Source organism: Streptomyces sp. NPDC102441, assembly GCF_044765585.1.
In the GTDB taxonomy this organism is placed as follows: Bacteria; Actinomycetota; Actinomycetes; order Streptomycetales; family Streptomycetaceae; genus Streptomyces.
In genome coordinates this window covers 280,623-338,293 of record NZ_JBIWKH010000006.1, presented here as the reverse complement: position 1 = coordinate 338,293, position 57,671 = coordinate 280,623, and the positions used below count along the sequence as shown (strand labels likewise).

Annotated in this window: 53 protein-coding genes and 1 riboswitch (2 of these 54 cut by a window edge); of the genes, 19 read left to right on the top strand and 34 right to left on the bottom strand. The window is 71.1% G+C overall.

The window, feature by feature from the left end; translation table 11 throughout:
• Positions 1-468, top strand: partial view of a mechanosensitive ion channel family protein gene (locus ACIREO_RS15675; protein ID WP_404109563.1) — the 3' portion only. It extends 675 nt beyond the left edge of the window; the window shows 468 of its 1,143 coding nt (coding positions 676-1,143); its start codon lies off the left edge, out of view; the stop codon is at positions 466-468.
• A gap of 23 nt (positions 469-491) precedes the next feature.
• Here the strand turns inward: ACIREO_RS15675 and ACIREO_RS15670 are convergent, their stop codons facing one another.
• The 5 genes from ACIREO_RS15670 to ACIREO_RS15650 form a co-directional block, all read right to left on the bottom strand.
• The gene (locus ACIREO_RS15670) at positions 492-2,078 is read right to left on the bottom strand and encodes a Na+/H+ antiporter (RefSeq protein WP_404109560.1); all 1,587 of its coding nucleotides are present in this window, start codon (positions 2,076-2,078) and stop codon (positions 492-494) included.
• A 114-nt stretch (positions 2,079-2,192) separates the two neighbouring features.
• Positions 2,193-2,669, bottom strand: a complete 477-nt coding sequence (locus tag ACIREO_RS15665) for a GNAT family N-acetyltransferase (protein ID WP_404109557.1) — start codon at positions 2,667-2,669, stop codon at positions 2,193-2,195.
• On the bottom strand, positions 2,666-3,607 hold the full coding sequence (locus ACIREO_RS15660; RefSeq protein WP_404109554.1) for an RluA family pseudouridine synthase: 942 nt from the start codon (positions 3,605-3,607) through the stop codon (positions 2,666-2,668). The genes ACIREO_RS15665 and ACIREO_RS15660 overlap by 4 nt, the downstream gene beginning before the upstream one ends.
• A 23-nt stretch (positions 3,608-3,630) precedes the next feature.
• Entirely contained in the window at positions 3,631-4,245 is a 615-nt protein-coding gene (lspA, locus tag ACIREO_RS15655; RefSeq protein WP_404109552.1) for a signal peptidase II, read from the bottom strand.
• Between the two features lie 148 nt (positions 4,246-4,393).
• Positions 4,394-5,206 carry a TraR/DksA C4-type zinc finger protein gene (locus tag ACIREO_RS15650; protein WP_404109550.1) on the bottom strand — a complete coding sequence of 271 codons (813 nt, stop codon included), beginning with the start codon at positions 5,204-5,206 and terminating at the stop codon, positions 4,394-4,396.
• A 566-nt stretch (positions 5,207-5,772) separates the two neighbouring features.
• On the opposite strand from ACIREO_RS15650, the gene ileS reads away from it, so the two are divergent.
• The gene (ileS, locus tag ACIREO_RS15645; protein ID WP_404109547.1) at positions 5,773-8,922 is read left to right on the top strand and encodes an isoleucine--tRNA ligase; all 3,150 of its coding nucleotides are present in this window, start codon (positions 5,773-5,775) and stop codon (positions 8,920-8,922) included.
• Positions 8,923-9,153: 231 nt separating this feature from the next.
• Here the strand turns inward: ileS and ACIREO_RS15640 are convergent, their stop codons facing one another.
• The 16 genes from ACIREO_RS15640 to rsmH form a co-directional block, all read right to left on the bottom strand.
• The gene (locus ACIREO_RS15640; protein WP_404109544.1) at positions 9,154-10,308 is read right to left on the bottom strand and encodes a DivIVA domain-containing protein; all 1,155 of its coding nucleotides are present in this window, start codon (positions 10,306-10,308) and stop codon (positions 9,154-9,156) included.
• Positions 10,309-10,357: 49 nt separating this feature from the next.
• On the bottom strand, positions 10,358-10,654 hold the full coding sequence (locus ACIREO_RS15635; protein WP_404109541.1) for a YggT family protein: 297 nt from the start codon (positions 10,652-10,654) through the stop codon (positions 10,358-10,360).
• A gap of 67 nt (positions 10,655-10,721) precedes the next feature.
• The gene (locus ACIREO_RS15630) at positions 10,722-11,333 is read right to left on the bottom strand and encodes a cell division protein SepF (RefSeq protein WP_031098945.1); all 612 of its coding nucleotides are present in this window, start codon (positions 11,331-11,333) and stop codon (positions 10,722-10,724) included.
• A 127-nt stretch (positions 11,334-11,460) separates the two neighbouring features.
• Entirely contained in the window at positions 11,461-12,180 is a 720-nt protein-coding gene (locus tag ACIREO_RS15625) for a YggS family pyridoxal phosphate-dependent enzyme (RefSeq protein ID WP_404109538.1), read from the bottom strand.
• A 6-nt stretch (positions 12,181-12,186) separates the two neighbouring features.
• Positions 12,187-12,918 carry a peptidoglycan editing factor PgeF gene (pgeF, locus tag ACIREO_RS15620; protein ID WP_404109535.1) on the bottom strand — a complete coding sequence of 244 codons (732 nt, stop codon included), beginning with the start codon at positions 12,916-12,918 and terminating at the stop codon, positions 12,187-12,189.
• Positions 12,919-12,935: 17 nt separating this feature from the next.
• Entirely contained in the window at positions 12,936-14,150 is a 1,215-nt protein-coding gene (ftsZ, locus tag ACIREO_RS15615) for a cell division protein FtsZ (protein WP_404109533.1), read from the bottom strand.
• A 276-nt stretch (positions 14,151-14,426) separates the two neighbouring features.
• Positions 14,427-15,221, bottom strand: coding sequence for a cell division protein FtsQ/DivIB (locus tag ACIREO_RS15610; RefSeq protein ID WP_404109530.1), 795 nt, complete (start codon positions 15,219-15,221; stop codon positions 14,427-14,429).
• Between the two features lie 49 nt (positions 15,222-15,270).
• The gene (murG, locus tag ACIREO_RS15605) at positions 15,271-16,365 is read right to left on the bottom strand and encodes an undecaprenyldiphospho-muramoylpentapeptide beta-N-acetylglucosaminyltransferase (RefSeq protein ID WP_404109528.1); all 1,095 of its coding nucleotides are present in this window, start codon (positions 16,363-16,365) and stop codon (positions 15,271-15,273) included.
• Positions 16,366-16,371: 6 nt separating this feature from the next.
• Complete coding sequence (gene ftsW, locus ACIREO_RS15600) at positions 16,372-17,838, bottom strand: putative lipid II flippase FtsW (RefSeq protein WP_404109525.1); 1,467 nt, start codon at positions 17,836-17,838, stop codon at positions 16,372-16,374.
• Positions 17,839-17,968: 130 nt separating this feature from the next.
• The gene (gene murD, locus ACIREO_RS15595) at positions 17,969-19,387 is read right to left on the bottom strand and encodes a UDP-N-acetylmuramoyl-L-alanine--D-glutamate ligase (protein ID WP_404109988.1); all 1,419 of its coding nucleotides are present in this window, start codon (positions 19,385-19,387) and stop codon (positions 17,969-17,971) included.
• Positions 19,384-20,454, bottom strand: a complete 1,071-nt coding sequence (mraY, locus tag ACIREO_RS15590) for a phospho-N-acetylmuramoyl-pentapeptide-transferase (RefSeq protein WP_404109522.1) — start codon at positions 20,452-20,454, stop codon at positions 19,384-19,386. The genes murD and mraY overlap by 4 nt, the downstream gene beginning before the upstream one ends.
• A complete protein-coding gene (gene murF / locus ACIREO_RS15585) occupies positions 20,451-21,869 on the bottom strand; it encodes a UDP-N-acetylmuramoyl-tripeptide--D-alanyl-D-alanine ligase (protein WP_404109519.1) in 1,419 nt (472 codons plus the stop codon). The genes mraY and murF overlap by 4 nt, the downstream gene beginning before the upstream one ends.
• Positions 21,870-21,873: 4 nt before the next feature.
• Positions 21,874-23,604, bottom strand: coding sequence for a UDP-N-acetylmuramoyl-L-alanyl-D-glutamate--2,6-diaminopimelate ligase (locus ACIREO_RS15580; RefSeq protein ID WP_404109516.1), 1,731 nt, complete (start codon positions 23,602-23,604; stop codon positions 21,874-21,876).
• A 16-nt stretch (positions 23,605-23,620) separates the two neighbouring features.
• Complete coding sequence (locus ACIREO_RS15575) at positions 23,621-25,609, bottom strand: peptidoglycan D,D-transpeptidase FtsI family protein (protein WP_404109513.1); 1,989 nt, start codon at positions 25,607-25,609, stop codon at positions 23,621-23,623.
• 4 nt (positions 25,610-25,613) lie between these two features.
• The gene (locus ACIREO_RS15570; protein ID WP_404109510.1) at positions 25,614-26,165 is read right to left on the bottom strand and encodes a cell division protein FtsL; all 552 of its coding nucleotides are present in this window, start codon (positions 26,163-26,165) and stop codon (positions 25,614-25,616) included.
• Positions 26,166-26,214: 49 nt separating this feature from the next.
• Positions 26,215-27,180, bottom strand: a complete 966-nt coding sequence (gene rsmH / locus ACIREO_RS15565; protein ID WP_404109507.1) for a 16S rRNA (cytosine(1402)-N(4))-methyltransferase RsmH — start codon at positions 27,178-27,180, stop codon at positions 26,215-26,217.
• A gap of 409 nt (positions 27,181-27,589) precedes the next feature.
• Here rsmH and ACIREO_RS15560 point away from each other — a divergent pair, with 409 nt between their 5' ends.
• The 4 genes from ACIREO_RS15560 (at position 27,590) to ACIREO_RS15545 (ending at position 33,180) form a co-directional block, all read left to right on the top strand.
• Positions 27,590-28,153: a beta-class carbonic anhydrase gene (locus ACIREO_RS15560; protein ID WP_404109505.1), complete on the top strand. Its 564-nt coding sequence runs from the start codon at positions 27,590-27,592 to the stop codon at positions 28,151-28,153.
• Positions 28,154-28,343: 190 nt separating this feature from the next.
• On the top strand, positions 28,344-29,390 hold the full coding sequence (locus ACIREO_RS15555) for an AAA family ATPase (protein WP_404109503.1): 1,047 nt from the start codon (positions 28,344-28,346) through the stop codon (positions 29,388-29,390).
• Positions 29,390-30,763, top strand: a complete 1,374-nt coding sequence (locus ACIREO_RS15550; RefSeq protein WP_404109500.1) for a DUF58 domain-containing protein — start codon at positions 29,390-29,392, stop codon at positions 30,761-30,763. The genes ACIREO_RS15555 and ACIREO_RS15550 overlap by 1 nt, the downstream gene beginning before the upstream one ends.
• A complete protein-coding gene (locus ACIREO_RS15545; protein ID WP_404109498.1) occupies positions 30,760-33,180 on the top strand; it encodes a DUF3488 and DUF4129 domain-containing transglutaminase family protein in 2,421 nt (806 codons plus the stop codon). Before ACIREO_RS15550 ends, ACIREO_RS15545 begins: the two co-directional genes overlap by 4 nt.
• A 257-nt stretch (positions 33,181-33,437) precedes the next feature.
• On the opposite strand, the gene ACIREO_RS15540 is transcribed toward ACIREO_RS15545, so the two are convergent.
• From ACIREO_RS15540 to ACIREO_RS15530, 3 genes are all read right to left on the bottom strand, one after another.
• Positions 33,438-33,842 carry a DUF3040 domain-containing protein gene (locus ACIREO_RS15540; RefSeq protein ID WP_031098904.1) on the bottom strand — a complete coding sequence of 135 codons (405 nt, stop codon included), beginning with the start codon at positions 33,840-33,842 and terminating at the stop codon, positions 33,438-33,440.
• Between the two features lie 301 nt (positions 33,843-34,143).
• Positions 34,144-34,902, bottom strand: coding sequence for a class I SAM-dependent methyltransferase (locus tag ACIREO_RS15535; protein WP_404109494.1), 759 nt, complete (start codon positions 34,900-34,902; stop codon positions 34,144-34,146).
• Between the two features lie 102 nt (positions 34,903-35,004).
• Positions 35,005-35,544: an SAV_6107 family HEPN domain-containing protein gene (locus ACIREO_RS15530; RefSeq protein WP_404109491.1), complete on the bottom strand. Its 540-nt coding sequence runs from the start codon at positions 35,542-35,544 to the stop codon at positions 35,005-35,007.
• A 171-nt stretch (positions 35,545-35,715) separates the two neighbouring features.
• Here ACIREO_RS15530 and ACIREO_RS15525 point away from each other — a divergent pair, with 171 nt between their 5' ends.
• From ACIREO_RS15525 to ACIREO_RS15510, 4 genes are all read left to right on the top strand, one after another.
• Complete coding sequence (locus ACIREO_RS15525; RefSeq protein ID WP_404109489.1) at positions 35,716-36,489, top strand: ATP-binding cassette domain-containing protein; 774 nt, start codon at positions 35,716-35,718, stop codon at positions 36,487-36,489.
• The gene (locus ACIREO_RS15520) at positions 36,461-38,548 is read left to right on the top strand and encodes a YhgE/Pip family protein (RefSeq protein ID WP_404109486.1); all 2,088 of its coding nucleotides are present in this window, start codon (positions 36,461-36,463) and stop codon (positions 38,546-38,548) included. Before ACIREO_RS15525 ends, ACIREO_RS15520 begins: the two co-directional genes overlap by 29 nt.
• 29 nt (positions 38,549-38,577) lie before the next feature.
• Positions 38,578-39,189: a TetR/AcrR family transcriptional regulator gene (locus tag ACIREO_RS15515; protein ID WP_404109484.1), complete on the top strand. Its 612-nt coding sequence runs from the start codon at positions 38,578-38,580 to the stop codon at positions 39,187-39,189.
• Between the two features lie 463 nt (positions 39,190-39,652).
• On the top strand, positions 39,653-41,149 hold the full coding sequence (locus tag ACIREO_RS15510) for a phytoene desaturase family protein (protein WP_404109482.1): 1,497 nt from the start codon (positions 39,653-39,655) through the stop codon (positions 41,147-41,149).
• A 55-nt stretch (positions 41,150-41,204) separates the two neighbouring features.
• Here the strand turns inward: ACIREO_RS15510 and ACIREO_RS15505 are convergent, their stop codons facing one another.
• The 6 genes from ACIREO_RS15505 to ACIREO_RS15480 all read right to left on the bottom strand — a co-directional run bounded on the left by ACIREO_RS15505 (position 41,205) and on the right by ACIREO_RS15480 (position 46,096).
• Positions 41,205-42,158: a hypothetical protein gene (locus tag ACIREO_RS15505; protein ID WP_404109479.1), complete on the bottom strand. Its 954-nt coding sequence runs from the start codon at positions 42,156-42,158 to the stop codon at positions 41,205-41,207.
• A 50-nt stretch (positions 42,159-42,208) separates the two neighbouring features.
• Complete coding sequence (metF, locus tag ACIREO_RS15500) at positions 42,209-43,126, bottom strand: methylenetetrahydrofolate reductase [NAD(P)H] (RefSeq protein WP_404109476.1); 918 nt, start codon at positions 43,124-43,126, stop codon at positions 42,209-42,211.
• A gap of 138 nt (positions 43,127-43,264) precedes the next feature.
• Positions 43,265-43,915: a thiamine phosphate synthase gene (thiE, locus tag ACIREO_RS15495; protein WP_404109473.1), complete on the bottom strand. Its 651-nt coding sequence runs from the start codon at positions 43,913-43,915 to the stop codon at positions 43,265-43,267.
• A 153-nt stretch (positions 43,916-44,068) separates the two neighbouring features.
• Positions 44,069-44,434: an Rv2175c family DNA-binding protein gene (locus ACIREO_RS15490; protein ID WP_404109470.1), complete on the bottom strand. Its 366-nt coding sequence runs from the start codon at positions 44,432-44,434 to the stop codon at positions 44,069-44,071.
• A 62-nt stretch (positions 44,435-44,496) separates the two neighbouring features.
• Complete coding sequence (locus ACIREO_RS15485; protein ID WP_404109468.1) at positions 44,497-45,726, bottom strand: NAD(P)/FAD-dependent oxidoreductase; 1,230 nt, start codon at positions 45,724-45,726, stop codon at positions 44,497-44,499.
• Positions 45,727-45,754: 28 nt separating this feature from the next.
• Positions 45,755-46,096 (bottom strand): hypothetical protein, encoded by a 342-nt coding sequence (locus ACIREO_RS15480; RefSeq protein WP_404109465.1) that lies wholly within the window; start codon positions 46,094-46,096, stop codon positions 45,755-45,757.
• A gap of 51 nt (positions 46,097-46,147) precedes the next feature.
• Positions 46,148-46,260, top strand: a riboswitch (TPP riboswitch).
• Between ACIREO_RS15480 and thiO the strand changes: the two genes are divergently transcribed.
• From thiO to ACIREO_RS15450, 6 genes are all read left to right on the top strand, one after another.
• A complete protein-coding gene (gene thiO, locus ACIREO_RS15475) occupies positions 46,258-47,490 on the top strand; it encodes a glycine oxidase ThiO (RefSeq protein WP_404109463.1) in 1,233 nt (410 codons plus the stop codon). Its footprint overlaps the riboswitch before it by 3 nt.
• Positions 47,487-47,723, top strand: a complete 237-nt coding sequence (gene thiS, locus ACIREO_RS15470) for a sulfur carrier protein ThiS (protein WP_404109460.1) — start codon at positions 47,487-47,489, stop codon at positions 47,721-47,723. Before thiO ends, thiS begins: the two co-directional genes overlap by 4 nt.
• A 2-nt stretch (positions 47,724-47,725) precedes the next feature.
• A complete protein-coding gene (locus tag ACIREO_RS15465; protein ID WP_404109458.1) occupies positions 47,726-48,520 on the top strand; it encodes a thiazole synthase in 795 nt (264 codons plus the stop codon).
• A 128-nt stretch (positions 48,521-48,648) separates the two neighbouring features.
• The gene (gene pknB, locus ACIREO_RS15460; protein WP_404109456.1) at positions 48,649-50,571 is read left to right on the top strand and encodes a Stk1 family PASTA domain-containing Ser/Thr kinase; all 1,923 of its coding nucleotides are present in this window, start codon (positions 48,649-48,651) and stop codon (positions 50,569-50,571) included.
• 25 nt (positions 50,572-50,596) lie between these two features.
• Positions 50,597-51,454: a deoxyribonuclease IV gene (locus ACIREO_RS15455; RefSeq protein ID WP_404109453.1), complete on the top strand. Its 858-nt coding sequence runs from the start codon at positions 50,597-50,599 to the stop codon at positions 51,452-51,454.
• Between the two features lie 73 nt (positions 51,455-51,527).
• On the top strand, positions 51,528-52,019 hold the full coding sequence (locus ACIREO_RS15450; RefSeq protein WP_404109450.1) for a DUF4396 domain-containing protein: 492 nt from the start codon (positions 51,528-51,530) through the stop codon (positions 52,017-52,019).
• A gap of 17 nt (positions 52,020-52,036) precedes the next feature.
• Here the strand turns inward: ACIREO_RS15450 and ACIREO_RS15445 are convergent, their stop codons facing one another.
• Entirely contained in the window at positions 52,037-52,669 is a 633-nt protein-coding gene (locus ACIREO_RS15445) for a sulfite oxidase-like oxidoreductase (protein ID WP_404109447.1), read from the bottom strand.
• Between the two features lie 155 nt (positions 52,670-52,824).
• Between ACIREO_RS15445 and bfr the strand changes: the two genes are divergently transcribed.
• Positions 52,825-53,304 (top strand): bacterioferritin, encoded by a 480-nt coding sequence (gene bfr, locus ACIREO_RS15440; protein WP_404109444.1) that lies wholly within the window; start codon positions 52,825-52,827, stop codon positions 53,302-53,304.
• Positions 53,305-53,348: 44 nt separating this feature from the next.
• Here the strand turns inward: bfr and ACIREO_RS15435 are convergent, their stop codons facing one another.
• Both ACIREO_RS15435 and ACIREO_RS15430 read right to left on the bottom strand, forming a co-directional pair.
• Positions 53,349-53,618 (bottom strand): bacterioferritin-associated ferredoxin, encoded by a 270-nt coding sequence (locus tag ACIREO_RS15435; RefSeq protein WP_404109442.1) that lies wholly within the window; start codon positions 53,616-53,618, stop codon positions 53,349-53,351.
• A gap of 159 nt (positions 53,619-53,777) precedes the next feature.
• Positions 53,778-55,124 (bottom strand): class II 3-deoxy-7-phosphoheptulonate synthase, encoded by a 1,347-nt coding sequence (locus ACIREO_RS15430; protein ID WP_404109986.1) that lies wholly within the window; start codon positions 55,122-55,124, stop codon positions 53,778-53,780.
• 104 nt (positions 55,125-55,228) lie between these two features.
• On the opposite strand from ACIREO_RS15430, the gene ACIREO_RS15425 reads away from it, so the two are divergent.
• Positions 55,229-55,285 carry a trp operon leader peptide gene (locus ACIREO_RS15425; RefSeq protein ID WP_124277238.1) on the top strand — a complete coding sequence of 19 codons (57 nt, stop codon included), beginning with the start codon at positions 55,229-55,231 and terminating at the stop codon, positions 55,283-55,285.
• A 146-nt stretch (positions 55,286-55,431) separates the two neighbouring features.
• Positions 55,432-57,288, top strand: coding sequence for an anthranilate synthase family protein (locus tag ACIREO_RS15420; RefSeq protein WP_404109984.1), 1,857 nt, complete (start codon positions 55,432-55,434; stop codon positions 57,286-57,288).
• A gap of 17 nt (positions 57,289-57,305) precedes the next feature.
• Here ACIREO_RS15420 and ACIREO_RS15415 read toward each other — a convergent pair whose 3' ends face one another.
• Positions 57,306-57,671: the 3' end of a 2-hydroxyacid dehydrogenase gene (locus ACIREO_RS15415; RefSeq protein WP_404109439.1), read on the bottom strand. The gene runs 639 nt beyond the window's last position; 366 of the gene's 1,005 nt are visible here — the last part of the coding sequence; its start codon lies beyond the right edge, outside the window; the stop codon is at positions 57,306-57,308.

Below are 57,671 nucleotides of genomic sequence, written 5' to 3'. Positions count from 1 at the left end.
CGGCGGTTCACGATGCCGGTGTCCTACTTCACGAGCAATCCGTTCGAGAACTGGTCGCGCGGCGGTGTGCAGATGACCGGCACCGTCTTCTTCCAGCTCGACCACTCCGCCCCGGTCACGGCGATGCGGGACAGGCTGCGCGACATCCTCGGCGAGTGCGCCGCCTGGGACGGCCGCGACTGGTCCCTGGCCGTCACGGACACCACCCCCACGACGATCGAGGTGCGGGCGGTGGTCACCGCGAAGGACGCGGACGACATCTGGACGGTGCGCTGTGCGGTGCGGGAGCAGATGATCGGCTGGCTCCGGGACCACCACCCTTACGCGCTGCCCCGGGTCGTGACGTCCCCGGCCGCGCTGCCGCCGGGCGACCACTGGCGGGAGCTGACGGGCGCGGATACCGACCGGACGCCGTCCAACGGCCGGGTGCCGACCCCGGACAAGGCCCCCCGCACCGGACGCGGCTGAACCGCCGCGGGCGGGCCGGCTCGTCAGCGCAGGCTGTGTACGTCCAGGTAGCGCAGCACCCGGTCCACCACCTCGGGGTCCGAGCCCGGCTCGCTGCGGGCGTCGAGCACCGCGTGGCGGGCGGCGGACATCATCTCGCGCTGGATCCTGCCCACCTCCTTGAACCGCTTGGCGCGCTGCGCGTACGCCTCGCGCCGCTCCTCGTCGACCATGTCGGGACTGATCCGCGCCCCGATGTCGTACGCCGCGCGCTGGAGCCGCTCCAGCACCTCCTCCGGGAGTTGCTGGGTGTCCTGGACCTCCTTGAGGCGGATCCTGGCCGCCTTGGCCGCACGGATCGCGAGATCACGCTCCAGTGCCTGCTCGGCTTCGGTGTCCGCCCGGACGTCCAGCTTGCGCACGAGCCAGGGCAGGGTCAGGCCCTGGAGGACGAGGGTCACCATGATGACGACGAAGGCGATGAAGACGATCTCGTCCCGGCCGGGGAACGGCTTGCCGTCGTCCGTCTCCAGCGGGATCGCCAACGCCAGCGCGACGGAGGCCACTCCGCGCATCCCGGCCCACCACATGATGACGGTCTCGCGCACGCTGGTGGGGATCTCCTCGCTGACGTCACGCCGGGTGTGCAGCCGCTGGGCGAGCCAGCTGGCGGGCAGCAGCCACAGGAGCCGGACGCCGACGACGACCGCCGCCACGCCGAGCCCCCAGCCCAGCAGGCGCCCTTCGCGTCCGTCGGCGGTGCCGAAGACGTTGTGGAGTTCGAGTCCGATCAGGCCGAAGGCGACGCCGGTGACGAGTGTGTCGACGATCTCCCAGAAGGACCGGCCGGTGAGCCGCCCCAGGACGTCGTCGGCGTCCGCGGTGTGCTCCGCGAGGAAGAGCGCCGTGGTGAGGACGGCGAGCACGCCGGAGCCCATGAGCTCCTCGGCGAGTACGTAACTGACGAACGGCACGAGCAGGGTCAGGCCGACCTGGAGGGTCGCGTCGCCCAGGAACCCCATCAGCTTGATGGTGAGCCAGCCCAGCACCAGGCCGACCACCACGGCGACCACGGCGGAGAGGACCAGCAGGCCGAAGGCGGCGGGCAGGGAGAAGGTGCCGCTGACGGCGGCGGCGATCGCCACGTGGTACAGGACGATCGCCGTGACGTCGTTGAACAGCCCCTCGCCCTCCAGGATCGACACGAGCCTGCGCGGCAGCCCGACCGATCCGGCCACGGCCGTCGCCGCGACCGGATCGGGCGGGGCCACGAGCGCGCCCAGGGCCACGGCCGCGGCGATGGGCAGGCCGGGCACCAGCGCGTTGGCGATCGTGGCCACGGCCGCCGTCGTGACGAAGACGAGGGCGACGGCCAGCAGGAAGATCGGCCGCTTGTTGGCCGCGAACTGCCGCCAGGAGGTGCGCTGCACGGAGGCGTAGAGCAACGGCGGCAGGACGGCGGGGAGGATGAACTCCGGCGGGATGTCCACGTCGGGGACGAAGCTGGCGAAGGCCATGACGATCCCGGCGAGGGTCATCAGAATCGGTGCGGGAAGACGCAGACGCTCCCCGAGCGGCACCGTGACCACCGCTCCGAGCAGGAGCAGGAGCAGGAGTGCCATCTGGTCCACGTTGTGCCTTCCGCAGCGCGCCGGGCCCCGGGGCCCGTTGATCAGCCGGTCAGAGCCCCCAGCCTGCCACGGGCGACCGGCGGGCCTGCGGCAACCCCCCTGCGGGACGCGCGGTCAGAGCGCCCGGCGCATGGCCCGGTGCGGAATTCCGGCGTCCGGGAACTCGGGTCCGTACGCCGTGTAGCCGAGCCGCTCGTAGAAGCCGAGGGCGTGCGTCTGGGCGTGCAGGTCCACAGCGGCCAGGCCCAGCGTGCGGGCCTCCTCCTCTATGGTCCGCACCAGTGCGGCCCCGACGCCCAGGCCACGGGCCGCGCGGGTCACGGCGAGCCGGCCGAGCGACCCGACGGCCCGGTCGCCGCCGTTCCTGTCCACCGCGGCCTCGCCGTGCAGCAGCCGCCCCGTGCCGAGCGCGGAACCGTCCGAGGCCACGGCGATGACATGCACCGCCGAGGCGTCATGGGCGTCGTACTCGATCTCCTCGGGCACCTGCTGCTCACCGACGAAGACGTCCTTGCGGACCTGGAAACATGCCGCGAGGTCGCTCTCGCCGAGGGCCCTGCGGGTGCTGTACGGGGCGGGCCCGGGGTTCACTCGCTCTCCGCCACGATCGTGTCGAGCGCGTGGCGCAGGTCGTCCGGGTAGCCGCTCTCGAATTCGACCCAGCTGCCGTCGGAAGGGTGCTCGAAGCCGAGGCGGACCGCGTGGAGCCACTGCCGGGTCAGGCCGAGGCGCTTGGCCAGGGTGGGGTCGGCGCCGTAGGTCAGGTCGCCGACGCAGGGGTGACGGTGCGCGGACATGTGCACGCGGATCTGGTGCGTGCGCCCGGTCTCCAGCTTGATGTCGAGCAGGCTGGCCGCGCGGTAGGCCTCGATGAGGTCGTAGTGCGTCACGGAGGGCTTGCCCTCGGCGGTGACGGCCCACTTGTAGTCGTGCTGCGGGTGGCGGCCGATGGGGGCGTCGATGGTGCCGCTCATCGGGTCGGGGTGGCCCTGCACCAGTGCGTGGTACTTCTTCTCGACGACCCGGTCGCGGAACTGTGCCTTGAGCAGGGTGTAGGCCCGCTCGGACTTGGCGACGACCATCAGGCCCGAGGTGCCGACGTCCAGCCGGTGCACGACGCCCTGACGCTCGGCGGCGCCCGACGTCGAGATGCGGTAGCCGGACGCGGCGAGGCCGCCGATGACGGTGGTGCCGGTCCAGCCGGGGCTGGGGTGGGCGGCGACGCCGACGGGCTTCATGATGACGACGATGTCGTCGTCGTCATGGACGATCTCCATGCCCTCGACGGGCTCGGCGACGACCTGGACCGGAGCGGGTGCCTGCGGCATCTCCACTTCCAGCCAGGCACCGCCGTGGACCCGCTCGGACTTCCCGGCCACCGCGCCGTCCACCTGGACCTTCCCGGCAGCGGCCAGCTCGGCGGCCTTGGTGCGGGAGAAACCGAACATCCGGGAGATGGCGGCGTCGACACGCTCGCCTTCCAGGCCGTCGGGTACGGGCAGGGTGCGGACCTCGGGATACGTACTCACCAGTCGAGTATGCCTTGCGCCCACTAGTCCTTGTGCACGGTGCCGTCGGGGTCCAGGCCCTTGAAGGAAAGGATCACGATGAGGATTCCGCCGCAGACGATCGCGGAGTCGGCCAGGTTGAAGACGGCGAAGTGCGCCGGAGCGATGAAGTCGACCACCGCGCCCTCGAAGACTCCGGGCGCGCGGAAGACGCGGTCGGTGAGGTTGCCGAGCGCCCCGCCGAGCAGCAGTCCCAGGGCGATGGCCCAGGGCAGGCTGTAGAGCTTGCGGGCGAGCCGGACGATCACGACGATCACGACGGCCGCGATGGCCGTGAAGATGACGGTGAAAGCCTCACCGATCCCGAAGGCGGCGCCCGCGTTCCGGATCGCGTCGAGCTTCAGCCAGTCGCCGAAGATCTCGATCGGCTCCTCGTGCTCCAGCTTCGCGACCACGATCATCTTGCTGATCAGGTCCAGGAGATAGGCCAGGACGGTCACACCGAGGAGGACGAGGATCTTCTTCCTGCCCCGGCCGCTTCCTGCCTCGTCACTCCCCGCCGGGGTCGAGCCCTCGGAGGGCTCCTGGGGCTCAGCCCCCTCGGCCCCCTCGGCATCAGGGATATCCGGCGTACCGATGATGCGCTCCGCCTCTGCCACGTGAGTCCCTCAACCTAGGTGCCTGACTGAGGACGAGGGTACGACACCCCCGGGGGATCAGGGGCTTCAGGACCCGGGCCTCCCCGGCTTCCGGGGGCCACCGGGGCCTTCCGTCCGGATCGGCCCCGATCCGGACGGAAGAGAGGCCCTAGCCGCGCCGCTCCTGCTTCTGCTTGTCCTCCACGCAGAGCGTGGCCCGGGGGAAGGCCTGCATCCGGGCCTTGCCGATCGGCTTGCCGCAGACCTCGCAGAGCCCGTAGGTCCCCGCGTCGAGCCTGGCGAGGGCCCGCTCGGTCTGGTCCAGGGTCTCCTGGGCGTGGGCCGCCAGGGACAGCTCGTGCTCCCTGGTGATGTTCTTCGTACCGGTGTCAGCGTCGTCGTCGCCGGCTCCGTCCCCGGAGTCCCGCATCAGACCGGCCAGCGCCGCGCCCGACGCCTCCAGCTCGGTGCGCAGCCGCAGGACCTCGCCGGTCAGCTCGGTCCGTGCCTCTTCGACCTCCTCCGGGGTCCAGGGGTCCTCCCCCGGCCTGACCGCCAGGTCTCCGGGTGCCGTCGCGGCGCCGGCCCTGGCCGGGGGGACAGCGGTCGCGGTGCCCTCTCCTGCAGCCGTGGTCCGGGCCGCGCTCTTCTTGGCTACCACCGTGTGGGCTCCTGTCTGCTCGGCGGCCTGGGCCGCCCCCGTGGCCTTCTTCGACGCCTTCTTCGACGCCTTCTTGGCTGCGCTCTTCTTCGCCGTGCTCTTCTTCGCCGTGCTCTTCGTCGCCGGCCCGTGGGGCGCCGGGTCCTGACCGGCCTGTCCCGGTTCCGGCGGCTGGGACGCCGCCTTCTTCCCGGCTGCCTTCCTCACCGCCGTCTCCCCGGCCGGCTCCTCCTGGTCCGCGCTCCCGGTCTTCTCCTCGGCAGCCGCAGCCGTGGATCTCTCGGACGCCGTTCTCGATACGGCGGTCTTCTTCGCCACCATGGCCGCGGCCCCTTCACATATTGTGATCTTGCACGCGAATCGTGCTGGGACGATAAGTCGACCCCAGCGCCGCGGCAACGGGGCACGCCGCCGGTTCGCCCCTCCTCACCGCCCGGCAGAGGCGCGCCTGCAACCGTTGTGCCCAGCTCCCCGCGCGGTAATCCGTCCCCGCGCGCTCTCCGGAGACTCCGTCCGTCCCGACTGGCCATTCGGGTCAAGGCCCGCCCCGCGCGTAAACCGGTCGGCCGCCGTCCATGCGGGCCCGTACACTGGCCGCAGCGAGAGGCATGGATGGGACGAGTAGCGTCGTACGCAGCCAGGAGCGACCCGGGGACGGTGGGAGCCCGGGGGCGAGCGCGCCGTGAAGATCAGCCCGGAGCCGCCGGAAGAAAGCTTTGGACCATGGGTTCCACCCACGGGCACAAGGCCACTAGACCCGGCATCGCGACCCCAATGAGGGGGCCACGGGCGCGTGCCCGGGGCCAAGGAGGGTGGTACCGCGGGAGCTGATCCGGCTCTCGTCCCTCCGACGGAAGTGGAAGACGTCCGCCGGAGGAAGCCCGCACATGACATCGCCGCAGTACCGCCAGGTACCCGCCCAGGTCGACCTGCCCGCCCTCGAGCACGCCGTGCTCGACTTCTGGCGCGACAGCAAGGTCTTCGCCAAGAGCCTCGAACAGTCCGAGGGCCGCCCCGAGTGGGTCTTCTACGAGGGTCCGCCGACCGCCAACGGCATGCCCGGGGCCCATCACATCGAGGCCCGCGTCTTCAAGGACGTCTTCCCGCGCTTCCGCACCATGCAGGGCTACCACGTCGGCCGCAAGGCCGGCTGGGACTGTCACGGCCTGCCGGTCGAGCTCGCGGTGGAGAAGGAGCTGGGCTTCAACGGCAAGAAGGACATCGAGGCCTACGGCATCGCCGAGTTCAACGCCAAGTGCCGTGAGTCCGTCACCCGCCACACCGACGCGTTCACCGAGCTCACGACCCGCATGGGCTACTGGGTCGACCTGGACGACGCCTACCGCACGATGGACCCGGAGTACGTCGACTCCGTGTGGTGGTCGCTGAAGGAGATCTTCAACAAGGACCTGCTGGTCCAGGACCACCGCGTCGCCCCCTGGTGCCCGCGCTGCGGCACCGGCCTCTCGGACCACGAGCTCGCCCAGGGTTACGAGACGGTCGTCGACCCCTCGGTCTTCGTGCGCTTCCCGCTGACGAGCGGACCGCTGGCCGGCGAGGCCGCGCTGCTCGTCTGGACGACGACTCCCTGGACCCTCGTCTCCAACACCGCCGTCGCCGCACACCCCGACGTCACCTACGTCGTCGCGACGGACGGCGAGGAGAAGCTGGTCGTCGCCCGGCCGCTTCTGGAGAAGTCCCTCGGCGAGGGCTGGGAACTCACCGGCGAGACCTTCACCGGCCGCGAGATGGAGCGGTGGACGTACGAACGCCCGTTCCAATTCGTAGAGTTCCCGAGCGAGGCGCACTACGTCGTCAACGCCGAGTACGTCACCACCGAGGACGGCACGGGTCTGGTCCACCAGTCCCCCGCCTTCGGCGCCGACGACCTCCTCGTCTGCCGCTCGTACGGCCTGCCGGTCGTCAACCCCGTCCGCCCCGACGGCACCTTCGAGGAGGACCTCCCGCTGGTCGGCGGCGTCTTCTTCAAGAAGGCCGACGAGGCCCTGACCGAGGACTTGGCCGCGAGCGGCAAGCTCTTCCGCCACGTCCCGTACGAGCACAGCTACCCGCACTGCTGGCGCTGCCACACGGCCCTGCTGTACTACGCGCAGCCGTCCTGGTACATCCGCACGACGGCGGTCAAGGACCGGCTGCTCGAGGAGAACGAGAAGACCAACTGGTTCCCCGACTCGGTCAAGAACGGCCGCTTCGGTGACTGGCTGAACAACAACGTCGACTGGGCGCTGTCCCGCAACCGCTACTGGGGCACCCCGCTGCCCATCTGGCGCTGCGAGGACAACCACCTGACGTGCGTGGGCTCCCGCGCCGAGCTGTCGGAGCTGACGGGCACCGACCAGTCGTCGCTCGACCCGCACCGCCCGTTCATCGACGAGATCACGTTCACCTGCTCGCACGAGAACTGCCAGCTGGAGGCGTACCGCGTCCCCGAGGTCATCGACGCCTGGTACGACTCGGGTTCCATGCCGTTCGCGCAGTGGGGCTACCCGTACAAGAACAAGGAGATCTTCGAGAACCGCTACCCGGCCCAGTTCATCTCGGAGGCCATCGACCAGACCCGCGGCTGGTTCTACACGCTGATGGCGATCGGCACGCTCGTCTTCGACAAGTCCAGTTACGAGAACGTGGTCTGCCTCGGCCACATCCTCGCCGAGGACGGCCGCAAGATGTCCAAGCACCTGGGGAACATCCTCCAGCCCATCCCCCTCATGGACCAGCACGGCGCCGACGCGGTCCGCTGGTTCATGGCGGCGGGTGGCTCACCGTGGGCGGCACGCCGCGTGGGCCACGGCACCATCCAGGAGGTCGTCCGCAAGACGCTCCTCACGTACTGGAACACGGTGGCCTTCCAGGCCCTGTACGCCCGTACGTCGAAGTGGGCGCCGTCGGCGGCCGATCCGGCCCCCGCCGACCGCACGGTCCTGGACCGCTGGCTGCTGAGCGAGCTCGGCACCCTGGTCGACGAGGTCACCAAGGCTCTGGAGGGATACGACACCCAGCGCGCCGGCAAGCTGCTCTCGGCCTTCGTGGACGACCTGTCCAACTGGTACGTCCGCCGCTCGCGCCGCCGCTTCTGGCAGGGCGACAAGGCGGCGCTGCGCACGCTGCACGAGGTCGTGGAGACGGTCACCCGGCTGATGGCCCCGCTGACGCCGTTCATCACGGAGCGGGTCTGGCAGGACCTGATCGTCCCCGTCTCCCCGGACGCCCCGGAGTCGGTGCACCTGTCCGACTGGCCGAAGGCGGACCCGGCGTCGATCGACCCGGCGCTCTCCTCACAGATGGCGCTGGTGCGCCGCCTGGTGGAGCTCGGCCGTGCCACACGTGCCGAGTCGGGGGTCAAGACCCGCCAGCCGCTGTCGCGGGCCCTGGTCGCGGCCTCGGGCTTCGAGTCGCTCACGCCGGAGCTGCGCGCCCAGATCACGGAGGAGCTGAACGTCTCGTCCCTGGCCTCGCTCTCGGAGGTCGGGGGCTCCCTGGTCGACACCACGGCGAAGGCGAACTTCCGCGCGCTGGGCAAGCGGTTCGGCAAGGGCGTCCAGGCGGTGGCCAAGGCCGTCGCGGACACCGACGCCGCCGCGCTCAGCCTGGCGCTGCGCGAGGGCACGGCCTCGGTGGAGGTCGACGGCGAGCGGATCGCCCTCGCCCCCGACGAGGTCATCATCACGGAGACCCCCCGGGAGGGCTGGTCGGTGGCGTCCGATTCGGGCGCGACGGTCGCCCTGGACCTGGAGATCACCCCGGAGCTGCGGGCCGCCGGGCTGGCCCGGGACGCGATCCGGCTGATCCAGGAGGCACGCAAGAACAGCGGCCTGGACGTGGCGGACCGGATCGCGGTGCGCTGGACGTCCGCGTCCCCCGCGACAGCCGAGGCCCTGACCGCGCACGCGAGCCTGATCGCGGACGAGGTCCTGGCCCTGGACTACGCGCGGGGTGAGGCGGACGACACGTACGGCACGCCGTTCGAGGACGAGGGCCTGGCCCTCACGTTCCGCCTCCGCAAGACGGAGCGGTAACCGGCAGCACGGAGAGGGCCCGGCCGGACACGTTCCGGCCGGGCCCTCTGCTGTTCCCTACCCGAACCCGGGGGCAGAGCCGGCCAGAACAAGCCCCTCCGGCGATTGAGGAGCGTGGGTCCGGGGGCGGAGCCCCCGGGAACAGGGCACGCAAAAGGGCCGGGCCCCGGGAAATCCCGGGGCCCGGCCCTCAGCCTGCCGACGGCTACGCGCTCAGCGAGCGCGACCCGCTCAGTTGTCGTCCTCGTCGATCAGGAACCCACGCATCGGCGACGGCGCCTGCTGCATCGGCTGCGGCGCCTGCGGCCGCACCGGCGCCATCGGCTGCGTCATCGCGGGCGACATCTGCTGCTGGCCGCCGTACGACGGGCCACCGCCCATCGACTGGTTGCCGCCACCCATCTGCTGGTTGCCGTGACCGCCGTGGTTGCCGCCCATGGTGTGTCCCATCGCACCCGCACCGGCCGGAGCCAGCGAGGGCGACGGCGGCAGCGAGGCAGCGGAGGGGGTCCGCGGCGGAGCCAGCGAGTCGTCGGCCTGGGTCTCCAGCTGACGCAGCTGGCTCTCCAGGTAGGACTTCAGACGGGTCCGGTACTCGCGCTCGAAACCACGCAGGTCCTCGACCTTGCGCTCAAGCGTCGCGCGGGCCGACTCCAGCGAGCCCATCGCCACACGGTGCTTCTCCTGCGCGTCCCGCTCCAGGGCGTCGGCCTTGGCACGGGCGTCACGCTCGAGACCCTCGGCGCGGCTGCGTGCCTCACCGACGATCTTGTTGGCCTCGGAACGGGCCTCCGCGATCGCCTGGTCCGCGGTCTGCTGTGCGAGGGAGAGGACACGGGCGGCGCTGTCGCCACCGGGGCCGCCCTGACCGGGCTGCTGCATCTGCTGCTGCTGCTGCATCTGCTGCATCTGCTGCTGCGGCGCGTGACCGCCCATGGGGCCGCCCTGCATCGGGCCACCCATGGGACCGCCCTGCATCGGGCCGGGGCCGTGCGGGCCCTGCGGACCGGGGCCGTGGCCACCCTGGGGGCCGTGGCCGCTGGGACCGGCAGGCAGCTGCGGTGCGCCACCGGGCAGCTGGGGGGGACCCATCTGCGGGGGCTGCTGCTGCTGCACCGGCGGACCAGATATGGCAGCGGGCACCGGGGCCCCCTGCCGGTCCTGCGGCTCCGGCGGTTTACGCATTCCCTGCTGCTGCTGGTTCTGCGCGGCGGCACGTGTGGCCGCGGCCAGCTTGGCGCGCAGGTCCTCGTTCTCACGGAGCAGACGCGTCAGTTCCGACTCGACCTCGTCGAGGAAGGCATCGACCTCGTCCTCGTCATAGCCTTCTCGGAGCCGGACGGTCGTGAACTGCTTGTTCCGCACGTCCTCGGGGGTCAGCGGCATCTCTTCTTCACCTCTACGTAGTCGTCGGCAGTCGGCAAGACCGTATCGTTCACACGCTGCTCGCAAGCTTGCCCAAGAGGTTGAGCAGAATGTAGACGATGATCATCAGAACGAAGAAGGACAGGTCAAGTGCCACGCCCCCGAGACGCAACGGCGGTATGAACCGCCGCAGAAGCTTCAACGGTGGATCCGTGACAGTGTAAGTGCCCTCGAGAACGACCACCATCGCCTTGCCTGGCTGCCATGAACGTGCGAACTGGAAGACATAGTCCATGACCAGCCGGAAGATCAGCACGATGAGGAAACACATCAGCGCGATATAGACCACATCCAGTGCGACGCCCATGTCTCGCGCTTCCCTCTCCCCTGGCTCTCGTAGCCCCGGCCTCCCGGCCGGGTTGTTCCCGGTGTTCTCAGCTCTGGTTGAAGAACCCGCCCTCTGCGATGCGAGCCTTGTCCTCCGCCGTGACATCGACGTTAGCAGGCGACAACAGGAACACCTTCTGCGTCACACGCTCAATGCTGCCATGGAGACCGAAGACAAGTCCCGCGGCAAAGTCGACAAGTCGCTTCGCATCCGTGTCGTCCATCTCCGTGAGATTCATGATCACCGGAGTGCCCTCGCGGAAGTGTTCCCCGATGGTACGGGCCTCGTTATAGGTCCTGGGGTGCAGCGTGGTGATCCTGTAGGGCTCACGCTCGGACACGACCTTGGGCATGATCACCGGTGCGTTCTTCTCCATGTTCGGGCGGTCAGGTGTGATGGATGCCACGGGGGCGATTCGGGCGGGTCGCCCGCTTTCCGCCGGGAGCTGAACCGGTTCCCGCGGTGCGGGCGGCTGTACCGATCGCACCGGTTCGTCCCGTTCCCGCTCCACAGGATGCGCGGGCTGGTGCCGCCGCCGGTCCCGCTCGGGCTCCGGCTCGGGTTCGAATTCGTCGTCGGGGTCGAACCCCGGACCGTCGTACCCATCGTCCTCCACGAGGCCGAGGTAGACCGCCATCTTGCGCATCGCGCCGGCCATGCTCCGAGTCCTCCGCTCTGTGGTGGATCGGCATTCGTGTCACCAAGTGCCCGAGATCCACTCCGGTCTGCCCACATAAAGCGGGAATGACCATATTTTCTGCTGTGGTCCGACTTGCTTCGCGACGTTACCCGAGCCGGGGTCGGACTCCGAGTACCGCCGTACCGACGCGTACATGTGTCGCCCCGGCCGCGACCGCGTCCTCGAGATCCGCGCTCATCCCAGCAGAGACCATGTTCGCAGCCGGATGGTTCCCGCGCAGGCGGGATGAGATTTCCATCAGCCGGTCGAACGCGGCCCTTTGCCGGCCGGCAAAGGCACCGGCGAGCGGGGCGACGGTCATCAGACCGTCGAGCCTGAGCCCTTCCGCCGCTTCCACCGCGGCAGCCAACTCCTCGATCGCGTCCGGCGCGACTCCGCCCCGGTCCCCGCGCTCGCCGCTCTCCGCGTCGAGGGCGACCTGGATGAGGCAGCCGAGCTCACGCTCACCCCGGACCGCCGCCGCCGAGAGCGCGGTGACCAGCTTCACCCGGTCCACGGACTGCACCACATCGGCATAACCGGCCACGGACCGGACCTTGTTCGTCTGCAACTGTCCGACAAAGTGCCATGTGAGCGACAGATCCGCACAAGCCGCGGTTTTTGGCGCCGCATCCTGATCACGGTTCTCCGCGACCTGCCGCACACCGAGTTCGTGCAGAATGCGCACATCGCTCGCGGGGTAGGTCTTGGTGACCACGATGAGGGTCACTTCTTCCCGTTTGCGGCCGGCCGAGACGCAGGCGGAAGCAATGCGTTCCTCCACCTGTGCCAGGTTTGCCGCGAGTTGAGCCCTGCGATCCGTCATGCCCTATCAGTCCAACCAGACATATCCGGCGAGCCGTCCCGTGGTGCGGTCGCGGCGGTACGAGAAGTGGTCGCCGGATTCCAGGGTGCAGAACGGCGAGCTGTGCCGGTCCCCGACGCCGAGCTCGGCGAGCTGGGCGTGGACCCCGGCCGTGACGTCCACCGCGGGTGTCCCCCAGGCGGTCTCCGACCATGATGCCGGGACGGCCCCCGCGACCTCCGCGCGCATCCGGTCCGGAACCTCGTAACACCGTCCACAGACGGCCGGTCCGGTGCGCGCGGTGATCCGGGACGCTTCCGCCCCGAGTGCGATCATGGCCTCGACCGTGGCCGGGACGACTCCCGCGACCAGACCGGGCCGTCCGGCGTGGGCGGCCGCGACGACACCGGCCGCCGGGTCGGCGAGCAGCACGGGCGTGCAGTCGGCGGTGAGCACCGCGAGCGGGAGTCCGCGCCGCGCCGTCACCACCGCGTCCACGGCGGGGATGTCCGACGTGTCGCCCCAGGGACCGTCGACCACGGCCACGTCACGCCCGTGCACCTGGTTCATCCAGACCACCCGGGCCGGGTCGAGACCGAGGGAACGGGCGGCGCGTGCACGGTTCGCGCGGACGGCGGCGGGGTCGTCACCGACCGCACCGCCGAGGTTGAGCTCCTCGTACGGAACGGCGCTCACTCCGCCCCACCTGTCGGTGAAGGCGAAATGGGCGCCGCCCGCCGAAGACTCCGCGGCTTTCACCGCGTGCTGCGGACCTATCACTTCAAGAAGTCCGGTACGTCCAGCTCTTCGGCCTGGTTGTCCTGGTAGGGACGGGCCGTCGGGACGTGCGGCGGGGTGACCGGCGGCAGCGAGGTCTCGTTCGCCACCGGCGCCGGCTCGGCCGGCGTCTGGGGCTCCTCACGCGGGGGCACGGAGCCCAGTCCGCCGGTCTGGCGGGCCGGCTCGGCGGTCCGGGCCGACGAAGCCGGCTCCTCGCGCTTGCCGGCACCGGCTCCGAGGACGTTCTCCCGGCGGGTCGGCGGCTGTCCGCCGTCGAAGCCGGCGGCGATGACGGTGACCCGCACCTCGTCGCCCAGCGCGTCGTCGATGACCGCGCCGAAGATGATGTTCGCCTCGGGGTGGGCCGCCTCGCTCACCAGCTGGGCGGCCTCGTTGATCTCGAAGAGACCGAGGTCGCTGCCGCCGGAGATCGAGAGCAGGACACCGCGGGCGCCGTCGATGGACGCCTCCAGGAGCGGCGAGGAGATCGCCATCTCCGCGGCGGCCACCGCGCGGTCGTCGCCGCGCGCGGACCCGATGCCCATGAGCGCCGATCCCGCCTCGGACATGACCGACTTGACGTCGGCGAAGTCGAGGTTGATCAGACCCGGGGTCGTGATGAGGTCGGTGATGCCCTGGACACCCGAGAGCAGCACCTGGTCGGCCGACTTGAACGCGTCGAGCACGCTGACCTGGCGGTCCGAGATGGACAGCAGCCGGTCGTTGGGAATGACGATGAGGGTGTCGACCTCTTCGCGGAGCTCGGCGATGCCGTCCTCCGCCTGGTTCGCGCGTCGCCGGCCCTCGAATGTGAACGGGCGGGTGACCACGCCGATCGTCAGGGCGCCCAGCGAGCGAGCGATGTTGGCGACGACGGGTGCGCCGCCGGTGCCGGTGCCGCCGCCCTCTCCGGCGGTGACGAAGACCATGTCGGCCCCCTTGAGGACCTCCTCGATCTCCTCACGGTGGTCCTCTGCCGCCTTACGACCGACGGCCGGGTTCGCCCCGGCGCCGAGGCCACGGGTGAGTTCACGGCCGACGTCGAGCTTGACGTCGGCGTCGCTCATCAACAGTGCTTGCGCATCGGTGTTGATCGCGATGAACTCGACGCCCTTGAGACCGACCTCGATCATTCGGTTGATGGCATTGACACCACCGCCGCCGACACCGATGACCTTGATGACTGCGAGGTAGTTCTGCGGTGCTGCCACGTCGAAGGCCTCTCGCCTCGAGTTACGTGTCGTCGCTTCGCGGTAGTCCCGCCGCGACGACGGATGCCGATTGGGTCGGTCCGAACGCCGACCCAAACCCTAACGTTGAAGTTCAGGGTTACCAGTGTGTCTGCTTCTTGGACTCTTCCGAACAGGACACTAAGTCGACAAGTGGCGCACGTTCAACGAACACGCCGAACCTCCCGTTTTTCTTTTCACCCTATGTGATCACCCGTAGCGCTGACCAACCAGGGGGCTGGCCAGGCCAAACGTGCGTCAACTCTTCGATACCGCAGGGGCGGTGGGGGCACTCACGTCGAAGTGTCCCGCTTTGGGAGAGGCTTTCATGAGAGCGGTGAGCACCCGCGCCTTCACGGGCCCCTCCTCACTGCTTCCCCACATCACCGTGCGCTCCCGGGTCAGTTCCAGAACGACGGAGTCGTACGAGGTGACCCGCACGGTCCTGGTCTCCCCGGCCACCTTCCCCGGAAGGTCTCCCGCTACGCGAACCGCTTCCCGCAGCAGACGGTCACCGCCGAAGCGACGGAGACTCGCTGACTGATCGGGCGTCAGTTCCAGCAGTGGAACATGCGACGGTGCTTTGTCCACGGTTGCGAAGCGCACGCCTTTTGCGTCCACTTCGATGAACTTTTTGCCCTTTTCGACCAACAGAACCGGTTCCCGTTCGGTCACTTTAAGGCTGACACCGTGTGGCCATGACCGTACGACATCCACGGAGTCGATACGAGGCAACTTCTGGCGCAACCGGTCCGCGATCGCGCCGGTGTCCACGGAAATCAGCGGGGAACCGACCGGGGCCGCCGCGGCGGCCTCCACCTCGCTCCGCGTCAGGACGTCGGTGCCCGTGGTCGCCACCCGTTCCAGCCGCAGCCAGGACGAGCCGTAGAGCACCCAGACCGTGGCCGCGGAGATCAGCACGACGCCGACAGCGGCCAGGATCAGCCGCGTACGGCCGGTCGGTCCTCGCCCCTGGGGGCCGATGTGCGGCGGGCGGGCCGGGGTGTCGGCCCGCCCGGCCTCGCCGCGCTGGGCGGTCGTCGGTCCGGCCACGCTCGCTCCTTCGCCGGACCCGGGGCGCGCGCCCCGGGTCCGCACCGCCTCACGCCTTGCGGCGTGCGGCAATCGCTTCGTACACCATGCCGACGAGCAGGTCGTCGGCGTCCCGTCGCCCGAACTCCGCGGCGGCACGGGACATCTCGTACAGCCGGTGCGGGTCCGAGAGCACCGGAAGGACGTTGCCCTGCACCCATTCCGGGGTGAGCGCCGCGTCGTCGACCAGGAGACCACCGCCGGAGTTGACCACCGGCTGGGCGTTGAGCCGCTGTTCGCCGTTGCCGATCGGCAACGGGACGTAGGCGGCGGGCAGCCCGACGGCGGAGAGTTCGGCGACGGTCATCGCGCCCGCGCGGCAGAGCATCATGTCGGCCGCGGCGTACGCGAGATCCATCCGGTCCACGTACGGTACCGGGATGTAGGGCGGCATCCCGGGCATGTTGTCGACGCGCGGCATTTCGTTCTTCGGGCCGACGACATGCAGGATCTGGATGCCGGACCGCTGGAGCAGCGGCGCGATGCGCTGGACCACCTCGTTGAGGTGGCGGGCACCCTGTGAGCCGCCGGAGACGAGCAGCGTCGGCAGGTTGGGGTCGAGGCCGAAGGCGGCACGCGCCTCCGGGCGGACCCTGGCCCGGTCGAGGGTGGCGATCGTCCGGCGCAGCGGGATGCCGATGTAGCGGGCGCCGCGCAGCTTGCTGTCCGGGGTGGAGACGGCTACCCCGTGGGCGTACCGCGAACCGATCTTGTTGGCCAGGCCCGGCCGGGCGTTGGCCTCATGGACGACGATCGGGACCCCGGCGCGCTTGGCGGCGAGGTAGCCGGGCAGGGCCACGTAGCCGCCGAAGCCGACCACGCAGTCCGCCTGGGTGCGCTCCAGGATCTGCTCGGCGGCCTTGATGGTGCCGCGCAGCCGTCCCGGGACGGTGATCAGCTCGGGGGTGGGCTTGCGCGGCAGCGGTACGGCAGGGATCAGTGCCAGTTCGTACCCCCGCTCGGGTACGAGCCTGGTCTCGAGTCCGCGTTCCGTGCCGAGGGCAGTGATTCCCACGGTCGGGTCCTGCCTCCGCAGGGCGTCTGCGAGGGCAAGCGCGGGCTCGATGTGCCCGGCGGTCCCCCCGCCGGCGAGTACGACATGCACCGAAATTCACCGCTCTCCGGACGAACGCTTCATGACGCGCCGTCTCATCGTCTTCCATCTGACCCCGGGCCTCCGCATGGCCAGGGCAGCTCTCGCCGCAGGGTCGTCTCGCGCGAAGGCGATCATGAGCCCGACAGCGAACATGGTCGGCAGCAGGGCGGAGCCCCCGTAGGAGAACAGCGGCAACGGGACACCGGCGATCGGCAACAGGCCGAGCACCGCACCGATGTTGATCACGGCCTGCGCCGTGATCCAGGTGGTCACGCCTCCCGCTGCGTACCTCACGAAGGGGTCCTCCGTGCGTCCGGCCACGCGGATACCCGCATAGCCTAGAGCCGCGAAGAGGGCCAGTACCGACAGCGTCCCCGCCAGGCCCAGTTCCTCCCCGGTGATGGCGAAGATGAAGTCGGTGTGCGGTTCCGGAAGTTGACCCCATTTTTCCACACTGGCACCGAGCCCGGAACCGAACCATCCGCCGGAGGCCAGAGCGTAGATTCCGTGCACCGCCTGCCAGCACGAGTCACCGGGGCCCGGCTCGGAGGCACCGATGCAGCCGAGCCGGGACATCCGGTTGGGGCTGGTCTTGATGAGGAGGACTCCGATGAGACCGGCGGAGGCGAGCACACCGGCGAAGAGCCTGGTGGGGGCGCCGGCCAGCCAGAGCAGACCGAAGAGGATCGCGGTGAGGATGATCGCGGTGCCCATGTCCCCGCCGAGCATGATCAGCCCCAGCAGCATGAAGGCGACCGGCACCAGCGGCACCAGCATGTGCTTCCACTGGGCCAGCAGCCGCTTGTCCTGCTTGCGGGCGAGCAGGTCCGCGCCCCAGAGGATGAGGGCGAGCTTGCCGAACTCACTGGGCTGGAGCTGGAAGGGGCCGCCGAGATAGATCCAGTTCTGGTTGCCGTTGACCGACATCCCTATCCCCGGCACCTGGACCAGGACCATCAGGAAGACCGTGCCCATGAGCAGCGGGTAGGCCAGCGCCCGGTGGAGCTTGACGGGCATCCTGGAGGCCAGCAGCATCAGGACGGCGCCGATCACGGCGGCGATGAACTGCTTGCGGAAGAAGTACGTGCCGGGCCGTGCCAGCTCCAGCGCCTTGATCATCGAGGCGGAGTAGACCATGACGAGGCCGAGCACGGTGATCAGCAGGCTCGAACCGAGGATCAGGTAGTACGCGGTCAGAGGACGGTCCCAGGCCCGTCGTGCACGCTCGTACGCGCGCCGCACCCCGGCGCCGCGGCCCGGCCGGGGCTCCCCGCCGCCGGGGGCCGGCGGTCGCCCGCCACGCGGCGCGGTGGGCCGTCGGGGGCCGGCGGCGGGCCGGCTCCTCAGGGCGAGCCCCACGAGGGGCCCTGGGCCCGCGGGCAGCGGTCCGGCGAGCAGGGGCGGGGTGAGCGCCCGGCTGATCGCGGCTGTCGCCCGTGAACGGTCGGCTCCGCGCGCGGCTGAGCTCTCGTCGGCCGGCATTGTCGCTGTCCCCTCCACTGCTCGTGCCCGGGGCTGTCACCGGAGGCCGGGGCCCCGGCGGTACGGCTCGTGACCGGGTGCCCTGGCTCTCCCGGTCCTCCGGGACAGTACGACGCGGGGGCCGGGCCCGTCAGGCGCTCTCGTCGGCGAGTTGGCGGACCGCGTCCGCGAAAGCCTCGCCCCGTTTGTTGTAGTTGACGAACATGTCCATCGAGGCACAGGCCGGGGCCAGCAGGACGGTGTCACCCGGCCGGGCCAGACGTGCCGCTTCGCGGACCGCTTCGGACATCGCCCCAGTGTCGGTCCGGTCGAGGTCGACCACCGGTACCTCGGGGGCGTGTCGCGCCAGGGCTTCGCGGATCAGCGCCCGGTCGGCGCCCATCAGGACGACGCCCCTCAGCCGCTTCGCCGCCCCGCTGACCAGCTCGTCGAAGGTGGCGCCCTTGGCGAGGCCGCCGGCGATCCAGACGATCGGTTCGTAGGCCGCGAGGGAGGCCTCGGCGGCGTGGGTGTTGGTGGCCTTGGAGTCGTCGATGTACGCGACCCCGCCGGCGTCGGCGACGTGTTCGATGCGGTGGGCGTCGGGACGGAAGGCCCGCAGCCCGTCGCGCACGGCCGCCGGCTCCACGCCGTAGGCGCGGGCGAGCGCCGCCGCGGCCAGGGCGTTGGCGATGTTGTGGGGGGCCTGCGGATTGACGTCGCCGACCTCGGCGAGCTCCTGGGCCTGCTTCTGCCGGTTGGGCACGAAGGCCCGGTCGACGAGGATGCCGTCGACGACCCCGAGCTGTGAGGGCCCCGGCGTACCGAGGGTGAACCCGATCGCCCGGCAGCCCTCCTCGACGTCCGCCTCGCGCACGAGGCCCTCCGTCGCCTCGTCCTGCGCGTTGTAGACGCAGGCGACACTGTTGCCCTCGTAGATCCGGCCCTTGTCGGCGGTGTAGGCGGCCATGGAGCCGTGCCAGTCGAGGTGGTCCGGGGCCAGGTTGAGCACGGCACCGGAGTGGGCGCGCAGCGAGGGCGCCCAGTGGAGCTGGTAGCTGGAGAGCTCGACGGCGAGTACGTCGTACGGCTCGTCGCCGAGGACGGCGTCCAGCAGGGAGACCCCGATGTTGCCGACGGCGGCCGTGCGCAGGCCGGCCGCTTCGAGGATCGAGGCGAGCATCCGTACGGTCGTGGTCTTGCCGTTGGTGCCGGTGACCGCGAGCCAGGGTGCGGCCCCGGGGCCCCGAAGCCGCCAGGCGAGTTCGACGTCGCCCCAGACGGGGACGCCCGCCTCGGCGGCCGCGCCGAAGAGCGGCTTGCCGGGCTTCCAGCCGGGGGCCGTGACCACGAGCTCGGTGGACTCGGGCAGGGTGTCGCCGTCGCCGAGGCGCACGGTGACTCCGAGCGCCTCCAGTTCGGCGGCCTGGGCGCGGGAGCGCTCGTCGTCGCCGTCGTTGACGACGGTGACGAGGGCCCCGCGCTCGTGCAGGGCGCGGGCCGCGGGGACTCCGCTGACGCCGAGCCCGGCCACCGTGACCCGCTTGCCCTGCCAGTCCACGTTGCTCACTTCTTGGCTGCCCATCCCGCGTAGAAGAGGCCGAGACCGACGATCACGCACATGCCCTGGATGATCCAGAAGCGGACCACGACAAGGACTTCGGACCACCCCTTGAGTTCGAAGTGGTGCTGGAGCGGCGCCATGCGGAAGACCCGCTTGCCGGTCATCTTGAACGAGCCGACCTGGATGACCACCGACATGGTGATCATCACGAAGAGGCCGCCGAGGATGGCCATCAGGAACTCGGTGCGGGAGCAGATGGCGAGTCCGGCGAGGGCTCCGCCGAGGGCGAGCGAACCGGTGTCGCCCATGAAGATCTTCGCGGGTGAGGTGTTCCACCACAGGAAGCCGAAGCAGGCGCCCATCAGGGCCGAGGCCACGACCGCGAGGTCGAGTGGGTCCCGTACCTCGAAACAGGCCTCTGGGTTGGTGAGGGTGATCGCGTTGGCGCAGGACTCCTGGAACTGCCACAGCCCGATGAAGGTGTAGGCGCCGAAGACCATCACCGACGCGCCGGTGGCCAAACCGTCCAGACCGTCCGTCAGGTTCACGCCGTTGGACATGGCGAGAATCATGAACAGCGCCCAGACGCAGAACAGCACCGGTCCGATGGACCAGCCGAAGTCCTCGACGAAGGAGAGCCGGGTGGAGGCCGGGGTGTTGCCACGGGCGTCCGCGAACTGGAGCGAGAGCACCGCGAAGGCGATGCCGACGATCAGCTGGCCGGCCATCTTCGCCTTGGCTCGCAGGCCCAGGGAGCGCTGCTTGACGATCTTGATGTAGTCGTCGAGGAAGCCGACGAGGCCCATCCCGGCCATCAGGAACAGGACGAGGACGCCGGAGAACCGGATGTCCTCGCCGGTGATCACGTGCGCCAGCACGTACGCGATGATCGTCGCCACGATGAAGGCGATGCCACCCATGGTGGGCGTGCCCTGCTTGCTGCCGTGGGTACGCGGGCCGTCGTCCCGGATGAACTGCCCGTAGCCCTTGCGGGCCAGAAGTTTGATCAGCAGCGGAGTGCCGACCAGGGTCAGGAAGAGCCCTATGGCCCCCGCGAAGAGGATCTGCCTCATCGGACGGCGACCTCACCCTCGGTCGTCTCCAGCAGTGCCAGGGCGACCTTCTCCAGGCCGACCGACCGGGACGCCTTCACCAGCACGACGTCTCCCGGGCGCAGTTCACTGCGCAACAGGTCGACGGCCGCCTGTGCGTCGGACACGTGCACCGACTCCTCACCCCACGAACCCTCGTTATATGCGCCCAGTTGCAGCCAGGAGGCTTCTCTTCCTCCGACAGCGACGAGCTTGCTGACGTTGAGCCGGACGGCGAGCCGTCCGACCGCGTCGTGCTCGGCGAGCGACGCGTCACCGAGCTCGGCCATCTGACCGAGCACCGCCCACGTGCGCCCCCCGGCTGCCTGTCGGGCCTTGCCCATGGCGGCCAGCGCACGGAGCGCGGCCTTCATGGATTCGGGGTTCGCGTTGTAGGCGTCATTGACGACCGTCACACCGTCCGGACGCTCGGTGACCTCCATGCGCCAGCGGGAGAGGGTGCCCGCCCCGGAGAGCGCATCGGCGATCTCGGTCACGGACATGCCCAACTCATGGGCGACGGCGGCCGCGGCGAGCGCGTTCGACACGTGGTGCTCACCGTACAGGCGCAAGGTCACGTCGCTGCACCCGGTCGGGGTGTGGAGGGTGAAAGCGGGGCGGCCGTCGTCCGTGAGCCGCACGTTCTCTCCCCGTACGTCCGCATCCGGGGCCTCTCCGAAGAGAAGCACCCGGGCTTTTGTGCGGGACGCCATGGCCCGCACGAGCGGGTCGTCGGCGTTGAGGATCGCGGTGCCGTCCTCCGGGAGTACCTCGACGAGCTCGCCCTTGGCCTGGGCGATCGCCTCGCGGCTGCCGAACTCCCCGATGTGGGCGCTGCCCACGTTGAGGACCAGGCCGATCCGCGGGGGCGTCAGGTCGGCGAGGTAGTGGATGTGGCCGATACCCCGCGCGCCCATCTCCAGTACGAGATGGCGGGTTTCCGCCGTGGCACGCAGCGCGGTCAGCGGCAGACCGATCTCGTTGTTGAGGGAGCCGGGTGTCCAGACCGTGGGCGCCTTACGTTCCAGGATCTGGGCGATCAGGTCCTTCGTGGACGTCTTGCCGGCCGAGCCGGTCAGCGCGACGACGGTGGTGCCGAGGCGTTCCACGACGGCGCGCGCGAGGGCGCCGAGCGCGGACACGACGTCGTCGACGACGATCGCCGGGACACCGACGGGGCGGGCGGCGAGCACGGCCACCGCGCCGGCCTCGACGGCACGCCGCGCGTAGTCGTGTCCGTCGACACGCTCACCCGCGAACGCGGCGAACAGGGAGCCCTGCCGCACCTCCCGGGAGTCGATGACGACGGGGCCGGTGACGACGGCGGACCGGTCCGGCACGTCGTGCGGCTGCCCGCCGACGATTCCGGCGATCTCGGCGAGGGAAAGGGCGATCACTTGGTCATCCCTGACTGTTGTTCTCGTGGGTGTGTACGCGGTCCTCGGGGGTCTGCACCGCGCTCATGCTCCCCAGGGAGCGTTCGATGGCCTCGCGCAGGACCTTCCGGTCGTCGAAGGGACGTACCACTCCGTGGATGTGCTGGCCCTGCTCGTGTCCCTTTCCGGCCACCAGCACCGTGTCGCCGGGCTCGGCCCTGGCGACCGCGGCGGCGACGGCCGCGGCCCTGTCGGCCTCCACGAGCACGTCGCCGCGCTCGTGGACGGGCACCTCGGCCGCGCCGGAGAGCATCGCGGCGAGGATCGCGAGGGGGTCCTCGGAGCGGGGGTTGTCGGAGGTCAGTACGGCGGTGTCGGCGAGCCGTGCAGCGGCGGCGCCCATCGCACCGCGCTTCGTCGTGTCGCGGTCGCCGCCGCAGCCGAGCACGATGTGCACCCGGCCCTCGGTGACCTTCCGAAGGGAGCGCAGGACGGACTCGACGGCGTCGGTCTTGTGCGCGTAGTCGACGACCGCGAGGTACGGCTGTCCGGCGTCGACGCGTTCCAGCCGGCCGGGCACGCCGGGGACGGCGGCGACGCCGTCCGCTGCGGTCTGCGGGTCGACGCCCGCGACGGCCAGGGTGACGATCGCGGCAAGGGTGTTGGCGACGTTGAACGGGCCGGGCAGCGGGGCCTTGGCGCTGATGCGCTCGCTCTTGGGGCCGACCACGGTGAAGCTGCTGTCCCGGGGGCCGACCTCGACGTCCTCGGCGCGCCAATCGGCGTCCGGGTGACCCTCCGCCGAGAAGGTGACGATCGGAACGGACGCCTCCTTGACCAGCCTGCGGCCGTACTCGTCGTCGAAGTTGACGACACCGAGCTTGCTGCGCTGCGGGGTGAACAGCTGCGCCTTGGCCTGGAAGTAGTCCTCCATCCCGGAGTGGAACTCCATGTGCTCCGGGCTGAGGTTGTTGAACACGGCGACGTCGAAGACACAGCCGTCGACCCTGCCGAGCACCAGGGCGTGACTGGAGACCTCCATGGCGACCGCCTCGACCCCGCGTTCGCGCATGACGGCGAACAGGGCCTGGAGATCGGTGGCCTCGGGGGTGGTGCGCTCCGACTTGATGCGCTCGTCGCCGATCCGCATCTCGACGGTCCCGATCAGACCGGTGCTGCGTCCGGCGCCGCGCAGCCCGCCTTCGACGAGGTAGGCCGTGGTGGTCTTGCCGGACGTTCCCGTGATGCCGATCTGGAGGAGGCCGATCCCCGGCCGTCCGTAGATCTCGGCCGCGAGGTCGCCCATCCGGCCCCGCGGGTCCTCGGTGACGAGGACCGGGAGGCCGGTGGCGGCGGCGCGCTCGGCGCCCGCCGGGTCGGTGAGGATCGCGGCCGCTCCGAGACCCGCGGCCTGGGCGGCGAAGTCGGCGCCGTGGAAACGGGCACCGGGCAGAGCCGCGTACACGTCCCCTGGGCGCACGGCCCGGGAGTCGTGGGTGATGCCGGTGACCTCACCGGAATCCTGCGGTCCGGCACCGAGCCGGTCGGCCAGCTCTCCGAGGGACGTCGGCCGCAGCCGGTCCGGTCGGGGCGCTCCCGGGTAGGTCACAGGCGCGTCCTTCTGAGTGGTTTGACACTGATCAGCGTGGGGCACGGCGGTGAGCGTACCGGGCGGACCGGGCCTCTCGCGAAGTGAGGGGCCGGGGTCGCGGTACTTCTCGTTCCGGTTCCCGGGATCAGGGGTGATGGTCGTCACTGAGGGTTCCCCCGAGTTACTCGCCGGGCTTGAAGGACACCGGCAGCCGGGTGGGATCGCTGCCGGACGGAGGTGTCTGGAGGGTCTTGAGGGCGAACTCCATGACCTTCTTGTAGATCGGGCCGCAGATCTGGCCGCCGAAGTAGCTGCCCTTGGTGGGGTTCTGGATGGCGCAGTAGACGGTGATCTGCGGATCGTCGGCGGGGGCGAACCCCGCGAAGGACGCGGTGTAGCCCTTGTAGACGCCGCGTACGGGGTCGACCCGGTTGGCGGTGCCCGTCTTGCCCGCGACCCGGTAGCCGTCGATGTGGGCCTTGGCCCCGGTCCCTTCCTCGTCGTCCACCACGGACTCCAGCATCTTCGCCAGTGTTCCGGCCGTCTTCTCGCTGACCACCCGGGTGCGCTCCGGGGCTTCGGAGGCCGTGTAGCGGCCGTCCGCGTCCTTGGCCCCGCGGACCAGGGTCGGCTCGATCCGGACGCCGCCGTTGGCGATGGTCTGGTAGACCGAGGCGGCCTGCATGGCGTTGAGCGAGAGGCCCTGGCCGAACGGGATCGTGTACTGCTGCGAGGTCGACCAGTCCTGGGGCTTGGCGAAGATGCCGGGCGACTCGCCCGGGTAGTCGAGCCCCGTGGTGCTGCCGATGCCGAACTTGCGCAGGTAGGAGTACAGGACCTTGTTGGCCTCGGCCTGGGTCTTCCCGAGCTGCCCGGTGGCCAGGATGGTGCCGATGTTGCTCGACTTGGCGAGTACGCCGTTGAGCGTGAGATACCAGGTGGGGTGGTCGATGTCGTCCTTGAAGAGCCGGTCGCCCCGGTGCAGCCGGTTGGGCACGGTGACGTGCGTACCGGGCGTGGCCACCCCCTCCTCCAGCACCGCGGCCATGGACATGACCTTGCTCGTGGAGCCGGGTTCGTACACGTCCTGGAGGGCCGCGTTGCCCAGGCCCGCCGCGTTGCTCTGCGCGAGGTCGTTGGGGTCGTAACCGGGCGCGTTGGCCATGGCCAGCACCTCGCCGGTCTTCGTGTTCTGGACGACCACGTAGCCACGGTCCGCCTTGGACTCCTCGACCTGGTCGGCGATGGCGCGCTGGGCCGCCCACTGGATGTCGCGGTCGATCGTCAGCTCGACGTCGGTGCCGGCGACGGCCGGGATCTCCGTGGAGCCGGCGGTCGGTACGGGCCGGCCGCCCGCCTGGGCGTAGCGGATCTTGCCGTCCTCGCCCTGGAGCTTCTTGTTCAGCTGTGCTTCCAGACCGCCGCCGCCCTTGCCCTCGGCGTTGACGAATCCCAGTATCCCGGCGGCGAGGTCGCCGTTGGGGTACACGCGCTTGGTGGTGGGCTCCTGGAGGACTCCGGCCAGCACGTCGGCTCCGGGGCCGCCGTTCGCCTTGTCCTCGGCCGCCTTCTCCGCGAAGGCGGACTTGAGGTCCTTGATCTGCTTCCAGACCTGGGGGGTCTGGCGTCGGGCCAGCACCGTGTAGCGGCTCTTGGCGGAGAGCTTCTTCGCCAGATCCGCCTCGTCCTTGCCGAGGATCGGGGCGAGGAGGGCCGCCGCCTGCTGCGGCGCGTCCGGGGCCTTGCTGTCCTCGGGTGTGAAGAGCTTCGGGTCGGCCGTGATGTCGTGCGCGTCGACGCTGGTGGCCAGGGCGATGCCGCTGCGGTCGGTGATCTCGCCGCGTTCGGCGGCGATCGTGTACTCCAGGTAGCGGTTCTTCTCGGCCTTGGCGGAGTACGTGCCGGCATCGACCGCCTGGACCTGGAGGAGCCGGACGACGAACGCCAGCATGACGAGGGTGAGGCAGAGGCTGATCAGGCGCAGCCGGGGGCGTGGGCTGCCCAGCCGGATGGGCCGCGGGGAGCCGCCGCGGCCCTTCCTGGCCGCCGGGCGCCGGGGGCGCCGGGCATCAGGACGGGCGGCGGGCCGGGGACGCCCCGGTCCGCCGCCCGTCCTACGGGAGCGCGCGGGGCCGGGTACACGGCGGCGCGGCGGTTCCTTGGACGGCACTGCGTCACCTGCCGGAGCTCGTCGGGGGCGGGGTCTGGGTGTTCGAGGCCTGTGCCGTGGGGGCCGGTGTGACCGGGGCCGACGGCGTCGCGGCGGAGGCGGAGGGCGACGGCGTCACGGAGCCCAAGGAGGCGGCCGGTCCTGCCGAGCTCGCCTCCGGTTCGGGGGCCGCGGCGGGGGAAGGCTGCGCGGTGGCCCGCTCGGGCTTTCCGCGGACGGTGCCGTCCGGGTTCAGGAAGGCGGGGCTGCCACCGGGCACCATGCCGAGCTCCCTGGCCCGCCGCTCCAGCGCGTCGGGCTCCGAGTAGCTGTCGACGTCCCGCTGGAGGGCCTGCTGCTCGTCGGTGAGCTCGGTGGTCCCCCGCTTCAGCTTGCTCAGCCTGAACGATCCTTCATTGAGCGCCGAGTTCAGCAGCAGGAGCGAGATCAGGCCACCCGCGAGCAGCACCACGACCAGCAGGACGAAGGGGGTACGGGCGGCGGTGCTCGGCCCCGACGGCATCAGCCGGGCGAGCCGGCCGGCCCGCCCCTTCATCTGCCCGGCCGTCCCGGTCACCGCGGTGCCACCGTCCTCGTGTGCGTCCGGCCGGCCCGGCGGGATCCGCTCATCGCTCCTCCTCGCGGATCCGCTGGGCGCCGCGCAGCCTGGCGGGGGCGGCACGCCGGTTCTCGGCGACCTCCTCCTCGGTGGGCAGTTCGGCGCCACGGGTCAGCAGCTTGAGCCTGGGCTGGTAGCGCTCGGGGACGACGGGCAGTCCGGGCGGCGCCGTGTTGGCCGCACCGGCCGCGAGGACGTGTTTGACCAGACGGTCCTCAAGGGACTGGTACGAGAGGACGGCGATCCGGCCACCGACGGCGAGGCTTCGCACTGCCGCGGGAACGGCCTTCTCCAGGGCGGTGAGTTCACCGTTCACCTCGATGCGCAGGGCCTGGAAGGTGCGCTTGGCCGGGTTGCCGCCGGTGCGCTTGGCGGCCTGCGGCAGGGAGTCACGGATCAGCTCGACGAGACGGGCGCTGTTGCTGAAGGGCTCCTTCTCGCGTTCGCGCACGACGGCCGAGACGATGCGTTTGGCCTGCTTCTCCTCGCCGTACGCGCGCAGGATCCGCACGAGTTCGCCCGGCGGGTAGGTGTTGAGCACCTCGGCCGCGCCGATGCCGGTCGTCTGGTCCATGCGCATGTCGAGCGGCGCGTCCTGGGCGTACGCGAAACCGCGGTCCGCCTCGTCCAGTTGCATGGAGGAGACACCGAGGTCGAACAGCACGCCCTGGACCTTGGGGATCCCCAGCCGGTCGAGCACCTCGGGGAGTTCGTCGTAGACCGCGTGCACCAGCGTGGCGCGGTCGCCGTACGGGGCGAGGCGCTCGCCCGAGAGCCGCAGCGCTTCCTTGTCCCGGTCCAGGGCGACCAGGCGGGCCTCGGGGAAGGCGGCGAGCAGGGCCTCACTGTGCCCACCGAGCCCGAGGGTGCAGTCGACGACGACCGGGGGCCGCGGTCCCGTCGCCTCCAGAGCCGGGGCCAACAGGTCCAGGCATCGCTGGAGCATCACCGGGACGTGTCGGGTCTGGCTCAAAGCGCCCTCTCAGGCTATGTCCCGTGTGGCCGCACATACGGCCTGGTCCCCGCCCGCCCGGAAGGGGAGGTCGGCCGGCGCCGGGGAAGGAGGCGTCGGCCGGCCGGCGAGCGGGAGAGGGCCGGGCCGCATGTACGCCGCACATCACGGGGAACTCGAAACATGTAAAAATATGCAGAATGTGCAGGCGTGTCAGTAACTTCGCGTCACTTTAGTCCACCCTGCCATTCGATCCATTCCCGATCAACGAACCGCGCAGCGCGTCGCACCGCCGCGGCGGACCGGGAACCTCACCCGGCCGGGCGCCTGACCGTGAGGCTTGTGGGTTACCTCACAACAAGCCACGTTGACGTTCTTTGTCCCCTGCCACAGCACGCCAGGAGCGGTCGCTGACGCTAACGTCTTAACCATGTCGACTTCTGCGCAGCCTTCCGCCGAGACCGATTCGACCACGACCTCCGGGGCCCGTTCCGGGGGAACGGTCACCGACCGCCTCGTTGAACTGAACACGCGTTACGCGGAGGCGTTCAGCGACCCGGGCATGGACGCGCGGCCCGTGCTGCACGTCGCCGTGGTCGCCTGCATGGACGCCCGCCTCGACCTCCACGCCGCGCTCGGCCTGGAGCTCGGCGACTGCCACACCATCCGCAACGCGGGCGGCGTGGTCACCGACGACGTCATACGGTCACTGACGATCAGCCAGCGGGCGCTCGGCACCCGCAGCGTCGTACTCATCCACCACACGAACTGCGGCATGGAAGCGATCACCGAGGAATTCCGGCAGGATCTGGAGATCGAGGTCGGACAGCGCCCGGCCTGGGCGGTGGAGTCCTACACGGACGCCGACCAGGACGTGCGGCAGTCGATGCAGCGTGTGCGCACCTCTCCGTTCCTCCTGCACACGGACGACGTCCGCGGCTTCGTCTTCGACGTGACCACCGGCTCGCTGCGCGAGATCCTGCCCGCCTCCTGAATCGCCCCGACATACGGACCACATCCGGCATTTCACCCCCACTTACCCACAGGCGAGTGACACGAAGCGGTAACGGCAACAAGAATGCGGGTGTGACATCTCTCCGGGTCCTCCGGAGAGTGTCCGTATTTCGGGGCGGGCCGGGCAGTTTTGTGCGTCGGCCCGTGCACAAGGGGCCGAGGAGGGCCGGGTGACGACCTATGACGATCGAGCGAGCCTCACAGATCTGACCAGCACAGCGGAGCGGGTACGCAGGTCGGTCGAGGGTGTGATCGAGGGCAAGCCCGAGGTCGTACGGCTTTCGCTGACCGTGCTGCTCGCGGAGGGGCACCTCCTGATCGAGGACGTGCCCGGCGTCGGCAAGACGATGCTGGCCAAGGCGCTGGCGCGGTCCATCGACTGTTCGGTGCGGCGCATCCAGTTCACGCCGGACCTGCTGCCCTCGGACATCACCGGGGTCTCGATCTTCGATCAGCAGCGACGGGACTTCGAGTTCAAACCGGGCGCGATCTTCGCCCAGATCGTGATCGGCGACGAGATCAACCGCGCGTCGCCCAAGACCCAGTCGGCCCTGCTGGAGTCGATGGAGGAACGCCAGGTCACCATCGACGGCCACACCTACGAGCTGCCCGATCCCTTCATGGTCGTGGCCACCCAGAACCCGGTGGAGATGGAGGGCACCTACCCCCTCCCCGAGGCTCAGCGTGACCGCTTCATGGCCCGGGTGTCGATCGGCTATCCGAGCGCCGAGGCCGAGCTGCAGATGCTCGACGTGCACGGTGGGGCCTCACCGCTGGACGACCTGCAGCCGGTGGCGCACGCCCACGACATCGTGAAGCTGATCGACGCGGTGCGTACGGTCCATGTGGCCGACTCCGTCCGGCGGTACGCCGTGGAGCTGGTGGCCGCGACCCGCCGGCACCCGGATCTCAGACTCGGGGCCTCGCCGCGCGCGACCCTGCATCTGGTGCGCGCCGCCAAGGCGTCGGCCGCGCTGAGCGGGCGGGACTACGCCCTGCCCGACGACGTCCAGGCCCTCGCGGTCGCGGTGCTCGCCCACCGGCTGCTGCCGACGGCGCAGGCGCAGCTCAACCGCCGTACGGCCGAGCAGGTCGTGCTGGACATCCTGCAGCGCACCCCGGTGCCGACGTCGGGCGGCCCCGCCGCCCCGGCGCAGCCCCAGCACACGCCCGCCACCCCGGTGTACGGCCGGCAGCCCGGCGCACGGCAGCTGTGATGGCGGCCGGGGCACCCGGCCCCGTGGACGACAGCGACGACAAGGGCGGCCTGCGGGCCGCTCTGAGCGGCCTCACGACACGGGGGCGGTCCTTCCTGGCCGCCGGTGTGGCGGCGGCGGTCTGCGCCTATGTGCTGGGCCAGGGCGACCTGCTCCGGGTGGGCCTGTTGCTGGCGGTGCTGCCCCTGGTCTGCGTCACCGTCCTCTACCGCACCCGCTACAGGGTGGCCGGCAGCCGGCGGCTCTCGCCGTCCCGGGTGCCTGCGGGCTCGGAGACACGGGTTCATCTGCGCATGGACAACGTGTCCCGCCTGCACACGGGCCTGCTCATGCTCCAGGACCGCGTTCCCTACGTTCTCGGCCCCCGGCCCCGGTTCGTGCTGGACCGGGTGGAGCCGGGCGGCGTACGGGAGGTGTCCTACCGGGTCCGTTCCGACCTGCGCGGGCGCTATCCGCTGGGACCGCTGCAACTGCAGCTGAGCGATCCGTTCGGCATGTGCGAGCTGTCGCGCTCCTTCAGCGCCTACGACACCCTCGTGGTCGTCCCCCGCACCGAACAGCTTCCGGCGCTCCGGCTGGCCGGGGCGGCTTCCGGATACGGCGACGGCAGGCAGCGTTCGCTGGCGCTGGCCGGCGAGGACGACATCATTCCGCGCGGCTACCGCCACGGTGACGACCTGCGACGGGTGCACTGGCGCTCCACCGCCCGCTACGGCGAGCTGATGGTGCGGCGGGAGGAACAGCCGCAGCGGGCCAGGTGCACGGTGCTGCTGGACACCCGGAGGATCGCCTACCAGGATGCCGGCCCCGGATCGCCGTTCGAATGGGCGGTGTCCGGGGCCGCGTCCGCGCTGGTGCACATGCTGGAGCGCGGCTTCGCGGTGCGGCTGCTCACCGACGAGGGAAGTGCCGTGCCGGGTGAGAGCGCCGACGGCTTCGCCGGATCGACCCAGGAGTCCGCGGACTCGGCGGGTCTGATGATGGACACCCTCGCGGTCGTGGACCATTCGGACGGTGGCGGGCTCTCCCGCGCCTACGACGTACTGCGCGGGAGCAACGAGGGGCTACTGGTGGCCTTCTTCGGTGACCTCGACGAGGAGCAGGCGGCGATGGCGGCCAGGATGCGGCAGCGCAGCCGGGGAGCTGTCGCGTTCGTGCTGGACGGCGACGACTGGGCTCGCGGCGCGGAAGCCGGGCCTCCCCCGCCGGCCTCGGACAGCTTGCGGCTGCTGCGCGAGGCGGGATGGACGGCGATGGCCGTGCCACCCGGGGCTGAACTCGCGAGACTGTGGCAGCAGGCAGGCCAGGAGGGCTCCGGCGCGCAGTTCCCCGTGGCCGGGACGACGACGGGGCTCGCCGGGGGATGGTCATGAACGGGCGTACGCGCCTGGCGCTGTGTGCCTTCACGGCCACACTGATGGCGGCCGGTTCCCTGCTGCCCCTGGTCGAGACGTCGAAGTGGGTCCTGCAGGCCGCCTTCCTGCTGGCCGTCCAGAGCGGTGTGGGTGTGCTCGCCCGCCGGTTGCGCCTGGCAGGGATCCTGACGGTCTCGCTCCAGGTGCTCCTCACCCTGCTGACTCTGACCTGGTCATTCGCCAGGGAGCACACCCTGTTCGGTGTGCTGCCCGGGCCCCGGACGATCCAGCAGCTCGCCGAGCTGCTGAGCGCGGGCGCCGACGACGTCAACAGATACGCCATTCCCGCACCGGCGACGGACGGCATCCGGCTGATGCTGATCGGCGGGGTGCTGCTGATCGGGCTCACCGTGGACGTCCTGGCGGTGACCCTCCGCGCCGCGGCGCCGGCCGGTCTGCCGCTGCTCGCCCTCTACTCGGTCGCGGCCGGGCTCTCCGACGGCGGGGCGGGCTGGCTCTGGTTCCTGCTCGCGGCGTGCGGCTATCTGCTTCTCCTGCTGGCCGAGGGCCGGGACCGGCTGTCCCAGTGGGGACGGGTGTTCGGCGGTGTGTCCCGCACGTCGGGCGGTCTGGCGGCCGGCCTCGACGGGCCCGGGCGTGCCGTGGCGTCGGTCCGTACGGGGCGGCGCATCGGCGCGGTGGCGCTGGGCCTCGCACTGGCCGTGCCCGCGGCCCTGCCCGCTCTCGACGGCGGGCTGTTGGGCGGGGCGGGCGGCGGCTCCGGCAAGGGGAGCGGCGGGGGCACGATCTCCGCGGTGAACCCGCTGGTCTCGTTGCAGAACAATCTCAATCAGCCGGAGAACCGGGAGGTGATGTCGTACCGCACCAACTCGGGGAGCCCGCAGGACTTCTATCTGCGCATTCTGGCTCTGGACCAGTTCAACGGCAGCGAGTGGCGTCCGTCGACCCGTCGGCTGAGCGACGTCCCGGCCAGGCTGCCGCAGCCGGCCGGGCTGGACGGGGATGTCGCCGTCACCGAGATCCGGACGAACATCTCGGCCTCGCCCTCGTACCAGCAGACGTATCTGCCGCTCCCCTACCCGGCGAGCGATGTGGACATCCAGGGCCGGTGGCGGTTCGAGCCCGAGGGACGCACGCTCGTCGGCGACGACGGCCAGACGACGCGCGGCGCGCGGTACGAGGTCAGCAGCCTGGTGGTGGAGCCGACGGCCGCGCAGCTCGCCGGATCGATGGAACCGGGTTCGGACCTGGTCCGTGAGTACACGCGGGTGCCCGGGTCGCTGCCCGATGTGGTCGAGGAGACCGCCGGGCGGGTGACCGAGGGGGCGGCCAACGACTACGAGCGGGCGGTGAAGCTGCAGAACTGGTTCGCGTCGGACGGCGGTTTCCGGTACGACACGACGGTGACGTCGGGTACCGGCAGCGCGGCGATCGAGCGGTTCCTGAGGGACAAGGAGGGCTTCTGCGTCCACTTCTCCTTCACCATGGCCGCGATGGCCAGGACCCTGGGTATCCCCGCCCGGGTCGCGGTGGGCTTCACGCCGGGCACGGTCCAGGCGGACGGTTCGGTGTCGGTCGGGCTTAGGGACGCGCACGCCTGGCCCGAGCTGTACTTCGAGGGCGTGGGCTGGACCCGCTTCGAGCCGACACCGTCCCGCGGCAGTACCCCGGCCTACACCCTGCCGGACGCTCCCTCGCAGGATCCCAGCGATCCCGCGCTGCCGACGGACGGCGCCTCCGCGGCGCCCACCGCAGCCCCCTCCACCTCTGAGTCCTGCCCGGCGCAGGAGCGTAAGCAGGGTGAGTGCGGTGCGTCCTCGGCTCCCGGTGCGATGGATTCCGCCGATCCAGGGACCCCGGCGGGCACGGTGGCGCTGTGGGTGCTCGGCTCCCTGGTGGTTCTCACGCTTCCGCTGCTGCCGATGCTCTGGCGGATGCGGGCCCGTGGCCGGCGGCTGGGCTCCTCAGGAGGGCGTACGGCCGAGGACGCCGCGGCCAGGGTGATGGCCGCCTGGTGGGAGGTCACCGATGCGGCCTGGGACCACGGCATTCCGCCTGACGAGTCGCAGACCCCACGCAAGGCCGCGGCGCGCGTCGTGCGGCTGGGGCACCTCGACGGACAGGCGGCCGCCGCGGTCCACCGGCTGGCGGGCGCGGTGGAGCAGGTGCTCTACGCGCCCGGGCCGGGTGCGGCCTCCGCTCCGGCCGAGGATGCGCGGGCCGTCCGGGCGGGGCTGTGGACCTCGGCCGGCCGCTGGGGCAGGGTGCGGGCAACCCTCGCGCCTCGTTCGGCCGTCCGGGTGATCTGGTCGGTCTCGGAACGCAGGACGGAGCTCGGCCGCCGGTGGTCGGACCGTGTGGGACGCGACCGCTGGGCGGCGCGGCTGCGGCGCCCGTCACGGCAGCAGGGCTGATCCCCTGGGTGCGGGGGCCGGCGGCCTGCCGGTCCCCGCACCCAGGGGCGGCCGGGCCCAGAGGCGGCCGGGCCCAGGGGCGCCGGGGCGACCGCCGCTCCGCGGGATCCAGGGCCGTACGGAAAACGCGTGAGGGGCGGTCGCTGTGATGCGACCGCCCCTCACGTGTGAGGTCCAGCGTCAAGTTCTCGGTGTGCGCGGTCCGCGTCCGTTGCCGGTGGCGTGGGCTGCCCACCGCCGGCCGAGAAGCGGAAAGCTCACTGGCCCTGTTCGTCGCGGCGGCGCTGCCACCTCTGTTCGATCCGGTTCATCATCGACCGGCGCTGCCTGGGATGTCGGCGTTCGCCTTCGCCCCCGCTCGCACTCCCCGCCGGCTGCTGCTCACCGGGCTTCGGCGCTTTGCGCCATCCGGTGACCGCCAGCACGGCACAGCCCAGCATGACGAGGAACCCCGCCACGCTGACCCAGGTCTGCTGGAAAACCATTCCGGCCATGAGGAGCGCGATACCCACCAGAAAACCGGCTACCGCCTGGTAGACCCGTCGCCGGGTGTACCTGCGCAGCCCGCTTCCCTCAAGCGCTGTAGCGAACTTGGGATCTTCGGCGTACAGCGCTCGCTCCATCTGCTCGAGCATTCGCTGCTCGTGCTCCGAGAGCGGCACGGAGTCCTCCTCGTCGTCGGCCGCGGGGGCGACCGGTATGCGGCCCTTCCAGGATAGGCAGGGATTCGCCCCCGTGAAACCCGCCCTCTAGCCATAGCCAGTCCGGACCGCCAATTCGGCTCGGCTGCTGAGGCGTAGATTCCCCGACCTCCGATCCGTCATGCCGGATGGTGTCACCCGATCATACGGGGCCCGCGGCGCGATCGGGTGTTCTAGGCAGTACTCCGTCTGCAGCTGCGTTGCTGATCAGCCGTGCTGCCGTCGCTTTCGCGCCGGTACTCCGGCGGTGGCGCCGCCCGGCTCAGGCGCGCTTCTCTCCCAGAACGTGCAGCTGGGTCGCCACCGAGTGGAAGGCCGGCAGTTCCGCGACGGCCGCCTCCAGCCTGAGGAGCTCCTCCATCGCGCCCGGTTCGGTGTCCACGAGAACGCCTGGCACGAGGTCGGCGAAGACCCGCACGCCGTGGACCGCGCGGACCTCGATGCCCGCGGCATCGACCAGTCCCGTCAGCTGGTCGGCGGTGAACCGGCGGGGCACGGGGTCGCCGGCGCCCCAGCGCCCGGCGGGGTCCGCCAGCGCCTGCCGGGCCTCGGCGAAGTGGCCCGCGAGCGCCCGGGCCAGGACGGCACCGCCGAGGCCCGCACCGAGCAGGCTGAGCGCACCGGACGGGCGGAGCGCGTCGACCGCGTTGCGTACGCCCTCGGCGGGGTCGTCCACGTATTCCAGGACGCCGTGGCACAGCACCGCGTCGTAACCGGCACGGTCCACCACCTCGAACAGGCCGAGGATGTCGCCCTGGACGCCCCGGACCCGGTCGGCGACACCGGCCTCCTCGGCGCGGCGCTCCAGCGCGAACAGGGCGTTCGGGCTGGGGTCGACGACGGTGACGCGGTGGCCGAGCCGGGCGACGGGCACGGCGAAATTGCCGGTGCCGCCACCGGTGTCCAGCACGTCCAGGGCTTCCCTGCCGGTCGCCTTGACCCGGCGCTCGAGAGCGTCCCTGAGGACCTCCCAGACCACGGCGGTACGGAGGGAGGCTCGGGGGCGCAGCTGGTCCGACACGGCAGTTGACTCCTCGGCACGGTGCCGCCACGGACGGCGGAGCGTGAACAGTGCAGGTGGTACGGGTGCTCTCCACCCTATTGCCTCGCACCGCCCGCGCGGTCATCCCGCGTCGGGCCGCTGTCCGGGGCCGTCCCTCCGGGGCTGCGGAAGGACGGGCTGGAGGACCAGCATCCGCTCGACCAGGCGCAGGAACATGGCCGCGTCGCGCAGCAGATCGTCGGCGTCGCGGCTGGTCGCCGCGCCGGGTATGCCCGCCTCCGCCCGGGCCCTGCGCCGGGCTCCGGAGGCGAACAGGGCGCTCCATTCGGTGAGTTCCGGCGCGATGTCCGGAAGGACCTCCCAGGCGCTGCGGATCCTCTCCCTGCGGCGCCTGCCGGTTTCGGGCCGCCCTCGAGCGGCGAGCACTGCGGCAGCGGTGCGCAGCGCGGCGAGGTGCGCGGTGGCGTACCGCTCGTTGGGCACGTCGAGTACGGCGGCCTCTTCCAGGCCGGAGTGGGCCTGGGCGAGCAGATCGAGAGCGGCGGGCGGCGCCGTGGCGCGGCGCAGAACGGGGTGGACGTCGGTTGCCGGACCGGTCAGTGAGGGGGCAGGGCTGCCTGCGCGGCGCCGCGGGGCGGCGGCTGCGGACGAGCTGGCCATGACGAACCTCCTGTCGTCGTGTGACGGCTCCGTGGCCGTATGTATCCATCGTGACGGCCACCACTGACAATCCCTCAGAAACCCCTCCTGACCAGGCGCTTTGCTTCGAGCGCGGGTTCGAGCTAGCTTTTTGCACTGACCAGTCAGTGCAAAAGAATGGGGGGTGGGGTCGTGGACAGCCCGCACGGGGCGCCGCTGAGCGCCGAGGACTTCGGGCTGAAGGGTCCGCGCGGCTGGGCCTTCCGGGGAGTGGGGTTCGCCGCCGGTCCCGGATCGCTCGTAGCGGTGGAAGGCCCCTCCGGCTCCGGCCGTACCTGTCTGCTGCTCGCGCTCACCGGCCGGATGCGTTCCACGCGGGGCCACGCCGAGGTGGGCGGTGAGCGCCTCCCAGGACGGCTCGCCGCCGTGCGCCGGTTCAGTGCTCTCGGCCCGGTCCCCGGTGTCAGCGACCTGGACCCCTCCCTCACCGTGGCCGAGCATCTGCGGGAACGGGCCCTGCTGCGGCGCCGGTTCGGCGGTTCGCCGCGCGCCCTGCTCCGGCCCCGCGCCGAACGCGCCACCTCGGTGCGGGCCGCGGTCGACGCCGCGCTGGAGGCCGCCGGGCTCGACCTCGCTGTGCTGCCCAAAGCCGAACGGACCTCCGTGCGGGACCTGGAGCGCCTGGAGGCCCTGCGCCTGTCCGTCGCCCTCGCCCTGATGAGCGGTCCGCGGCTCCTCGCCGTCGACGACACGGACCTCAAACTCTCCGCCACGGACCGCGCCCTGGCCTGGGAGCTGCTGCGCACCGTCGCGGCGGACGGAACCACCGTGCTGGCCGTGTGCAGCGAGTCCCCGGAGGACGCGCTCACCGTGCGCACCCGCCCGGCGGCAGAAACCGATGCGCCCGACGACACGACGACCGGGAAGGAAGCGGACGATGCGATCACCGCGACTGGCCGCGCTTGAGCTGCGGCGGTTCGGCAGGGGCCGGATGCCGCGCGCCGCACTCGTGGCGCTCCTCCTGCTGCCCCTGCTGTACGGAGCGCTCTATCTCTGGTCGTTCTGGGACCCGTACGGGCGGCTCGACCGCATCCCGGTGGCGCTCGTCAACGAGGACAAGGGAGCGACCACCGGCGGCGAACGCCTCGCGGCCGGTGACGAGATCACCGGCAAGCTGCTCGACTCGAAGGTCTTCGACTGGCACGAGGTCGGCTCCGCCGAGGCCGTGAAGGGCGTCGAGGACGGGACGTACTACCTCTCCCTGACCATGCCCGCGGACTTCAGCAAGCAGATCGCGTCGAGCGGCGGGAGCTCCCCCGAGACCGGCGCCCTCGATGTGCGTACGAACGACGCCAACAACTACATCGTCGGACAGATCTCCAGGACGGTCTTCGCCGAGGTCCGCAGCGCCGCGTCCACGAAGGCCTCGCGCGGCTTCCTGGACCGGATCTTCCTCAGCTTCTCCGGTCTGCACGACGCGACCGCGAAGGCGGCCAAGGGGGCAGACGACCTCGAGAGCGGCCTCACGGCGGCGAAGAAGGGCTCCAAGGACCTCGCGGACGGACTCAGGACCGCCAAGTCGGGCAGCGGCACGCTCTCCACCGGCGTCACCAAGCTGCACAAGGGCGCGGGTGACCTGGAGGCCGGGTCCAAGCAGGTCGCCGGCGGCACCCAGCTGCTCGCCGACAAGGTCAACGCGGTCGCCGAGGACGTACGCCCCTTCCTCAAGGACAACGGCAAGGCAATCGGGGACACCGCCCGGCTGGTCGCCGACTCCTCGAAGGCCGTACGGGACAACCTCGGCCTGCTGGCCGAGGCGGCGCCCACCGCCTCCGCCGCCGCCCACACGGCCTCCGACGACCTGGCCGAGGTCTACCGCGACCGCTGCGAGGACCAGCCACTGCCCGATCCCGGGGTCTGTCCGCAGCTGAAGCGGGCCAAGACCGCGGCAGAGGACGTCGTCACAGTGTCCGACGACGTGAACGCGCTGGTCACGAATCAGAAGGGCGACCTGGCGAAGCTGCGCACCCAGCTGACCACGCTGGAGAAGCAGGCCGATGCCCTGGCGAAGCGCTCGCCGGACCTGGACGCGGATCTGGAGTCCGCCGTGAAGAGGATCAACACACTCAACACGGGCGCGCACAAGGTCGCCAAGGGTGCTGACGCGCTCCACACCGGGCTCGGCACCGCGAAGACGGGGGCCGGGGACCTGGACGCGGGCGTCAAGAAGCTCAAGGCAGGCGCCAAGACGCTGGACGGCGGGCTGTACCGGCTGGGTGACGGCTCCTCGACGCTCGCACAGGGGCTGAACGACGGGGTCGGCAAGATCCCCGACTACGACAAGAAGGACCGGGACGCCCGAACCGGTGTCATGGCCGACCCCGTGCGGCTGGCCTCCTCCTCGCTGCACGCGGCACCCAACTACGGCACCGGCTTCGCCCCTTACTTCATCCCGCTCTCGCTGTGGGTGGGCGCGATGGTGGCGTACATGCTGATCCAGCCGCTCAACCGGCGGGCGCTCGCGGCCGGGGCGCCGGCCTGGCGGATCGCCTTCGCGGGCTGGCTGCCCGTCGCCGCGACAGGCCTGCTCCAGGTCGCCGCACTGATGTCGGTGCTGCACTGGCAGCTCGGTCTGCAGATGACGCACGCCGCCGGGACGATCGGCTTCCTGGCACTGGTGACCTGCTGCTTCGCCGCGATCGTGCAGTGGCTCAACGCCCGCTTCGGCGCGGCGGGCCGGATCCTCGTCCTGGCGGTGCTGATGCTCCAGCTGACCTCGGCCGGAGGCACCTATCCCGTCCAGACCAGTCCGGGGTTCTTCGGAGCGATCCATCCCTACCTGCCGATGACGTACGTCGTGGACGGGCTGCGCCGGCTGATCACGGGCGGAGGGCTCGGGCCGGTCTGGCAGGCCTGCGCCGTGCTGCTGGCCTTCACCGCGGGCGCTCTGGCGCTCACCGCCCTCTCCGCCCGGCGCAAGCAGGTGTGGACCCTGGACCGGCTGCACCCGGAGCTGAGTCTGTGACCGCGCCGGGACCTGTGAGAATCAAGGGCATGGACAGCAGTAGCAGCACGCGCCGCCAGGTCACCCGGCAGAAGCTCTACGAGGCGGCGGTGACCCTCATCGCGGAGAAGGGGTTCTCCGCGACGACGGTGGACGAGATCGCCGAACGCGCCGGGGTGGCCAAGGGCACGGTCTACTACAACTTCAAGAGCAAGACCGAGCTGTTCGAGGAGCTGCTGCGGCACGGCGTCGGGCTGCTCACGCAGTCGCTGCGTTCCGCCGCCGAATCGGCGGAGGCGCGCGGAGGCACCCGTGTGGAGGCGCTGGACGCGATGATCAGGGCCGGTCTGGTCTTCATCGACCGCTACCCGGCCTTCACCCAGCTCTACGTCGCCGAACTCTGGCGCACCAACCGTGCCTGGCAGTCGACCCTCCTGGTGGTCCGCCAGGAGGCCGTGGCCGTAGTAGAGGGAGTGCTCAGGGAAGGCGTCGCGGGCGGCGAGCTCAGCGAGGAGATCGACATCCAGCTGACGGCCGCCGCGCTGGTCGGGATGGTCCTGGTGGCGGCTCTCGACTGGCAGGCGTTCCAGCCCGAGCGGACGATCGACGACGTGCACTCCGCCCTGTCCCTGCTGCTGCACGGGCGGGTCAGCGGGCGCTGAGGCGGGCCCGCGCACGGAAGACGCCGGTCCGGTGGAATTCGATCCCCCCGAATTCCACCGGACCGGCGTCCGTACACCTCCGCGGAGCCCTCCCCCGTGACCCCGTGTCCCCCGTGGTCCCGGAGCTCCGCGTCTGCGCCCCCGTTGCGTCCGGGGTGCCGCGCCGTTCCGCCGCCCCGTGCCGGCGGTCCGGGCGCCGCGCCCCTTCCGTGGTCTCCACTCTTCCGTCTGTGCAGGTGAGGGCCTATCCGCATCCCTACTCATCTCCCGCACTAGGTAGAGATACTCAGCCCTGCGCGGAAGGGCCCACCCGGGTGCCCCCCGGGTGTCCCCCCGGTGTCCCCCGGCTGGTCACGATCGCGTCCATGCCGGTACTCCCCCTGTGTTCACGAGCCGCTGGGCGAGGCGGGCAGGCACCGGCCTCACGAATGACGTGCCGGTGGCACCCCTTAGGGTCACTGGCATGGCACGAATTGCGGTGATCGGCGCCGGGACCGGCGCGATGGCGGCGGCTGCCCGGCTCTCCGTGGCAGGCCACCGGGTGACGGTGTACGAGCGGTCGGAGACACACGGCGGCTCGCTCGGCCGGTATGCGCGTGACGGCTTCGTCTTCGACACCGGCCCAGGGCTGCTGCACCTGCCGGCGGTCTACCGCGACCTGTTCGTGAAGACGGGCAAGGAAAGCCTGGAGCAGTGCGTCACGCTCACCCAGGTCGACCCGTCGAGCCGCCATCTCTTCGCGGACGGCACCGCGGTCTCCCTGCCCAACGCCTCACGGGCCGGGGTCGTCGGCGCACTGGACCGGGCCCTCGGCGAGGGCGCCGGAGCCCGGTGGGGGGATTTCCTGGACCGGGCGGGAACCGCCTGGGACCGGTCGCGCAGGCCACTGCTGGAGGAGCCGCTGCCCGAGGACCGGCAGATGCTGGGCCGCGATCCCTACCCCGCGGTGCGCCGGCGCAGGCTGCTCCGCGCCGCCCAGGAGGCGGCGACGGTGGCGGAGGTGGGCGCCTGGGAGCTGGCGGACCCCCGTCTGACGGCCCTGCTCGACGGCTACGCCCTGTCGTACGGGCTCGACCCGCGCCGCGCCCCGGCCGCCGCGGCCCTCCTGCCGTACATGGAGGAGACCTTCGGCACGTGGTACGTCGCCGGGGGCATGCGCGCGCTGGCCGACGCGGTGTACGAGCGGTGTCTGGCCCGCAGGGTGGAGTTCGTCTTCGGCGCCGAGGCGGTCCGGGTGTCCGAGAAGGACGGGCGGGCGGCAGGGATCGAGCTGGCGGACGGCGGGAGCGTGGAGGCCGATCATGTGGTCCTGGGCGCGCAGCCGGCGCCCGGGCTCCTGCCCTTCGGGGAGGAGCGGCCCGCCGGGGCGGACACGGCTCCGGTGCCGGGCCGCTTCCTCGTCCTGCTGTCGCTGCGCGGCGCCCGGGAGACCGGCGCCGCGCACCGGACCGTGGTGCACGCCATGGACCCGGGCGCGGAGCAGGAGGCGGTGTTCGGCGGCCGGACGGCGGAGCGGCCCACGGTCACGGTGCTGCGCCCCGACGACCCCGCCACCCGCCCCGACGAGGAGCACGAGGCGGTGACCCTGATGGTGACGGTGGCGCCGCACGGTCCGGTCGACTGGACGGACGCGGCGCTGCGCGAGCGGTTCGCGGACGAGGTGATCGGCCGGGCCGCGGAGGCCGTTCCCGGCCTCCGCGAGCGGATGGTCCACGCCGAGGTGCGTACGCCGGCCGAGACCGCGGCCTGCACCGGGGCCGAGGGCGGTTCGGTGCCGGCGCCTGCCCTGGCCGGGGCGCGGGGCGCGTATCTGCGCTCCGGGAACCGCACCCCGCTGCCCGGCCTGTATCTGGCCGGCGGCTGGGCCCACCCCGGCGGCGGAACGGCCCACGCGGGGATGTCGGGTGCCCTGGTCGCGGGACTCGTCGTGGAGGGTGACGGCTTCCGCGGCTCCCGGTGACTCCACGGCCGTCGCGCCGCGGCCGGCCGTCGGGTCCCGACGGCCGGCCGGCCGCTCAGTAGCGGTACTGCTCGTTCTGTCCGGTGTCGTACCCGTTGCCGTACGGCGCCTGGACGGGTGTTTCCGGCGGCATCGGGGGGTACTGGTCATCCTCGCGCTGCTGCGGGACCCAGACGCCGCCCGGCGGCGTGTCGGTGTACTGCCCGGTGTACGGGTCCGCAGGCGGCTGCCCGGCGCCGTAGGAGGGGTCGTAGCCGCCGTAGCTGTCGTACGCCGCGTACTGCCCCGTGTCCGCGTACTGCCCCGTGCCCGCGGCCTGGTCCGTGCCCCCGGTGGCGCCTGTGCCGATGTAGGGGTCGGAGTAGGGGGCGTACCCGGTCTGGTCCGTCCCGTAGTCGTACTGGCCGGCGTAGGCGCCCTGGTCCTGGTGCGTGTCCTGGCTCCCGTAACCCGCCTGACCGCCGTAGGGGTCCTGGGGCGGCGGCTGGCCGTAACCGGTGTACGGGTCGTAGCCGGCGTACTGCGGCTGCGGTTCGCCGTGCTGGTCCTGCCCGCTGTCGCGGCCCGCCGGCGCGGGGTCGGTGTAGATGCCGTACTGCCCGGTGTCGTCGGGCAGCGGCTCCGGTGCGTAGACCGCCGAGGGGGCCGCCTCCGCCTGCTGTTCCGCCCCCTCGTACTCCAGGTCGGAGACCTCGAGTGTGGGCTTCTGGCCGCCCTGGCCGCCGGACCCGCGCCGCCGGCGGCTCTCACCCGGTTTGCCGCCCACGGCCCATCCCGTCGAGAAGCCGCGCCGGAAGGAGAGCGTCACATATGTCTGGCCCGTCGCGAAGGCGATCGCCCCGAGGACGATCACCGGCACGGAGGGGATCAGGACACCGAGGACCACGACGAGGAAGCCGGCGAAGGCGAGCAGCCGCCAGCGCAGGCGTGCCTTGTACTGCAGGAGCACCTCGCCCAGCAGCCACAACGCCACAATGCCGAATGCGATGTAGAGGACCGTCCAGCCCACGCCCGCCCCCTCCTACGGCCACCGCCCCGGTTGGTGGCGGGTACGGCCGGTCAGGACTGCTTGTGCAGTCCGAGATTCTCGTAGATCTCGAGTGTCGCCGTCGAGTTGTTGAGCGTGATGAAGTGCAGCCCCGGGACACCCTCGGAGAGCAGTTTCGCGCAGAACTCCGTGGCGAACTCGATGCCAATGGAGCGTACAGCCGCCGGGTCGTCCTTCGCGGCGAGGATGCGTTCTTTCAGTGCGGAAGGCAGGGACGCGTTGCTGAGCTGTGCGAATCTCTCCAGCTGTCTGACGCTGGTGAGGGGCATGACCTCGGGAATGACCGGGGTGTCGCAACCCGCAGCGACCACGCGGTCACGCATCTGCAGATAGCTTTCCGGGTGGAAGAACATCTGGGTGATCGCGTAGTCGGCACCGGCGCGGCACTTGTCCACGAAATGACTGATGTCGGAGTCCCAGTCGGCGGACCGCGGATGCATTTCGGGAAAAGCCGCGACGCCGACGCAGAAATCGCCGGCCTCCTTGATCAGCCGGACGAGATCCGCCGCGTACCGCACGCCCTGCGGGTGCTCGACCCACTCACCCATCGGGTCGCCGGGCGGGTCTCCGCGCACCGCGAGGATGTTGCGGATGCCGGCGTCGGCGTACTGCCCGACCATGTTGCGCAGCTCGGCCACGGAGTGGTCGACGGCGGTGAGGTGGGCGACCGGCGTGAGCGTGGAGTCCGCGGCGATCTGCTGGGTCGCCCGGACCGTCCCGGCGCGGGTCGAACCACCGGCCCCGTACGTCACGGAGACAAAGCTCGGTCCCACCGCCTCGACCCGGCGCAGGGCGTTCCAGAGGTTCCGCTCGCCCTTCTCGGTCTTGGGCGCCCAGAACTCGAACGAGAACGACGTCTCGCCGGTCGCGAGCAGCTCACGCACGGTGCGCGCGTGATCTGTCCTGGTGGAAGATGTGCCAAGGGCCATACTGGGAGGTTAACCAGGGCCCGGCGGTACCCCAACCAGAGCGAGCGAATTGACCGGAATGAGGCGGGTTTTGTCCACCCTTCGGACACCCCCGGGCACCCCCGGGCACCCCTTCGGACGCCCTCGGAGCTTCCCTGGTCAGGCGGTGCGCGCCCGGACACGCCGTGCGAGCGCTGCGGCCGCATCGGCCGGATCCGCGGCCTCGGTGACGGCCCGCACGACGACGACGCGACGGGCGCCGGCGTCCAGCACCTCGTCCAGATTGCCGGCGTCGATCCCGCCGATGGCGAACCACGGCCGCGTCGTGCCGAGCGAGGCGGCGTAACGCACGAGGCCGAGGCCCGGGGCGTGCCGGCCGGGCTTGGTCGGGGTGGGCCAGCAGGGACCCGTGCAGAAGTAGTCGACGCCCGCCTCGGCGACGGCCGCGTCGACCTCTGCCTCGGCGTGGGTGGAGCGGCCGATCACCACATCGCCGCCGATGACGGCGCGGGCGGCCGGCACCGGCAGGTCGCCCTGCCCCAGGTGCAGCACGTCGGAGCCGATGGCATGGGCGACATCGGCCCGGTCGTTCACCGCCAGGAGCGCTCCATGGCGCTTACAGGCGTCGGCGAACACCGCGAGGTGTTCGAGCTCCTCGGCGGCCTCCATGCCCTTGTCCCGGAGCTGCACGATGTCCACGCCGCCGGACAGCACGGCGTCGAGGAACTCGGGGAGGTCCCCCTGCCGCTTGCGGGCGTCCGTGCACAGATAGAGCCGGGCGTCGGAGAGCCGGTCGCGGAGCGTGGACATGAAGATTTCCCCCGTGGGTACGTCGGTGCGTCGTCGGACACTGATGCGCCGGGAACTCGCCCGTACGCCGGTGGATCGCCGTGCCGACAGGCCGGTTGCAGCGGGGTACGGGCCGTGTGTGCCACGGCCCGTACCCCGCTCACGGTCGTCCGGTCAGACAGCGAGCGCCTGGGCGCGGCGCTTCACCTCCGTACCGCGATTCTCGCTCAGGGCCTGCGCGGGGGTGCCGGGCAGGGTCGGGTCGGGGGTGAAGAGCCAGTCCAGCATCTCTTCGTCGTTGTAGCCGTCGTCCCTCAGGAGCGTCAGGGTCCCTACGAGACCCTTGACCACCTTGTCGCCGTCGATGAAGGCGGCAGGCACCTGGAGCGCCCGGTTCGCACCACGTCGTACGGCGATCAGCTGGCCTTCCTTGACCAGCTGCCGTACGCGCGTCACCTCGACATCGAGCATTTCCGCGATATCGGGAAGGTGGAGCCATGCGGGGACGAGAGCATCGATCTTTGCGTCAATCTCGGTCACAGGGACAAGCGTGCCATCCCGGACCGACAGTCGGTAGCCGGGCCGGGCGTACGAGGCCGTGCCTACCCCTCGAGCACCGTCGATTTCAGCGGTACGGAGGAGTCGGCGGCCCGCGCCGGATCGATCCGCGCCCCCGCCTCGACGAGCTTGCGCCCCTGCGCCAGGTCGCGGGGCCTGCTGACGGCCAGCACGGCGACGAGGGCCCCTTGACGCAGCCAGCAGACCGTCCAGGACGGGTCCGCCGGGTCGCCCCGCCACAGCAACGTGTCCGCACCGGCGTGATGACCGGCGTACTGCACGAAGCGGCCGAACTGCTCGGACCAGAAGTAGGGCACCGGGTCGTACGTCCGGGGCACACCGTCCGCGAGGGCGGCGGCGACCGTCCGTGGCCCCTGGAGGGCGTTGTCCCAGTGGTGGACCAGGAGCCGCTCCCCGTAGCGGGCGGACGGGAAGGAGGCGCAGTCGCCCACCGCGTGGACATCGGGCAGCGAGGTGCGCAGCGAGCTGTCCGCGGTGACCGAGCCGTCCGGGCCCAGCGCGATGCCGGAGCCCGCGAGCCACGCGGTGGCGGGCCTCGCGCCGATGCCGACGACCACCGCTCCGGCGGGGATCACACGGCCGTCCGCGAGATGGACGGCTCCCTGTTCGATGCGGGCGACCCGGGCGCCGGTGAGGAGTTCGGCTCCGCTCTCGGCGTACCAGGCGCTCATCGGCTCGGCGACCTCGGCGGGCATCGTGCCCGCCAGGGGACGGTCGGCGGCCTCCACGACGGTGACCGCGCAGCCGGCCGCGCGGGCCGCCGTGGCGAACTCGGCGCCGATCCAGCCCGCTCCGACGACGACCACGTCGTGCTGCCGCTCCAGGACCGGCCGCAGCCGTGCGGCGTCGTCGAGGGTGCGCAGCAGATGGACGCCTGGCACACCCTCGGAACCGGGCAGCGCGACGGGTTCAGCCCCGGTGGCGAGGACCAGCGCGTCGTACGCGACGGGCCCCTCCGGGGTGTCCAGCTCATGCTCCTCGGCGCGGAGGCCCGACACGTCGAGGCCCAGGCGCAGCGTGATGTCCAGGGCTTCGAAGTCGACGTCGAAGGCGGAGTCCTCCGCCTTGCCGAGCAGGACCGCCTTGGACAGGGGCGGTCTGTCGTACGGCTGGTGGGGTTCGGCACCGATCAGGGTGACCGGGCCCGTGAAGCCCTGTTCGCGCAGGGCCACGGCCGTCTGCACGCCGGCCATGCCCGCGCCCACGATCACGACTCCGCGCTCCGCCGCCGGGTCCAGTGTCTGCTCGCTCACCCGTCCACCCTCATCATCTGACGCTCCATCAGTCGGCGAGCTCCTCCACCACACTCGTCCCGCTGCCCTCCTGGGACTCCCATTCCCACTTCTCGTCCAGACGCACCCGCCCGTCGGGGAGCTCGGTGACGGTGGAGAGGCAGTGCCCCGAGGAGGTCGTCCCGTCCCGCTTGAGCTGGACGTACCTGAAGTCGAGGGTATCCGCCTCCCGGGTGCCGACGAGATGCCCTCGGACGACGTCGCCGCCCTCGTAGGCGGCCCATATCCGGCCGCCCCGCTGGTGGTAGGTGAATCGGGTCCGGGTCCCGACCTGGCCGGGGGCCTGGTCGGCGACCGGTGAGAGGACGAGTCCGTCGAGTGAACGGGCCACGCGTGCCGCTCCCTTACAGGCTGTGGGCGGTGGGGTTTAGGCTGGCCACCGTAAGGCACTCGCGGGAGTCCGGACGTACCGGGCTGAGAGGGAGGCTGGCCGGCCTCCGACCGTACGAACCTGATCCGGGTCATGCCGGCGAAGGGAGGGGCTGGACGCCCATGCGTATCTCCGCAAGCAGTTCCGACGTCCTGGTCGTCGGAGGCGGCATCATCGGTCTGGTGACCGCGTGGCGGTCGGCCCAGCACGGCCTTCGCACCACGCTGGCCGATCCCGCCCCGGGCGGCGGCGCCGCCCAGGTCGCGGCCGGGATGCTCGCCGCCGTCACCGAACTCCACTACGGCGAGCAGATGCTGCTCGGCCTCAACGTGGCCTCCGCCGCACGCTATCCGGCGTTCGTGGCCGAGCTGGAGGAGGCGAGCGGGCAGAAGACCGGCTTCCGCGCGTGCGGCACCCTTTCCGTCGCGCTGGACTCCGACGACAGGGCCCATCTGCGGGAGCTGCACGCGCTGCAGCAGCGTTCGGGGCTGGAGTCCGAGTGGCTCAGCGGCCGCGAGTGCCGCCGTCTGGAACCGATGCTCGCCCCCGGGGTACGCGGCGGGCTGCGCGTCGACGGCGACCACCAGGTGGACCCCAGGCGGCTCGCCTCGGCCCTGGTCACCGCCTGCGAGCGGGCCGGGGTGATGTTCCGCCGCGCCTGGGTCCAGCGGCTCTCGGTCACGGGCGGCCGTGCGACGGGAGCCGTCCTGGCCGACGGCACGGAGCTCGCCGCAGGCCAGGTGGTACTCGCCGGCGGCAGCCTCAGCGGCCGGCTCGAAGGGCTGCCCGAGGCAGTCGTCCCACCGGTACGCCCGGTCAAGGGGCAGGTGCTCCGGCTGACCGTGCCGCCCGCGTACGCCCCCTTCCTCAGCAGGACGGTGCGGGCCGTCGTGCGGGGCAGCCATGTCTATCTGGTCCCGCGGGCCAACGGCGAGCTGGTGGTCGGCGCGACCACGGAGGAGCTGGGCTGGGACACCACGGTCACCGCGGGCGGGGTGTACGAGCTGCTTCGGGACGCCCACGAGCTGATGCCCGGCATCACGGAGCTGCCGCTGACCGAGACCCGGGCCGGCCTTCGGCCCGCCTCGCCCGACAACGCGCCGCTGCTGGGGCCCACGGCACTGCCTGGCCTGCATCTGGCCACCGGGCACCACCGCAACGGGGTGCTGCTGACCCCCGTCACCGGCGATGTGATGGCCCACGTGCTGACCACGGGCGAGCTGCCCGAGCTGGGCCGGCCCTTCGCGCCGCGCCGCTTCGGCCCCGTCCCTCCGGAGAGCCCGCAGGCCTCCTCCCCCGAAGATTCCGAAGAAACAGAAGAAACCGCCCCCGCGCCGCAGGAGCAGCCCGTATGACACAGCCCGCGCCCGCCGCCGTCCCTGTTCCCGTCTCGGTGTCCGTCAACGGGGAGGGCCGCACCGTCCCCGCCGGCACCGCGCTCGACACCCTGGTCGCGGCGTTGACCACGGCGCCCTCCGGGGTCGCCGCCGCGGTCAACGAGGCCGTCGTCCCACGCGGTCGGTGGTCCGCCACCGTGCTCGCCGACGGCGACCGTGTCGAGGTGCTCACCGCGGTCCAGGGAGGCTGACCATGTCCGACGATCTCTTCACCCTCGGTTCCACCGCGTTCACGTCACGGCTGATCATGGGCACGGGCGGGGCGCCCAGCCTGGAGGTGCTGGAACGCTCCCTGGCCGCCTCGGGCACCGAGCTGACCACCGTGGCGATGCGCCGGCTCGACCCGACGGTGCAGGGTTCGGTGCTCTCCGTCCTGCGACGCCTCTCCATCCAGGTCCTGCCGAACACCGCGGGCTGTTTCACCGCGGGCGAGGCCGTGCTGACGGCCCGGCTGGCCAGGGAGGCGCTGGGCACCGACTGGATCAAGCTGGAGGTCGTGGCCGACGAGCGGACCCTGCTGCCCGACCCGATCGAGCTGCTGGACGCCGCCGAGATCCTGGTCGACGACGGCTTCACGGTCCTGCCGTACACCAATGACGACCCGGTCCTGGCCCGGAAGCTCCAGGACGTGGGGTGCGCGGCGATCATGCCGCTGGGCTCCCCCATCGGTTCAGGGCTCGGCATCCGCAACCCGCACAACTTCCAGCTGATCGTCGAGCAGGCCGGGGTCCCGGTGATCCTGGACGCCGGTGCCGGGACCGCGTCGGACGCGGCGCTGGCGATGGAGCTGGGCTGTGCCGCTGTGATGCTCGCCTCGGCGGTGACCCGGGCGCAGGAGCCCGAGCTGATGGCAGCGGCGATGCGGCACGCGGTGGACGGCGGACGTCTGGCGTACCGGGCGGGACGCATCCCGCGCCGCCATTTCGCCGAGGCGTCCTCGCCTGCGGAGGGCCGCGCGGTGCTGGATCCGGAGCGCCCGGCCTTCTGAGGACCGGGCACCGGCGGCGGTCCCGAGGTCACAGCACGTGCATGCCCCTGTCACGGCTCGGCACCGGAACGGCCCCCGGAGGACCCTGGGCCATCCGTGGTGTCCGTGGCAGCTCGTAGACTCGCCCTGTGGACACGACCCTCCAGGACCCCCTTGTCGGGCAGCTGCTCGACGGCCGCTATCGCATCGATGCGCGCATCGCCGTCGGCGGTATGGCCACGGTCTACCGGGCCGTGGACACCCGGCTCGACCGGGTGCTCGCCCTCAAGGTGATGCATCCTGCGCTGGCGACCGACGTGGCGTTCGTCGAGCGCTTCATCCGCGAGGCGAAGTCCGTCGCCCGGCTCGCCCACCCCAATGTGGTGGCCGTCTTCGACCAGGGCGCCCAGGGCGCGTATGTGTACCTCGCGATGGAGTACGTCGCCGGGTGCACCCTGCGCGATGTCCTGCGCGAGCGCGGGGCGCTGCAGCCCCGGGCGGCCCTGGACATCCTCGAACCGGTGCTGGCCGCCCTCGGCGCCGCGCACCGGGCGGGCTTCGTCCACCGCGACATGAAGCCGGAGAACGTCCTGATAGGGGACGACGGCCGGGTGAAGGTCGCCGACTTCGGTCTCGTACGCGCCGTGGGGACCGCCACGGACACCACCGGCTCCCTCCTGGGCACGGTCTCCTATCTCGCCCCGGAGCAGATCGAGCAGGGCACGGCCGACACCCGGTCCGACGTGTACGCCTGCGGTGTCGTGCTCTACGAGATGCTGACCGGAGACAAGCCGCACAGCGGGGACACCGCCGCCCAGGTCATCTACCAGCATCTGAACGAGGACGTCCCGGCGCCGTCCGGTGCCGTTCCTGGCCTGGCCGCCGGGCTGGACGAGCTGGTGGCCGCCGCGACGGCGCGCACGCCCGACGCCCGTCCGTCCGACGCGGTCGCCCTGCTCGCACGGTCCCGCGAGATACGGGCGGCCCTCACCGAGGAACAGCTCGACGCGATGCCCCCGCAGGCCCTCACGGAGGAACACGACGCCGCCGAGGACCGTACGAGCGTGATCCCCAGGGTGATCCCGGCCGGCCAGGGAACCGCGCACCACACCAGCCGGCTGGAGATGCCCCCGTCCGCACCCCAGGACCCCGCGCGCGGGCGGCTGGGGCGCTTCGCCGGCCGCGGCCGGCGCGGGACGATCGCCGTGCTCGTCGCCGTCCTGCTGGTGCTGGTGGCCGGTGCGGGCGTCTGGTACATCAACTCGGGCCAGTTCACCCGGGTGCCCTCCCTCCTGGGCCAGACGCAGAGCGCCGCCGAGAAGCGGCTCGCGGACGAGGGCCTCGACCTGAAGGGGGTCGAGCGCGCCTACAGCGACACGGTGAAGCGCAACACGGTGATCAGCAGCGATCCGGGCTCCGGCGAGCGGATCCGGGGCAACGACGCGGTGGGACTGGTGATCTCGCGCGGCCCGGAGATCGTGAAGGTCCCCGACGTCGAGAGCCTCGCACTCGCCGAGGCCCGGCGGGAGCTGAAGAAGTCGGGACTCGCGCCCGGCATGGTGACCAGGGAGTTCAGCGAGGAGATCGACCGGGGCAAGGTGATCCGTACGGATCCGCGGGCCGGCACGGAGCGCCATCCCGACTCGGCGGTCGCACTGGTCGTCAGCAAGGGCAGCCCCGTCGACGTGCCCGACGTCACCGGGCTCTCCGTGGAGGACGCCACGGCCGCTCTGGACGAGGCGGGTCTCGGGGCGAAGGTGCTGACCGACCGGGTCAACTCCCCCGAGGCGGAGGGCGAGATCGCCCGGCAGTCGCCCGGGAACGGCGCGGAGGCCGCCGAGGGCGACACCGTGGAGCTGACGGTCTCCAAGGGCCCGCGCATGCTCCTGGTCCCCGATGTCACGGGGAAGGACGTCGACGAGGCCCGGAGCGCACTGGAGGACGCGGGGTTCGAGGTCAAGGTCGAGCGCCCGTTCCTCTCCTTCAGCGACACCGTCGGGAAGCAGTCGGTCGAGGGCGGCGAGAAGGCCGCCGAAGGCTCAGCGATCACCATCAGGACCAAGGCCCTGTAGAAGACCCATCGAGGACTGGCGGCACATGCGCAACCCCATCGGCGGACACGTTCCCGTGGCCGGCGGACTCGCCAAGATCGGCCTCGGCTACGCCCGTGAGCTGGCGGCGGAGACCGTGCAGGTCTTCGTCGCCAATCCGCGTGGCTGGGCGACACCGCCCGGGAATCCGGCGCAGGACGAGCTGTTCCGCTCGGAGTGCGCGGCCGGCTCCGTTCCGGCGTACGTCCATGCCCCGTATCTGATCAACTTCGGCTCGCACACCGAGGCCACGGTCGAGCGGTCGGTCGTGTCGCTGCGCCACTCGCTGCGCCGGGCGCGGGAGATCGGCGCCCTGGGTGTGGTGGTGCACACCGGCTCGGCGACCGGCGGACGCCCTCGCGAGGTCGCCCTCGCCCAGGTGCGGGAGCACATGCTCCCACTGCTGGACGAGCTCGCCCATGACGACGATCCGTTCCTGCTGCTGGAGTCGACCGCCGGGCAGGGCTCGTCGCTCTGCTCGCGGACCTGGGACTTCGGCCCGTACTTCGAGGCCCTGGACTCCCACCCCAGGCTGGGCGTCTGCCTGGACACCTGCCACATCTACGCGGCGGGCCACGATCTGACCGGCCCCGCGGGCATGCGGCAGACCCTGGACCTGCTGGTGGACACGGTCGGCGGGAACAGGCTGAAACTGATCCACGCCAATGACTCCAAGGACGTGGTGGGCGCCCACAAGGACCGTCACGAGAACATCGGTGCGGGCCATATCGGTGCCGGGCCCTTCCGCGAGCTGTTCTCGCATCCGGCGACGGAGGGCGTGCCGCTGATCATCGAGACGCCCGGCGGCAAGGAAGGCCATGCGGCGGATGTGGCACGGCTGAAGGAACTCCGGGGCTCCCACTAGCCTGGAATACCCCAGGCGGGTATGTGGTTCCCCTCGGCGTCAGGGACCGCGAACCGGTTTTCGGGAGCTTCTCATGCGACACGAGGCACACGACCCACACCGCGCGCACGGCGAGGAGGGTGGCGGCGGCTCGACCTGGACCCTCGCCGCGCGCGCCACCCTGCACTGCCTCACCGGATGTGCGATCGGCGAGATCCTGGGCATGGTGATCGGTACGGCGCTCGGCTGGGGCAATGTGCCGACGATGGTGCTCGCGATCGTCCTGGCGTTCTTCTTCGGCTACGCGCTGACCCTGCGCTCGGTCGTGGGCGCCGGCCTCGGCCTCCGTGCGGCGGTCCGGGTCGCGCTGGCCGCGGACACCGTGTCCATCGCCGTGATGGAGCTGATCGACAACGGGGTCATCGCACTCTGGCCGGGCGCCATGGACTCCGGCCTCTCGGACGGGACGTTCTGGACCGCGCTGGCCCTCTCACTGGTGGCGGCCTTCCTCGTCACCACACCGGTCAACCGGTGGATGATCGGCCGTGGCAAGGGGCACGCGGTGGTGCACCGCTACCACCACTGACCGGCACGGCGAACACGTCAGAGTTCGGGGCCGTCCCCGGGCTCCTCCTGGTAGGAGTAGCGCTGCTCGCTCCACGGATCCCCGATGTTGTGGTAGCCGCGCTCCTCCCAGAACCCACGGCGGTCGGCCGACATGTATTCGATGCCGCGGACCCATTTGGGCCCCTTCCAGGCATACAGATGCGGTACGACCAGGCGCAGCGGGAATCCGTGTTCGGCGGTGAGCAGTTCGCCGTCCTTGTGCGTGGCGAACAGCGTCCGCTCCGACGTGAAGTCGTCGATCCGGAGGTTCGAGCTGAATCCGTATTCGGCCCAGACCATCACATGGGTGACATGGGGCGCCGGCGGCGCCAGTTCCACCACCTCGCGGGCCGGGATTCCGCCCCATTCGGCTCCGAGCATGCTGAATTTGGTCACGCAGTGGAGGTCGGCGAAGACCGAGGAGAAGGGAAGCGCCGTGAATTCCTGGTGATTCCAGCAGTGCTTCTCACCGTCGGCCGTGGCCCCGAAGACCCGGAACTCCCAGCGGTCCGGTTTGAACTTGGGCACGGGCCCGTAATGGGTGACCGGCCAGCCGCGCTGCAGCCGTTGCCCCGGTGGAAGCCCGGACTGCTCTGCTGTGCCGCGTTCCCGGCTTTCCGGCTGACCCATGCCTCCATGGTGACAGACAGCCAGGGGTGGTCATGACCAGGGGAGAGTCGATTCGGGCAACTCATACTAAGCATGCACTTACTGGACGGCTGCATGGCGCGATGCGAGGATGCGCGCAAACATGCCCAGTTCACCGGTTGGAAGGAGCCTCTGCGATGCAGGGCGACCCCGAGGTCCTCGAGTTCCTGAACGAACAGCTGACCGCCGAATTGACTGCCATCAATCAGTACTTCCTGCACGCGAAGATGCAGGAGAACTTTGGCTGGACAAAGCTCGCCAAGTACACGCGGGCCGAATCGTTCGACGAGATGAAGCACGCGGAGATCCTCACCGACCGGATCCTGTTCCTGGACGGCCTGCCCAACTATCAGCGGCTCTTCCATGTGCGGGTCGGCCAGACGGTCACCGAGATGTTCCAGGCGGACCGCCAGGTCGAGGTGGAGGCGATCGACCGTCTCAGGCGGGGCATCGAGGTGATGCGCGGCAAGGGCGACATCACTTCGGCGAATATCTTCGAGTCCATCCTCGAGGACGAGGAGCACCACATCGACTATCTCGACACCCAGCTGGAGCTGGTCGAGAAGCTCGGCGAGGCACTCTACATCGCCCAGCTGGTCGAGCAGCCGGACAGCTGATCCGCCGACGGCACCGATACGGCTCCACGGCCCGGGCAGGGTCCTCAGGCTGCGTCGGAGAGCCTGACGGCCGGGGTGCCGCCGAGAGCGACGGGCGCGCCGGCCGGGGCGCCCGTCGGCGCGGTGCGTCCCTCGACGAGGTCACGGCGCGGGCACTCGCCACGGCCGAGCAGCGCCTGGATCCTGCGGACACAGCCGCCGCAGTCGGTGCCGGCCTTGCAGGCGGAGGCGATCTGGCGAGGCGTGCACGCTCCGCCGTCCGCATGCTGCTTGACCTGGTCCTCCGTGATGCCGAAGCAGGAGCAGACGTACATGCGGTTCACCTCCCGACGGGTCGATCGCTGCGCCGTCCCGATTTCCCGGTGAGGCTAACCTAACCTTACCCGCGAGCTCCCGCACGCAAAAGCCCCGTTACGCACGTGGGGCACGGATCACATCGATCCGCGCCCCACGTGTGTCACCAGCGGTGATCCCTACTGGTCGCGGTACATCTCCGCGACCAGGAAGGCCAGGTCCAGGGACTGGCTGCGGTTGAGGCGCGGGTCGCAGGCCGTCTCGTAGCGCTGGTGCAGATCGTCCACGAAGATCTCGTGGCCGCCGCCGACGCACTCGGTGACGTCGTCGCCCGTGAGCTCGACGTGGATGCCGCCGGGGTGCGTCCCGAGCGCCTTGTGCACCTCGAAGAAGCCCTTGACCTCGTCCAGGACGTCGTCGAAGCGGCGCGTCTTGTGGCCGGACGCGGCCTCGAAGGTGTTTCCGTGCATCGGGTCGGTCACCCACACCACCTGGGCGCCGGAGGCGGTGACCTCCTCGACCAGTGCGGGGAGCCTGTCGCGGACCTTGTCGGCACCCATGCGGACGATGAAGGTCAGCCGGCCCGGCTCACGCTCGGGGTCGAGGCGGTCGACGTAGCCGAGCGCCTCGTCCACGGTGGTCGTCGGGCCCAGCTTGATGCCGATGGGGTTACGGATCTTCGACGCGAACTCGATGTGCGCGCCGTCCATCTGGCGGGTGCGCTCACCGACCCAGACCATGTGGCCCGAGGTGTCGTACAGCTGGCCGGTGCGCGAGTCGGTGCGGGTCAGCGACGACTCGTAGTCCAGCAGCAGCGCCTCGTGCGAGGCGTAGAACTCGACCGCCTTGAACTCGGCCGGGTCCGTGCCGCACGCCTTCATGAAGTTCAGGGCGTTGTCGATCTCGCGGGCCAGGGCCTCGTAACGCTGTCCGGACGGCGAGGACTTCACGAAGTCCTGGTTCCAGGCGTGCACCTGGCGCAGGTCCGCGTAACCACCGGTGGTGAAGGCGCGCACCAGGTTCAGCGTGGAAGCGGATGCGTGGTACATCTGCTTCAGCCGCTCGGGGTCCGGGACGCGGGACGCCTCGGTGAACTCGAAACCGTTGACGGAGTCGCCGCGGTAGGTCGGCAGGGTCACGCCGTCGCGGGTCTCGGTCGGCTTCGAGCGCGGCTTGGAGTACTGCCCCGCGATCCGGCCGATCTTGACGACCGGCACGGAGGCCGCGTACGTCAGGACGGCGCTCATCTGGAGCAGCGTCTTCAGCTTGGCCCGGATCTGCTCGGCGGACACGGCGTCGAAGGCCTCGGCGCAGTCGCCGCCCTGGAGCAGGAACGCCTCGCCCTTGGCGACGGCTCCCAGACGGGCGCGCAGCTGGTCGCACTCGCCGGCGAAGACGAGCGGAGGATACGACTCGAGGTCCGCGATAACGTCGCGCAGAGCCTCGGCATCGGGGTACTCGGGCTGCTGCGCCGCGGGAAGGTCTCGCCAGGTGTGGCCACCGGCGACGGAGGTATTGGCGTTCACGGTCACCTCGACAACATTACGGGGTCGTCGAGTGCGCCCTGCCCGTCCGCTCAACAAATGAGACACACGCTCGTTTGTCCGCCGCTTCCGCTAGGGTACGTGGCATGTTCGCGCAGACGACCCAGAACTGGTGGTGGACCGCTCATCCGGCGGCCCGCTGACTCATCGCGCGTACAGACTTCGCGAAGGCCGCCCGAGGGGCGGCCTTCTCTGCGTTTCGGAGCCGGGATCCGTTCCTCATCAGGAAGGAACTCCCGTGCCCGAACCCACCTCCGGCCGCACCGTCCGCACCACCGACGTGTTGTCCATGCTGCTCCGTGACGACTCCCCGCCTTTCGCCCTGCTGCGCCGGCGCACGCCGGGCCACGACCACGACATCGTCGAGGTCCTGACCGGCGAGGTCCGGGAGGCGGACCGGCTCGCCGACATCCCGGTGGGCGAGCTGCCCTCACTGGCTCTGGTGCCCTTCCGGCAGATCGCCGAGCGCGGTTTCGACGTACGGGACGACGGCACACCGCTCTCCGTGCTGGTCGCCGGGCAGGCGTACGAACTGCCGCTGGCCGAGGTGCTCACACAGCTGCCCGGCCACGACGTGCGCGTCGAGAACGGTGCGTTCGACGTCCCCGACGAGGAGTACGCGGACATCGTCCGACGGGTCATCGAGGACGAGATCGGGCAGGGCGAGGGCGCCAACTTCGTGATCCGGCGGACCTTCGGCGGCGAGATCCCCGGCTTCGGCCGGGCCGACGCGCTGGCACTGTTCCGACGGCTGCTGGCCGGTGAGCGCGGGGCGTACTGGACCTTCGTCGTCCACACGGGGGACCGGACGCTGGTCGGCGCCAGCCCGGAGGTCCATGTGCGGATGTCCGGCGGAACCGTCGTGATGAACCCGATCAGCGGGACCTACCGCTATCCGGCCGAGGGGCCGACCGCCGAGAGCCTGCTGGCCTTCCTCGGCGACCGCAAGGAGACCGAGGAGCTCTCCATGGTGGTCGACGAGGAGCTCAAGATGATGTGCACGGTCGGCGACATGGGCGGGGTGGTGGTCGGGCCGCGGCTCAAGGAGATGGCCCATCTCGCGCACACGGAGTACGAGTTGCGCGGGCGTTCCTCGCTGGATGTGCGCGAGGTCCTGAAGGAGACCATGTTCGCGGCGACGGTCACCGGCTCGCCCGTGCAGAACGCCTGCCGGGTGATCGAGCGGTACGAGCCGGGGGGCCGCGGCTACTACGCCGGCGCCCTGGCGCTGGTGAGCCGGGAGCCCGGCGGGGCGCAGACGCTGGACTCGCCGATCCTGATCCGCACCGCCGACATCTCGGCGTCCGGCGGACTTCGGGTGCCGGTGGGCGCCACGCTCGTACGCCATTCCGACCCCGCGGGGGAGGTCGCCGAGACCCACGCGAAGGCGGCCGGTGTGCTCGCGGCGCTGGGCGTCCGGCCGGGCCGGCCCGAGGCCGAGGCGGACCGTCCGGGGCTGGCGTCCGATCCGCGGGTGCAGGCGGCCCTGGACGACCGCCGCGGCGGGCTGGCCCCCTTCTGGCTCCGGATGCAGGAGCGCACGCACGAGCTGTCCGGCCATGCGCTGGTGGTGGACGGCGAGGACACCTTCACCGCGATGCTGGCCCATCTGCTGCGCTCCTCGGGCCTCACGGTCTCGGTGCACCGTTATGACGAGCCCGGGCTGCGCGAGGCCGTCAGGGCGCACGAGGGGCCGGTGGTCCTGGGGCCCGGGCCCGGCGATCCGGGGGACGCGGCCGATCCGAAGATGCGGCTGCTGCGGGAGCTGGCCGCCGAGCTCGTGCGGGAACACCGCCACGGGCTGCTCGGCGTCTGCCTCGGCCATGAGCTGATCGCGGCGGAGCTGGGCCTGGAGATCACCCGGAAGGCGGTGCCGTACCAGGGGGCGCAGACCCGGATCGATCTCTTCGGCAGGCCCGAGACCGTCGGCTTCTACAACAGCTTCACCGCGCTCTGCGACGACGCGGCGGCCACGGAGCTGGGCGCGCACGGCATCGAGGCGAGCCGGGACACTGCCTCCGGCGAGCTGCACGCCCTTCGGGGCAGGGGCTTCGCCTCGGTGCAGTTCCACCCGGAGTCGGTGCTGACGCTGCGCGGCGCGGCGATCGTGTCCGGTCTGCTGGCTGCGCTGCCGGTGCCCAGCTGACCGGAGGAGCTCGCGGGCTACCGCGGGGGCAGCGCCGGGACCAGGACGTTCTCGCTGCGGCGGCCCGCCAGGTAGTCGGTGACGTTCCGCACGGTGGCGTCGATGATCTGCCCCACCGCGTCACGCGTGTAGTACGCCTGATGCGACGTCACGATGACGTTGGGGAAGGTGACGAGCCGGGCGAGGGTGTCGTCGTCGATGCCCTCGACCGACTTGTCGACGTAGAACAGCCCTGCCTCCGCCTCGTAGACATCGAGCCCGACACCGGTGAACCGGCCGCTCCGCAGCTCGGTGACGAGCGCGCGGGAGTCGATGAGACCGCCTCGGCTGGAGTTGACGAGGATCGCGTCGTCCTTCATCACGGACAGGGCTTCCTCGCCGAT

Coding starts and splice junctions, on each gene's coding strand:
- ACIREO_RS15650 (WP_404109550.1), bottom strand. CDS start 5,206: ATGGTGGCGAAGAAGACCGCCGTATCGAGAACGGCGTCCGAGAGATCC.
- ileS (WP_404109547.1), top strand. CDS start 5,773: ATGACATCGCCGCAGTACCGCCAGGTACCCGCCCAGGTCGACCTGCCC.
- ACIREO_RS15640 (WP_404109544.1), bottom strand. CDS start 10,308: ATGCCGCTGACCCCCGAGGACGTGCGGAACAAGCAGTTCACGACCGTC.
- ACIREO_RS15635 (WP_404109541.1), bottom strand. CDS start 10,654: ATGGGCGTCGCACTGGATGTGGTCTATATCGCGCTGATGTGTTTCCTC.
- ACIREO_RS15630 (WP_031098945.1), bottom strand. CDS start 11,333: ATGGCCGGCGCGATGCGCAAGATGGCGGTCTACCTCGGCCTCGTGGAG.
- ACIREO_RS15625 (WP_404109538.1), bottom strand. CDS start 12,180: ATGACGGATCGCAGGGCTCAACTCGCGGCAAACCTGGCACAGGTGGAG.
- ftsW (WP_404109525.1), bottom strand. CDS start 17,838: ATGCCGGCCGACGAGAGCTCAGCCGCGCGCGGAGCCGACCGTTCACGG.
- mraY (WP_404109522.1), bottom strand. CDS start 20,454: ATGAGGCAGATCCTCTTCGCGGGGGCCATAGGGCTCTTCCTGACCCTG.
- ACIREO_RS15560 (WP_404109505.1), top strand. CDS start 27,590: ATGTCGACTTCTGCGCAGCCTTCCGCCGAGACCGATTCGACCACGACC.
- ACIREO_RS15550 (WP_404109500.1), top strand. CDS start 29,390: ATGGCGGCCGGGGCACCCGGCCCCGTGGACGACAGCGACGACAAGGGC.
- ACIREO_RS15545 (WP_404109498.1), top strand. CDS start 30,760: ATGAACGGGCGTACGCGCCTGGCGCTGTGTGCCTTCACGGCCACACTG.
- ACIREO_RS15530 (WP_404109491.1), bottom strand. CDS start 35,544: ATGGCCAGCTCGTCCGCAGCCGCCGCCCCGCGGCGCCGCGCAGGCAGC.
- ACIREO_RS15520 (WP_404109486.1), top strand. CDS start 36,461: ATGCGATCACCGCGACTGGCCGCGCTTGAGCTGCGGCGGTTCGGCAGG.
- ACIREO_RS15515 (WP_404109484.1), top strand. CDS start 38,578: ATGGACAGCAGTAGCAGCACGCGCCGCCAGGTCACCCGGCAGAAGCTC.
- ACIREO_RS15510 (WP_404109482.1), top strand. CDS start 39,653: ATGGCACGAATTGCGGTGATCGGCGCCGGGACCGGCGCGATGGCGGCG.
- metF (WP_404109476.1), bottom strand. CDS start 43,126: ATGGCCCTTGGCACATCTTCCACCAGGACAGATCACGCGCGCACCGTG.
- thiE (WP_404109473.1), bottom strand. CDS start 43,915: ATGTCCACGCTCCGCGACCGGCTCTCCGACGCCCGGCTCTATCTGTGC.
- thiO (WP_404109463.1), top strand. CDS start 46,258: ATGCGTATCTCCGCAAGCAGTTCCGACGTCCTGGTCGTCGGAGGCGGC.
- thiS (WP_404109460.1), top strand. CDS start 47,487: ATGACACAGCCCGCGCCCGCCGCCGTCCCTGTTCCCGTCTCGGTGTCC.
- ACIREO_RS15465 (WP_404109458.1), top strand. CDS start 47,726: ATGTCCGACGATCTCTTCACCCTCGGTTCCACCGCGTTCACGTCACGG.
- ACIREO_RS15455 (WP_404109453.1), top strand. CDS start 50,597: ATGCGCAACCCCATCGGCGGACACGTTCCCGTGGCCGGCGGACTCGCC.
- ACIREO_RS15450 (WP_404109450.1), top strand. CDS start 51,528: ATGCGACACGAGGCACACGACCCACACCGCGCGCACGGCGAGGAGGGT.
- ACIREO_RS15445 (WP_404109447.1), bottom strand. CDS start 52,669: ATGGGTCAGCCGGAAAGCCGGGAACGCGGCACAGCAGAGCAGTCCGGG.
- bfr (WP_404109444.1), top strand. CDS start 52,825: ATGCAGGGCGACCCCGAGGTCCTCGAGTTCCTGAACGAACAGCTGACC.
- ACIREO_RS15435 (WP_404109442.1), bottom strand. CDS start 53,618: ATGTACGTCTGCTCCTGCTTCGGCATCACGGAGGACCAGGTCAAGCAG.
- ACIREO_RS15420 (WP_404109984.1), top strand. CDS start 55,432: ATGCTGCTCCGTGACGACTCCCCGCCTTTCGCCCTGCTGCGCCGGCGC.